Source organism: Laceyella tengchongensis, assembly GCF_900182735.1.
Classification (GTDB): Bacteria; Bacillota; Bacilli; order Thermoactinomycetales; family Thermoactinomycetaceae; genus Laceyella; species Laceyella tengchongensis.
The window spans coordinates 56,888-114,558 of sequence record NZ_FXTU01000006.1 but is presented as its reverse complement, the minus strand read 5'-3'; the positions used below and the strand labels follow the sequence as shown (position 1 = coordinate 114,558).

General features: G+C 49.8%; 51 protein-coding genes, 1 pseudogene and 1 riboswitch (2 of these 53 running past the window's edge). Of the genes and pseudogenes, 13 read left to right on the top strand and 39 right to left on the bottom strand.

Annotation, left to right across the window (positions count from 1 at the left end):
* From QQZ12_RS12805 to QQZ12_RS12795, 3 genes are all read left to right on the top strand, one after another.
* Positions 1-115 carry the 3' portion of a DUF441 domain-containing protein gene (locus QQZ12_RS12805; protein ID WP_102992129.1) on the top strand. The gene continues 341 nt to the left of window position 1, outside the view, so only the last 115 of its 456 coding nucleotides appear in the window; its start codon lies off the left edge, out of view; the stop codon is at positions 113-115.
* A 114-nt stretch (positions 116-229) separates the two neighbouring features.
* Positions 230-811, top strand: a complete 582-nt coding sequence (locus QQZ12_RS12800) for a DUF1700 domain-containing protein (protein ID WP_284724510.1) — start codon at positions 230-232, stop codon at positions 809-811.
* Positions 812-972: 161 nt separating this feature from the next.
* Entirely contained in the window at positions 973-2,313 is a 1,341-nt protein-coding gene (locus QQZ12_RS12795) for a S8 family serine peptidase (protein ID WP_106342875.1), read from the top strand.
* A gap of 82 nt (positions 2,314-2,395) precedes the next feature.
* Here the strand turns inward: QQZ12_RS12795 and QQZ12_RS12790 are convergent, their stop codons facing one another.
* From QQZ12_RS12790 to aroQ, 4 genes are all read right to left on the bottom strand, one after another.
* Positions 2,396-3,538, bottom strand: coding sequence for a conserved virulence factor C family protein (locus QQZ12_RS12790; protein ID WP_284724509.1), 1,143 nt, complete (start codon positions 3,536-3,538; stop codon positions 2,396-2,398).
* Between the two features lie 72 nt (positions 3,539-3,610).
* Entirely contained in the window at positions 3,611-4,168 is a 558-nt protein-coding gene (gene efp, locus QQZ12_RS12785; RefSeq protein ID WP_022736148.1) for an elongation factor P, read from the bottom strand.
* A gap of 21 nt (positions 4,169-4,189) precedes the next feature.
* Entirely contained in the window at positions 4,190-5,260 is a 1,071-nt protein-coding gene (locus QQZ12_RS12780) for a M24 family metallopeptidase (RefSeq protein WP_284724508.1), read from the bottom strand.
* Between the two features lie 2 nt (positions 5,261-5,262).
* Entirely contained in the window at positions 5,263-5,718 is a 456-nt protein-coding gene (gene aroQ, locus QQZ12_RS12775) for a type II 3-dehydroquinate dehydratase (protein WP_102992124.1), read from the bottom strand.
* 343 nt (positions 5,719-6,061) lie between these two features.
* On the opposite strand from aroQ, the gene QQZ12_RS12770 reads away from it, so the two are divergent.
* The gene (locus QQZ12_RS12770; protein ID WP_284724538.1) at positions 6,062-6,979 is read left to right on the top strand and encodes a DUF1385 domain-containing protein; all 918 of its coding nucleotides are present in this window, start codon (positions 6,062-6,064) and stop codon (positions 6,977-6,979) included.
* Positions 6,980-7,003: 24 nt separating this feature from the next.
* Complete coding sequence (locus tag QQZ12_RS12765; RefSeq protein WP_054095402.1) at positions 7,004-7,285, top strand: hypothetical protein; 282 nt, start codon at positions 7,004-7,006, stop codon at positions 7,283-7,285.
* A 130-nt stretch (positions 7,286-7,415) separates the two neighbouring features.
* Here the strand turns inward: QQZ12_RS12765 and QQZ12_RS12760 are convergent, their stop codons facing one another.
* From QQZ12_RS12760 to QQZ12_RS12750, 3 genes are all read right to left on the bottom strand, one after another.
* On the bottom strand, positions 7,416-8,375 hold the full coding sequence (locus QQZ12_RS12760) for a patatin-like phospholipase family protein (protein ID WP_102992122.1): 960 nt from the start codon (positions 8,373-8,375) through the stop codon (positions 7,416-7,418).
* 83 nt (positions 8,376-8,458) lie between these two features.
* Positions 8,459-8,896, bottom strand: coding sequence for a transcriptional regulator MntR (gene mntR / locus QQZ12_RS12755; RefSeq protein WP_054095403.1), 438 nt, complete (start codon positions 8,894-8,896; stop codon positions 8,459-8,461).
* Between the two features lie 79 nt (positions 8,897-8,975).
* Positions 8,976-9,542: an NADPH-dependent FMN reductase gene (locus QQZ12_RS12750; protein ID WP_054095404.1), complete on the bottom strand. Its 567-nt coding sequence runs from the start codon at positions 9,540-9,542 to the stop codon at positions 8,976-8,978.
* Positions 9,543-9,807: 265 nt separating this feature from the next.
* Between QQZ12_RS12750 and QQZ12_RS17000 the strand changes: the two genes are divergently transcribed.
* The gene (locus tag QQZ12_RS17000; RefSeq protein WP_102992120.1) at positions 9,808-10,122 is read left to right on the top strand and encodes a DivIVA domain-containing protein; all 315 of its coding nucleotides are present in this window, start codon (positions 9,808-9,810) and stop codon (positions 10,120-10,122) included.
* 251 nt (positions 10,123-10,373) lie between these two features.
* On the opposite strand, the gene QQZ12_RS12740 is transcribed toward QQZ12_RS17000, so the two are convergent.
* Positions 10,374-11,105, bottom strand: coding sequence for a metallophosphoesterase (locus QQZ12_RS12740; RefSeq protein ID WP_189319005.1), 732 nt, complete (start codon positions 11,103-11,105; stop codon positions 10,374-10,376).
* A 185-nt stretch (positions 11,106-11,290) separates the two neighbouring features.
* Here QQZ12_RS12740 and dat point away from each other — a divergent pair, with 185 nt between their 5' ends.
* Together dat and QQZ12_RS12730 are read left to right on the top strand one after the other, a co-directional pair.
* Positions 11,291-12,145: a D-amino-acid transaminase gene (gene dat / locus QQZ12_RS12735; RefSeq protein ID WP_102992118.1), complete on the top strand. Its 855-nt coding sequence runs from the start codon at positions 11,291-11,293 to the stop codon at positions 12,143-12,145.
* A 212-nt stretch (positions 12,146-12,357) separates the two neighbouring features.
* Entirely contained in the window at positions 12,358-13,188 is an 831-nt protein-coding gene (locus QQZ12_RS12730) for an SDR family oxidoreductase (protein ID WP_102992117.1), read from the top strand.
* 57 nt (positions 13,189-13,245) lie between these two features.
* On the opposite strand, the gene QQZ12_RS12725 is transcribed toward QQZ12_RS12730, so the two are convergent.
* The 12 genes from QQZ12_RS12725 to gcvT all read right to left on the bottom strand — a co-directional run bounded on the left by QQZ12_RS12725 (position 13,246) and on the right by gcvT (position 28,973).
* Positions 13,246-15,090, bottom strand: a complete 1,845-nt coding sequence (locus QQZ12_RS12725; protein ID WP_106342883.1) for a hypothetical protein — start codon at positions 15,088-15,090, stop codon at positions 13,246-13,248.
* A gap of 234 nt (positions 15,091-15,324) precedes the next feature.
* Entirely contained in the window at positions 15,325-16,137 is an 813-nt protein-coding gene (locus QQZ12_RS12720) for a lipoate--protein ligase family protein (RefSeq protein WP_106342884.1), read from the bottom strand.
* A 64-nt stretch (positions 16,138-16,201) separates the two neighbouring features.
* Positions 16,202-17,188, bottom strand: coding sequence for an NAD-dependent epimerase/dehydratase family protein (locus tag QQZ12_RS12715; RefSeq protein WP_181353021.1), 987 nt, complete (start codon positions 17,186-17,188; stop codon positions 16,202-16,204).
* A gap of 122 nt (positions 17,189-17,310) precedes the next feature.
* Entirely contained in the window at positions 17,311-19,047 is a 1,737-nt protein-coding gene (nagZ, locus tag QQZ12_RS12710; protein WP_181353023.1) for a beta-N-acetylhexosaminidase, read from the bottom strand.
* A 220-nt stretch (positions 19,048-19,267) separates the two neighbouring features.
* Positions 19,268-21,196 carry a glucose-specific PTS transporter subunit IIBC gene (ptsG, locus tag QQZ12_RS12705; RefSeq protein ID WP_102992112.1) on the bottom strand — a complete coding sequence of 643 codons (1,929 nt, stop codon included), beginning with the start codon at positions 21,194-21,196 and terminating at the stop codon, positions 19,268-19,270.
* Positions 21,197-21,490: 294 nt separating this feature from the next.
* Positions 21,491-22,330, bottom strand: coding sequence for a glucose PTS transporter transcription antiterminator GlcT (gene glcT / locus QQZ12_RS12700; protein WP_029071785.1), 840 nt, complete (start codon positions 22,328-22,330; stop codon positions 21,491-21,493).
* 379 nt (positions 22,331-22,709) lie between these two features.
* Complete coding sequence (gene fadH / locus QQZ12_RS12695) at positions 22,710-23,474, bottom strand: 2,4-dienoyl-CoA reductase (protein ID WP_106342887.1); 765 nt, start codon at positions 23,472-23,474, stop codon at positions 22,710-22,712.
* A gap of 115 nt (positions 23,475-23,589) precedes the next feature.
* Positions 23,590-24,126 carry a chromate transporter gene (locus QQZ12_RS12690; protein ID WP_102992110.1) on the bottom strand — a complete coding sequence of 179 codons (537 nt, stop codon included), beginning with the start codon at positions 24,124-24,126 and terminating at the stop codon, positions 23,590-23,592.
* Between the two features lie 18 nt (positions 24,127-24,144).
* Positions 24,145-24,723 carry a chromate transporter gene (locus QQZ12_RS12685; RefSeq protein ID WP_284724507.1) on the bottom strand — a complete coding sequence of 193 codons (579 nt, stop codon included), beginning with the start codon at positions 24,721-24,723 and terminating at the stop codon, positions 24,145-24,147.
* Positions 24,724-25,033: 310 nt separating this feature from the next.
* Positions 25,034-26,494 carry an aminomethyl-transferring glycine dehydrogenase subunit GcvPB gene (gene gcvPB / locus QQZ12_RS12680; protein ID WP_022736127.1) on the bottom strand — a complete coding sequence of 487 codons (1,461 nt, stop codon included), beginning with the start codon at positions 26,492-26,494 and terminating at the stop codon, positions 25,034-25,036.
* Positions 26,494-27,840, bottom strand: coding sequence for an aminomethyl-transferring glycine dehydrogenase subunit GcvPA (gcvPA, locus tag QQZ12_RS12675; protein WP_102992108.1), 1,347 nt, complete (start codon positions 27,838-27,840; stop codon positions 26,494-26,496). The genes gcvPB and gcvPA overlap by 1 nt, the downstream gene beginning before the upstream one ends.
* 38 nt (positions 27,841-27,878) lie before the next feature.
* The gene (gene gcvT, locus QQZ12_RS12670; RefSeq protein WP_102992107.1) at positions 27,879-28,973 is read right to left on the bottom strand and encodes a glycine cleavage system aminomethyltransferase GcvT; all 1,095 of its coding nucleotides are present in this window, start codon (positions 28,971-28,973) and stop codon (positions 27,879-27,881) included.
* A 165-nt stretch (positions 28,974-29,138) separates the two neighbouring features.
* A riboswitch (glycine riboswitch) is annotated at positions 29,139-29,234 on the bottom strand.
* 167 nt (positions 29,235-29,401) lie between these two features.
* On the opposite strand from gcvT, the gene QQZ12_RS12665 reads away from it, so the two are divergent.
* Positions 29,402-31,126 (top strand): DEAD/DEAH box helicase, encoded by a 1,725-nt coding sequence (locus tag QQZ12_RS12665; RefSeq protein ID WP_102992106.1) that lies wholly within the window; start codon positions 29,402-29,404, stop codon positions 31,124-31,126.
* Complete coding sequence (locus QQZ12_RS12660) at positions 31,107-31,919, top strand: YqhG family protein (RefSeq protein WP_189319001.1); 813 nt, start codon at positions 31,107-31,109, stop codon at positions 31,917-31,919. Before QQZ12_RS12665 ends, QQZ12_RS12660 begins: the two co-directional genes overlap by 20 nt.
* A gap of 94 nt (positions 31,920-32,013) precedes the next feature.
* Here QQZ12_RS12660 and QQZ12_RS12655 read toward each other — a convergent pair whose 3' ends face one another.
* The 10 genes from QQZ12_RS12655 to QQZ12_RS12610 form a co-directional block, all read right to left on the bottom strand.
* Positions 32,014-32,451 carry a helix-turn-helix domain-containing protein gene (locus QQZ12_RS12655; RefSeq protein ID WP_102992104.1) on the bottom strand — a complete coding sequence of 146 codons (438 nt, stop codon included), beginning with the start codon at positions 32,449-32,451 and terminating at the stop codon, positions 32,014-32,016.
* Between the two features lie 5 nt (positions 32,452-32,456).
* Positions 32,457-32,993, bottom strand: a complete 537-nt coding sequence (locus QQZ12_RS12650) for a DUF6932 family protein (RefSeq protein ID WP_102992103.1) — start codon at positions 32,991-32,993, stop codon at positions 32,457-32,459.
* A 182-nt stretch (positions 32,994-33,175) separates the two neighbouring features.
* Positions 33,176-33,922 carry an amino acid ABC transporter ATP-binding protein gene (locus QQZ12_RS12645; protein WP_102992102.1) on the bottom strand — a complete coding sequence of 249 codons (747 nt, stop codon included), beginning with the start codon at positions 33,920-33,922 and terminating at the stop codon, positions 33,176-33,178.
* A gap of 16 nt (positions 33,923-33,938) precedes the next feature.
* Entirely contained in the window at positions 33,939-34,628 is a 690-nt protein-coding gene (locus QQZ12_RS12640; protein ID WP_022736119.1) for an amino acid ABC transporter permease, read from the bottom strand.
* Between the two features lie 132 nt (positions 34,629-34,760).
* A complete protein-coding gene (locus tag QQZ12_RS12635; protein WP_102992101.1) occupies positions 34,761-35,390 on the bottom strand; it encodes a cyclase family protein in 630 nt (209 codons plus the stop codon).
* A 20-nt stretch (positions 35,391-35,410) separates the two neighbouring features.
* The gene (gene zwf / locus QQZ12_RS12630; RefSeq protein ID WP_321195641.1) at positions 35,411-36,949 is read right to left on the bottom strand and encodes a glucose-6-phosphate dehydrogenase; all 1,539 of its coding nucleotides are present in this window, start codon (positions 36,947-36,949) and stop codon (positions 35,411-35,413) included.
* Between the two features lie 273 nt (positions 36,950-37,222).
* Positions 37,223-38,017: a transporter substrate-binding domain-containing protein gene (locus tag QQZ12_RS12625; protein ID WP_284724506.1), complete on the bottom strand. Its 795-nt coding sequence runs from the start codon at positions 38,015-38,017 to the stop codon at positions 37,223-37,225.
* A gap of 240 nt (positions 38,018-38,257) precedes the next feature.
* Positions 38,258-39,586, bottom strand: a complete 1,329-nt coding sequence (locus tag QQZ12_RS12620; protein ID WP_106342895.1) for an anti-phage deoxyguanosine triphosphatase — start codon at positions 39,584-39,586, stop codon at positions 38,258-38,260.
* Between the two features lie 825 nt (positions 39,587-40,411).
* The gene (locus QQZ12_RS12615) at positions 40,412-42,157 is read right to left on the bottom strand and encodes an ABC transporter ATP-binding protein (RefSeq protein WP_102992097.1); all 1,746 of its coding nucleotides are present in this window, start codon (positions 42,155-42,157) and stop codon (positions 40,412-40,414) included.
* The gene (locus QQZ12_RS12610) at positions 42,126-43,910 is read right to left on the bottom strand and encodes an ABC transporter transmembrane domain-containing protein (protein WP_106342896.1); all 1,785 of its coding nucleotides are present in this window, start codon (positions 43,908-43,910) and stop codon (positions 42,126-42,128) included. The genes QQZ12_RS12615 and QQZ12_RS12610 overlap by 32 nt, the downstream gene beginning before the upstream one ends.
* Before the next feature lie 235 nt (positions 43,911-44,145).
* On the opposite strand from QQZ12_RS12610, the pseudogene QQZ12_RS12605 reads away from it, so the two are divergent.
* Positions 44,146-44,690 (top strand): annotated as a pseudogene (locus tag QQZ12_RS12605) (kinase).
* A gap of 193 nt (positions 44,691-44,883) precedes the next feature.
* Positions 44,884-46,716, top strand: a complete 1,833-nt coding sequence (typA, locus tag QQZ12_RS12600) for a translational GTPase TypA (RefSeq protein ID WP_284724537.1) — start codon at positions 44,884-44,886, stop codon at positions 46,714-46,716.
* 117 nt (positions 46,717-46,833) lie between these two features.
* Here the strand turns inward: typA and QQZ12_RS12595 are convergent, their stop codons facing one another.
* Complete coding sequence (locus QQZ12_RS12595; protein ID WP_284724505.1) at positions 46,834-47,478, bottom strand: flavin reductase family protein; 645 nt, start codon at positions 47,476-47,478, stop codon at positions 46,834-46,836.
* A gap of 1 nt (position 47,479) precedes the next feature.
* Positions 47,480-48,649, bottom strand: a complete 1,170-nt coding sequence (locus tag QQZ12_RS12590) for a homogentisate 1,2-dioxygenase (RefSeq protein WP_022736107.1) — start codon at positions 48,647-48,649, stop codon at positions 47,480-47,482.
* Between the two features lie 250 nt (positions 48,650-48,899).
* Here QQZ12_RS12590 and lepB point away from each other — a divergent pair, with 250 nt between their 5' ends.
* Positions 48,900-49,448 (top strand): signal peptidase I, encoded by a 549-nt coding sequence (gene lepB / locus QQZ12_RS12585; RefSeq protein WP_284724504.1) that lies wholly within the window; start codon positions 48,900-48,902, stop codon positions 49,446-49,448.
* A 98-nt stretch (positions 49,449-49,546) separates the two neighbouring features.
* Here the strand turns inward: lepB and QQZ12_RS12580 are convergent, their stop codons facing one another.
* From QQZ12_RS12580 to secF, 7 genes are all read right to left on the bottom strand, one after another.
* Complete coding sequence (locus tag QQZ12_RS12580; protein ID WP_102992093.1) at positions 49,547-50,179, bottom strand: FMN-dependent NADH-azoreductase; 633 nt, start codon at positions 50,177-50,179, stop codon at positions 49,547-49,549.
* A gap of 125 nt (positions 50,180-50,304) precedes the next feature.
* Positions 50,305-50,937, bottom strand: coding sequence for an FMN-dependent NADH-azoreductase (locus tag QQZ12_RS12575; RefSeq protein ID WP_022736104.1), 633 nt, complete (start codon positions 50,935-50,937; stop codon positions 50,305-50,307).
* A gap of 277 nt (positions 50,938-51,214) precedes the next feature.
* The gene (locus tag QQZ12_RS12570; RefSeq protein WP_102992092.1) at positions 51,215-53,479 is read right to left on the bottom strand and encodes a right-handed parallel beta-helix repeat-containing protein; all 2,265 of its coding nucleotides are present in this window, start codon (positions 53,477-53,479) and stop codon (positions 51,215-51,217) included.
* 90 nt (positions 53,480-53,569) lie between these two features.
* Positions 53,570-53,716, bottom strand: coding sequence for a hypothetical protein (locus QQZ12_RS12565; protein WP_154986085.1), 147 nt, complete (start codon positions 53,714-53,716; stop codon positions 53,570-53,572).
* A gap of 375 nt (positions 53,717-54,091) precedes the next feature.
* Complete coding sequence (locus QQZ12_RS12560) at positions 54,092-54,607, bottom strand: adenine phosphoribosyltransferase (RefSeq protein WP_102992091.1); 516 nt, start codon at positions 54,605-54,607, stop codon at positions 54,092-54,094.
* Entirely contained in the window at positions 54,546-56,966 is a 2,421-nt protein-coding gene (gene recJ / locus QQZ12_RS12555; RefSeq protein WP_284724503.1) for a single-stranded-DNA-specific exonuclease RecJ, read from the bottom strand. The genes QQZ12_RS12560 and recJ overlap by 62 nt, the downstream gene beginning before the upstream one ends.
* 125 nt (positions 56,967-57,091) lie before the next feature.
* Positions 57,092-57,671 carry the 3' portion of a protein translocase subunit SecF gene (gene secF / locus QQZ12_RS12550; protein WP_223248063.1) on the bottom strand. The gene runs 329 nt beyond the window's last position, so only the last 580 of its 909 coding nucleotides appear in the window; the start codon falls outside the window, past its right edge; its stop codon occupies positions 57,092-57,094.

Genomic DNA, 57,671 nt, shown 5'->3' with positions numbered 1-57,671 from the left:
GGTCATGGGTTCCATTTTCGGCATCTTGTTCATGCGGGGAATACCAGTGGGACCGCTCATGGCTGCTGGCCTCACGGCTTTCTTCCTGCAAATATTAAAATTCATTTTTCGATGACCCTGCTTTTTGAAGCAGGGTTTTTCTCATGACTGGATAAATAAAGAAGCGACACTCTCGCAGTGCATGGGCGCACGAATCAGCCCGACTTATTTTTTCGATGGAGGGATCAACATGAAGAAGAATGAAGAACTACAAGATTATATCCAGCGGCTAAAAACCCATCTGAAACCGTTACCGCCTTCTGAACAGCAAGAAATTGTCAATGAAATTGAAAGTCATCTCCGCGAGGGAGTTAAACACGGCAAGCCGCTAGACACATTACTCACCTCTTTAGGCTCTCCCGCTGAGCTGGCCAAAGGATATATCGGAGAATATTATCTCAGTCAATCACCTACCCGGCCTTCTGTTTGGTTAAAGAAAATGGTTTTTTTCACGACAGCGGGAATGACCAGCCCCGTCGCTACCGTCTTCTTAGGTGGCACCAGCGCCGCGTTTGCCTTGGCGGCAGCCCTTGTGATGATAGCAGGCTTGTTACGCCTGTTTGGGGCTACGGTGCCATTTAACATCGGTACATATGAAGTTCCCCGCTTGCTCAGCCCGCTAGTCGCCATCGTTTTTTCCTTCTTGCTCGGAAAAACGGCCCTTTATTTTCACGGCAAGTTGCAAGCCCATTTTCAAGCGGTGCACCGTCGCTACCGCCGCCTGTTCCCTTCCAGTTCGCAAACGGCGAGCACCCACGCGCACGGAGAGTAAACTTCAGAACATAGGTCATAGCCTATTCCAATTTAAAACAACATGATAAGCGCAACTTTCGAAAATAATTTAATTAAAAATTTATATAGGAATCCCGATATTGTTTGCAGAATATACCTATTGTTTTATATATTAATCATCTTGCTGAAGGAGGCACTCAGATGAAGAAGTGGTTCACACTCGGACTTTCTCTCATTACCAGCACTGCATTTGCCATCACCGGAACCATCACTCCTGCGCATGCAAACGGGCACAGCCAAATGTACACCATCAACTTTAAAGGAAATGGCATTCCCGCCAACGCCGAACAAATCATTCAGGCAGCCGGAGGCACCGTGCTTAAAAAGGATGCTGCGCTTGCCTATGTGAAAGCGTCTTCATCCAATCCCCAATTTTTGAGCAAGATTCAAGCCAACCAAGAAGTGGAGAACGCCGGAAGGCAACTGAGCATCAAACTGGAAAAGGCCGTAGCAAAAGAGATGGCCGTGACGGACGGAGACCATGCTTACTATGACCAATATCAATGGGACATTAAACAAGTGACCCAAAACGGGGCAAGCTGGAATCTTCCCGGAGGGAAAGGTAAAAAAGATGTTGTCGTTGCAGTGATTGACACAGGCATCGATTTGGAACACCCTGACTTGAAAGACAACATCGTCGACGCCAAATCTTTCGTTCCTGGAGAAAGTGCGCAAGATTACGAAGGCCATGGTAGCCATGTGGCTGGTGCCATCGCGGCCAATGGAAAAGCCCTGGGTGTGGGGCCGTCTCTAGGGATCGCGGCGCTCAAAGTCTTCCCCCGCGAGGGCAGCGCTTCGACGGCAACCATCGCTGAAGCCCTGAAATATGCCGCTGACAAAGATTATGATGTGGTTAACATGAGTTTGGGCGATTATCTCTTCTTGCAAGATCCTGAAAGCCATGCCAGCGACATCCGCGCAGAAATGAATCTGTTTAAAAAGGCGATTGCCTACGCGCATCAGAAAGGGGTCACCGTTGTTGGTTCCGCCGGTAACGCAGGGGCTGACATCACCAGCCCGGGCCGCCTGACCCGCTTTTTCGATGAAGAAAATCGTGGCGCCACCCATCGCGACCCGGCCAGCAATCTGCTCATTCGCGTATCCGCCGGTAACAAGGACAAACAATTGACCTATTACTCCAACTATGGGGTCGGCAAAATCGATGTGATGGCACCTGGAGGAGACCGGGGTCCAAACAACAATGACCGTTCTTACCTCTGCTTCAGCACCGTGCCGATTGTGGATGAAAACGACAATGTGACGGGTCACGGCTATGCTTGGTACGCGGGCACGTCCATGGCTGCGCCCAAAGTAGCGGCGGTCGCGGGCTTGGTGATCTCCAAACACGGAAAAAACCAGATTTCCCCAACCCAAGTCAAGTCGATTATCAAACAATCTGCTGAAGACATTTATAAAAAAGGTTATGATAAACAATCTGGTTTCGGCTTGATCAATGCGGTTAATGCATTGAACCACCGCTGACCGGCCAAGGGCCCTTCCTGCACGGGAGGGCCCTTGGTGCATGCCGATACCAATTGCACCGGCGTTAATAGGTTGTTGCCTCTTATTTCTTTTTTTCTTCTTCCATCCGTTTCATCATCTGTTGCCACACCGTGCCGCTTGCTTCTTCTCCGCGTTCGATCCGTTCCAGCGCCAATCGCGCTTGCAAGCGCACCTCAAATTCAGGGTCATCCACTGCATCTCGGAGCGCTGGCAACGCTGATTCATCTCCCACTTCATACAGGAAACGCGCCGCACGCCAACGCACCAGTTTATTGGTGTCCTTCAGCGCAGCGCACATGGCAGGAATAGCCTCTGGATCGCCGATGTCTGACAAGGTGTCACCCGCTGTCCGACGCACGATTGGCGAAGCGTCACGCAACGCCCGCATGACATAAGGCAACACGGCTTTGCCTCCGACAAAACCAAGGTAAACCACAGCCAAGCGGCGAATGGATGCTTTTGCATCATCGAGTGCCCGATCCAAGACATGAAGCTCATCCGCGTTTGGCTCATACTGCTCCAACGCCGCATACCGTTTCTCCCAATTCTCGTCATTAAACGCTTGCATCACTTCATCCGCAGTCAACGTCTGTTCTTTCCGCTCTTGTTCTGGGTTTAGTACCCGTTCCACCATCTGCGACAAGCGCACTTCATCGTAAGCGGCGGCCAACTCTTCAACGACTTGTTCTCCCACTTCACTCATTTCACCGTATCGCGGGCGTTGCTCTACCCACTCCCGCTCAAACACCAAGTTGCTGGTTGCAGTCTGAGCCCGCATCACGGCGGCTTTAAACCGTTCCGGCAACCCAAATCGCATTTCTTCCCCATTTCTCACGCATTTGACTTGCATCGGGATGCCTTTCAACTTTTGAATAAACACGTGAACCTCGCCAAATGACTCCTGATCCGCTGCCGACTCTTCTTTTTGGGGTGCCGTAGCCATTGCCGCATCGCCCAACACTTCCCGCACTTGGGCCAGCACATCGGGCCAGTCCGCTTTAGGATGGCGTTCAATGGAGATAAAATCGAGCACTTGAAACAGGCTCTTCACCCCGTCGATCTCCAGCAAGCGCCGCAAGTAGTGGGGAGCGTCAGCCATTCGGTCTTTGGTGACATTGTAACTCGTTCCGGCGGGTAGCGTTTCATCGACATTGCATTTCATCACGTTGGGGCTCGGCGTCGGTTCAATCGAGACGATTTTCATGGCATTCCCTCCTATTATGAAAGTAAAACCTCTGAGCCACTGGCTTCAGAGGTTTTAGGAAAAACATACAGCTTAAGCCCGGGAAACGTATTGGCCGCTACGCGTGTCAATGATGAGGCGGTCACCGACATTGATGAAGAGAGGCACTTGCACGGTGAAGCCGGTGGACAGCTTTGCTGGTTTGCTACCGCCTGTGGCAGTATCCCCTTTGATGCCCGGTTCCGTTTCCACCACTTCTAATTCAACCGTGTTTGGCAACTGAATCCCGATCGTTTCGTTTTTAAAGGAAACGATTTGCACATTCATGTTTTCTTGCAAGAAGTTCAATTCATATTCCAAACGCTCCCCTGGAAGGGTGATTTGGTCGTACGTTTCATTGTCCATGAATGTGTATTCGCCGCCGCTTTCGTATAAGTATTGCATTTGGCGGGTTTCCACCAACGCTTTTTGCACTTTCTCCCCAGCGCGGAAGGTCCGCTCTTGGATGTTGCCGTTGCGCAGGTTGCGCAGTTTGGAACGAACAAACGCCGCCCCTTTACCCGGTTTTACGTGTTGGAATTCAATAACTTGCCACACGTCGCCTTCCAGTTCAACGGTCAAACCCGTCCGAAAATCGTTCACGCTAATCATGTTTTACTTTCCTCCATTTCCTTATTCAATGACAATCCAATCTTTGCTTGATTGGTTCAGCGCTTCACAGCCGGTTTCCGTGATGACCACATCGTCTTCGATGCGAACACCGCCCACCTCTGGCAGATAAATCCCTGGCTCCACGGTGACGACCATATTCGGCTGAAGAACCACATCTCCGCGGCTGGAGAGCATCGGAAGCTCATGCACTTCCATGCCGAGTCCATGACCCGTGCTATGGCCGAAAAAGTCGCCGTACCCATGCGCGCTGATGTAATCACGGGCGACCGCATCCGCCTCTTTCCCAGTCATCCCCGGGCGAAGCGCTGCAATCGTGCGATTACAAGCTTCCAATACAATATCATAAATCTCTTTTTGTTTCTCGCTCGGCCGCCCCAGCATGACCGTGCGGGTAATGTCGGACGCATAGCCTTGATAAAAGGCCCCAAAATCTAGTGTCACCAGATCGCCGAGTTCTAACACTTTATCACTGGCCACTCCGTGCGGCAAGGCAGAACGTTTGCCGGATGCAACAATCATGTCAAAAGATGAGGATGTTGCCCCCAACTCGCGCATATAGAATTCCAATTTAAAGGAAATCTCGTTTTCGCGCACACCGGGCTTGATGTCGGACAAAATCTTGCTGAAGGCTTGATCCGCAATCCGGGCGGCTTCTCTCATCACTGCCAACTCGTCCGCGTCTTTCACCATACGCAATTCATTCACGATGCCGCTGGTCGGTTGCAACTTGATGTCGCCAACAGCTTCTTTCAACTGCAAAAACTCGGCAAACGTCAGATGGTCTTGTTCAAACGACAAAACCTTGATGCCCAATTTGCGGCACTGCTCACCCACCGTGTGGTAAACGCCTTGGTGTTGCACCAAGGTCATATGCGGCGCTTGTTCCTGCGCTTGGATCACATAGCGGAAATCGGTCAACAACAGCTGTTCAGTGGCCGTGATCAGCACCACTCCGGCCGACCCCGTAAATCCGGTCAAATACCGGCGATTCACAGGATGGCTGATCAATAGCGCTTCGATGCCGCGCTCTTGCAGTTTTTGTCTCAGTTTCAATAGGTGTTTTTCCAACATCTTCACCCCTTGTTTTCCATGTTCCGGTTCGCCAGCTCCCTGATGGCGGCCAAGGCGAGCTCATAACTCAACGCGCCGAACCCCACAATCTGCCCGCATGTGACCGGCGCCGTCACAGAAGTGTGCCGAAAAGATTCCCGGGCATGGATGTTGGTCATATGCACTTCGATCACCGGCACATCAATCGCAGCAATCGCATCACGCAAAGCATAACTGTAATGGGTATAAGCACCTGGATTAAAAACTATGTAATCAACATTTCCTTCCGCGAGATGGAGCTGATCGATCAATTCCCCCTCAATGTTGCTTTGGTAACAAGCAACACGAAGGCCCCACTCCTCACCTTTTTTGATCAGGCCCGCATTGATATCTTCCAATGTAGTCCGCCCATAAACCGCCTGCTCGCGCTTGCCCAATCGATTGAGATTCGGGCCGTGCAATACGAGGACGTTTACCATCATGCCCACCTCCCGCAACACTTTTCGCCAATGTACACTCGGATGGTTAACCTAAATATGATTGCCCAGACAACTATCTATTTTCCCACGAACTTGCCGTTTTGTCCACGGGTCGAACGGTAATCGCTTTCCGCCCTGTCAAGCAGGAATCCTTAGTAACAGTGTTCAAATTATACGATACATATGCATGATCCGCACCTCCATCCCACTCTCCTCTCACACTTCCCCAACCATTGTGTTAGAATAAAATACACATTATTTGATGCCAATTACAACAAGGTGGTGCGCCTACGTGTCAGATAAACCCATTGCTTACGGCGGGCAAGCCGTCATCGAAGGCGTGATGTTTGGCGGGCAACACGCCCAAGTAACCGCCGTTCGCCGCAAAGACGGCAACATCGAATTATTCGAATGCAAAAAGAAAACCTCGCCAACACTTAACTTCCTGATGAAGATTCCCTTTTTAAGGGGCATTGTCGCGATCATCGCGGCCAGCGCCTCTGGGGCGAAACACTTGCAATTCGCCACAGAACAATACGAGTTGGATCATGCCGACCCAGATGATCCCGAACAAGCGCCCAGTTCGAACCAATCCAAATGGATGATGATCTTGGGCGTCGCCCTGGTAGGCATCCTGTCTTTCCTGTTTGGCAAAGTATTGTTCACCGCAGTTCCCGCCTTTTTGGCTAGTGTACTGTTTGACCGCTTCGTGCAAAACTTGGCCATCCAAAGTTTGCTCGAAGGAGTGATCAAAACCTTATTGTTGCTATCCTACTTATGGTTGATCTCGCAAACCCCGATGATCAAACGGCTCTTTCAATATCATGGAGCGGAGCACAAAGTGATTACCGCCTTTGAACATGGGGAAGAATTAACAGTAACCAATGTGCAAAAATATTCCACCCTTCATTACCGTTGTGGCAGTAGCTTTATCATTCTCAGCATCATCGTCGGCGTGATTGTGTACTCTTTCTTCAGTTACGACGGAGTGTGGGATCGCATCGTGACGAGGCTGTTGTTGCTTCCAGCCGTGTTGGGCATCTCCTATGAATTGTTGCGCCTGACCAATGCCGTGCGGGATGTTCCCGTTCTCACCTATTTGGGATATCCCGGCTTATGGTTGCAAAAACTTACAACCAAAGAGCCCGATGACACTCAGGTGGAAGTAGCCATCCACGCGTTTGTCCGCATGCGGGAACTTGACGCCCAAGAGGCTCGGCAACATGTTAAACCAGCTTCCCAATTGGTTCACTCCAGTTAGCCCATAAGAAAGAGGGTGATATGCGTGACCAACCCCGGTTCTAAGCCATATTGGCATTATCTCGTACTGGCTTTTGTCTTGTTTGGCGCCGTGATCGAATTCATCCAACAGCCCAGTCGGTTGCTCTTGCCGGCGCTAGTCATCGGCATCGTCATCTACCTGTACAAATTCCCACCGCGCTGGCTGTTGCGCTTAGGCTCGATGCGCTCACCCCTAGCAAGCAAACAAGCTAAAACCCATCCGCGCAAGCGCAAAAAATACCCGTTTCGCGTGATTGAAGGCAATAACAAAAAAAACTCGCTATAATGAAACGAGCCCCCGCTTTACACCAGAGAGGAAGGCGGGGGCTGTTTCATATTCTTGGGGGGCAATGGACAAGCGACACAAACGGGAGAACAAGATGAAATGACAACCATGTTAAACCAACTTTTGGACTTTATCCCCCAGCTTGGTCGGATGGGTTGATCTTGTATGTGATTTGCTTGCTTTTACCCCGTGCACTGAGATATTGGTCGAAGCTCCATTTGTTGAAGAAAAACTCAGCTGCTTTCACACCCGACATAAACAATTCCTCTTTCTTTTCCTTGGATAAAGAAAAATCAGTCATTTTCACACCGCTGATCGGCACTTGAATGGTGCGGATCTCTTCATGCTGTTGTACATACCGGTTGTCCCGCGCATCCAACATCGTATAGAGCAACGAACGGAACATGCTGAGCGGGCCGTCGATCTGATGGATTTGCTCTTCTCCTTCCGCGCAGAGCGAAAAGCCGAAGGTAGGCCATCGCGGATTATCTTGGTCAAATAACCAAACCGGAAAATTGCTTAACACTCCTCCATCCACCACATAAGATGTTTTGCGGGTAGGATAATGCATCAATTTGACCGGTTCAAAGAAGAAAGGGATGCTACAGCTCATGCACACCGCTTTGGCCACTGGGAACGAGTCGGGATCATAACCGTACTGCTTCAAATCCTGCGGCAACACCAACAATTGGCTTCGGGAGATGTCCGATGCGATAACGTGAAGCTCCACACCCTCAGGCAAATCCTTAAACGTCTGAATTCCTTTGGCCTTGAGCAGAGTAGAAACCCACTTCTCCAACTCTGTCGTCGGATACAACCCTTTTTTCAACCACAACCGCAAGGCCGGACCGACCACGGGAATATAATCATACCAAGAAGGGGCCAAAAACTGCAAAAATTCCTGCTCCATCAAAATTTCATATAATTCCTTGCCTGTGTACCCGGCAGCTAGCAAGGCCGCGATAATGGACCCCGCCGATGTTCCGGCTACTTTTTTCCACTTGTATCCCTTGCTCTCAGCGACGGATAAAGCGCCCACCAAACCAATCCCTTTCACCCCACCGCCTTCAAAAACGGCGTCTGCCCACATCAGCGTCCCTCCTCTTCAAATTCTCTCTGTTAAAAAATGTATGTGATAAAGGGCAAAAAAACCCAAGGAGACGAGTCCATGGGTTATTTCATTTCATCCGCTTCTTGTTCATCCGCTTCTTTTAAGGATTGCAAGTGGTCCACGATTTCTTTGTTAGCCGTTAAATACTGCACCAGGTTCTCAATGCAAGTAATCGAATCCCAACTCAAATGGTGCTCGATCCCCTCTACATCATGGTATATCTGGTCTTCGCTAACCCCGATCAAACGCAAAAACTCCTCCAGCAATTGGTGCCGATCCATCAAGCGTTTCCCTATCTTTTTCCCTTTAGAAGTTAAAACCAAACCCCGATATTTTTCGTAGACCAGATATTTGTTCTGATCCAGCTTTTGCACCATTTTTGTTACAGATGAGGGGTGCACTTCCAATGCTTCTGCGATGTCCGACACCCTGGCATAACCCTTTTGTTCAATCAATTTATAAATGTTTTCCAAATAATCCTCCATGCTTGGTGTTGGCATCGAAAGTCCCCCTATCTATGTAGCAACTGAAATTCAAAAGTAGTTTATCATATTTTTGCGGATAGAGCATGCTGATCTCCTATCCTTTTGTATTGATACGTAGCTCTGCCCCGTACAGTTGGATCATCTTCACCAGACTGGTACCCAAGTCTTCCAGCCGTTGCTGCAGTTTCTCGTCTTTTAATGTGCCGTCCGAATTGAATGCCATGTAACTTTGCGGTACAGACGGCATGGAAGGCAATGGCCACGCGTGTAGTGAGCGGCAGATCGTGTTAAGCGTATTGAGCGTGTTTGTAGCGCCCATCGCACCTCCGGCCGTGCCGAGCAACGCCACCCATTTCCCTTCCAATTCACGCGCTCCAATGAAATCTAATGCGTTTTTCAACACACCGGATATGCTGCCATGATATTCAGGTGACGCGAAAATGAATCCATCGGCTTCCGCCATTTTTTGTTTGAACAACCGAACGGTCTCCGGATAAGACGCTTCATCCACTCGCCCATCATAAATCGGCAACGGATCCTTGCGCAGGTCAAACACTTCCACCTCGGCACCCATCTTACGGGCCGCTTCGGCCACAATTGCTACTGCCATATGCGTCGTTGACTGTTCACTCAAACTTCCAGGGACTGCCAGGATTTTCATCCCACCTGCCACCTCTTTCTCTGTTTTCGTTTCTGTCGCACGATACAGTATACCGAATATCCCCTGCCAATGCTAGCGCGCTTTAAGGAAAACGAAGCACCGTTTTCCATCTTGCCCTCCCCTAATCATCCATAGCCAATCCTTGCGCATCCGATCCAATGTCCCAGATTCATGAAAAGATGCCTATGACATATCGCTTAGGTATTTACCATTCTCAATTGAGTGAGTATACTGAATTTAAAGACATTGTAGAGGAGGGAAAGATATGCCTGGCTTGACGGCACGTGATATTCATAACAAGGAGTTCAAACGGGCGATGCGCGGTTACGATGTGGATGAAGTTAATCATTTTCTCGATCAAATCATTAAAGATTACATAGAGTTTGAAAAGACGATCCAAACACAATCCGTGTTGAATGAGCATGAGCGGTACAACCAGATCGAGCAATTGCTCCAACAGTTGCTTTACGACGTGCAACAAATCCGCGAAGAGAACCGCCAACTTCGGGAGCAACTTCGAGAGCAATTGAAGGGAAGCTCCAACGGCGCTGATCACTATTCCCAACAGTTTTACCGCTAGCCGGCTCCCCATCGGCGAGGCGGGCTTTCGGGCAAACTCCGGACTGATGGTTGCCGGCGGAGTTCAGTCACCGATAGCGCCGAACATGGAAGGTCTGCGGGTCCCTCAAGCTTGATCGCGACCCGCCCGCCGCCTACCATTGGACAATGAAGCACCGATTCCGAACAAGCGGCCGAAAACACGAACCCCACATTTGGGGCCGAGCTCCTCTCCTCGTACGACCACCTCTTTAGCTCACGGGCTGCGCCTTCTCAATCAAACAACTTGACTGGACAAAAATCAATGGCATCGCAAGCGACCAACCGCAAGTCGATTCCATCCACCCGCCCTTGGATCGCTTCTTCTCGGGCCTTGCCGTGCATATGCCCATAAACGCACAAGGTCACCCCAAATTCTTTCATCACTTCCATAAACCCAGACTCCTTCGCGGAAACAGTCAACGGCGGAAAATGGAGCATGACGATCTTCTCTCGCCCAGGTTGCTCCTTCGCAGCTGCTTCCAAAGCAAGTCGTAGCCGGCCGACTTGGCGTTCATAGATCTTGCGATCTTCTTCCTCATTAAAAAAACGCTCCCCTGGCAACGTCCACCCCCTGGTGGCAGCCACAACTCGCCCTTCAACCAACGTATAGTCCGCATCTACCCACCGCATTCCTTCCGGTAACATCTCTCGTACTTTCTTCTTGCTGTGGGCGTAATAACAATGGTTGCCCGGCGACATCACTTTATAGCCCGGCAACTGATTGATCCAGTCAAAGTCGTACCGCGCCACATCCAATTTCATGGCCCAACTGATGTCCCCGGGAATCAGCACGGTGTCTTCCGGACCGACCAGGCGTAGCCACCCATCGCGAATCCGCTCATAATGCCGCGTCCAGCCAAACACATCCATCGGCTTTTCTATATCTTGATCAGGGTTGACATCATAGAGGGTAACCGGTTTGTTAAATGATAAATGCAAGTCACTTAATGCGTATATTGCCACATTACCACATCCCTCATCGATATTGACGCTTATGTACTGGCAAACCGAAGTTACCACCATTGTTTCAGAAAAAACGCCGCTTGGCAAGGTAGGCGAAGTTAGTTTTCAGTCAAGGTCAAGTCTTGTACTTTTCAGAACCATCCGGCAAACTAAAAGAAAGATACATAAAGAGGAGATGAAGCGATATGATTCTGTATGACGAACGTTTGGTTTCTCGTGAAGAAGCTGACATTGACATTGAAGACCGGGCTTACCAATTTGGCGACGGCGTGTATGAAATGATTCGGGTCTACCATGGACGCCCTTTTTATATGGATGAACATCTGGCCCGATTGGAGCGTAGCGCCACGGAAATTCGGCTGTCGCTACCTTATCCCATCACGCGCTTGAAACAGCTGTTGCTTGACCTGATCCAGCAAAATCACTTGGAAGAAGGCAATGTCTACATCCAAGTGAGCCGCGGCGTGGCACCGCGATATCACGGATTTCCAGAACAGGCTCGCCCACTAGTAATCGCCTATACACAACACGCCAAACGCCCATTGGCTGAATTGAACCACGGCATTAAGGCCGTCACGACGGAAGATATCCGCTGGCTGCGCTGCGACATTAAGAGCCTAAACTTGCTCGGCGCAGTGCTGGCCAAACAGACGGCCATCGACCATGGAGCCAAAGAAGCGATTCTCGTCCGCGACGGGATCGTAACCGAAGGAAGCTCCACAAATATCTTCATCATCAAAGATGGCACACTTCACACTCACCCTGCCAACCACCTGATCCTGAACGGAATCACCCGCCAAGTGATTTTCAAATTGGCGGACGAATGCGAAATCCCGATCAGTGAAACCACTTTTTCCAAAGAAGCGCTGGAATCGGCGGATGAAGTCTTCTTGAGTAGCACCACCATGGAAATCTGTCCTATCGTGGAAATCGATGGCCGTCCAGTAGGCCAAGGCGTGCCCGGTCCCGTGACCAAACAACTTCAAGAAGCATTCGTCAATGAAATCAAACGCACCACCCTTGCAGAATCATCCTCTTGATGCCTTTTTGTACGATCATGGAAGGGAACGGCCGGATTTTGAACTGAATCCATATAAGGCGGATGACTCCGCCATCAATTCATCTTACAGGCTACCGTGAATCGGTAGCCTTTTTTGTGCGGATGGCGTTTAAAAAAGATCGCACTATATAAGACAGAGGGTGTCATATATCCATTTTATACTGAACATGATTAGGAAAGGAGTTGAATGAGTTGGCACCATTAACAGAAAAAGTGGCACTTGTCACAGGTGGCAGTCGTGGGGCAGGCCGCGGCATCGCTGTGGAACTGGCGAAAGCGGGGGCGACCGTGTACGTCACAGGCCGTAGCCTCGATCAAAACAGCCCCGATCAGCCCGGAACCCTCAATGAGACGATATCTCTCATGACAGCCACGGGCGGAAAGGGCATTCCTGTCCAATGTGATCATACGCGCGATGCCGACACAGAAGCGGTGATTGAGCGAATTCGCCGGGAACAAGGACGTCTGGATATCCTCGTCAACAATGTGTGGGGCGGAAATCAACTGCCCATCACATCCGAACCCTTTTGGGAACAATCCCTTCAACATTGGGACCATATGTTCACCGCTGGTGTGCGAGCGCAACTAGCTGCCAACCATTTTGCGATTCCCTTATTGCGCGAAGGCACGGGCGGAATCATCATCCACACCACCTTTTGGGATCAAGACAAATACATCGGCCATTTATATTATGACTTGGCCAAAAACGCGTTGATTCGCATGGCATATGGACTGTCCATCGAATTGAAGGCGGACGGCATCGCTGTGTTGGCCGTATCACCCGGGTGGATGAGAACCGAACTCGTGTTAAAAGCATTTCAAACGGACGAAGAGCATTGGCAAGAAGTCGAAGCTCTGAAAAACACGGAATCGCCCTATTATATCGGCCGGGCAGTCGCCGCGTTATGCGCTGATTCAGACGTCATTGAGAAAAGCGGCCAGGTGCTGAGGGTTGGCGATCTAGCCAAAGAATACGGGTTCAACGACATTGACGGACGGTCAATTCCCCCGTTTACGATTTGACTTCCACCGTGCTCGTGATGCAATAGAAAAAGACCGTGCACTTTTCGTCACGGTCTTTCATTGCGTATCGTTAATCTTCTCTTTCTCTTCCACCAACTCAAACCCATTGCGATTCTGCAAAGTGACATCTCTGATCAAAATCGGCGATTTGTCAGTGTACTCCAAAGTTGTCTTATTGGACCCGCGCACCAAGTCAATCGTCAGCTTGGTAAATGACGGCTTGATCATTACAGTGTAAAGGGTGTCGCCTTCTCCATCCAGCGGTTTCTCAGCGACTTTCTCGATCTTTTCATCCAGCTTGAACAAGCTTGCCTTTTTCTCTTTCCCCTCCAGCACCAACCGGTACCGGGCGTTGTTAATCGTTTGAATGTCAACTTGGAACAAATCCTCAGTTGTATTGGGGACAAAAGAGAATTTAGTGGCATCATTGGCGCCCAAGCGCACCTGAGTAGCTGGGAACACTCTCAACCGCGAGCGTTGTTCGTCGTCCAGTGTCAAGACAGCTTGCCCGAAATCGAGGTGCCACGGCTGCTGATTCATCCAGACCCGTTCAACCATCTGCTTGTCGGTCACTGGGTTGGGTACAGGATAGTACAATACCGCCCCTTCTTTTCCTGTGAACCTCATTTTCAACTCTCCTGAAACGGGAGTGATGCCCGTCGCAATCCATTTTTCCGGCTGCCCTTCTTCTGAGAATGCCAAACGAAGCGGCTCGTTGGGATAGTACAAAATCTCAAAGGTGTACTTTTTGCCTGGCCTTACTTTGTATCCATCTCCAGAAACGCCGACTTTCGTCATTTTGGAGCCCATGGTATGGTAAAGCTCAATCGAGCCTTGCTTGTTGATGTGAATCCCGTATTGCGCATTCCCGTCCGAAGACTCCAAGTATCCGAAAAACCCGTTTAACTTGGCCAGTTCAAACTCCCCGCGCAAGTTGGAATTGCCCGTTAAGGTGTACGGCAACGAAAAATGGGTTTTGTCGTTGGAGAAATGGATAGACTGCACCAGCGAGTCCCCCGTGTTGATCTGATCTCCACCTTGCTGTCCTACCGCATTATCCGGATTTTCGAATAATCCCGTATAACTTTCTTCCGGCTTCCATTGTGAAACGGCCAGAGTCACCAAAACCAATGCAGCGGCCGCAATGGTAACAGTGGTGACGACACCTTTCCGTTTGGTCTTTTTCGACGCCGCGTTCTTGCGGCTGAGACCGCTACCTTGATTCCCTGCTTTGGCGTCGATATAACTCTCCACCGCGTGCAACACATCTGCATACGGATGTTTGCGATCTAAACTCATCAGCGCTAGTTTTGCTACCCTACTTGGGATTTTTCTGCGCTCCAGCTCGGCTTCACATTGCTTCAATCCACCCATTGGAGCTTGACCAGTAAGTAGATAGTAAAGGAGCTCGCGCCATTTCTCATCAAAACGTGGTGTTTTGGGATCCTTCATATAATAGAACAAAATGAGCGGCTTATGTCCGTTCAACAAAATATTCTTCGGATCCAACGTTGCGCTCAGGGGCAGAGGTAACCGCTCCAAATCCCGCAACGTTTTAAAACATTTCCCCACAATGCGCACAGCCACTTCGGGATCCATTGCCCGCTCTTTATTTACGGTTAAAGGCAAGGGGTCTCCAGCAAACGGCGGGTGAACCAATAACAGTTCGTTTTCCTCTTCGATCAGGTCAAGGATCGGCGCCAAATACGGATGTTGCAACCGACGAAAAGCTTCTTGATAGCCGTTTGGAAGAGGACGGCGGGTGATTTTGATGCTTTGTAGGAAAACTTGGGCACCATCCGAAGATTTCGCCTGTAGAAGTTGACCAGAAAAGAAATTGATCACATCTTCCACTTGGAATCTTTCATAAAATCGTCGCTTCACATTTGTATCCTGTTTCAATCTAGTTTCCCCTAACCTTTATGATAATAGATTTGATGAAAGTTAGAATGAATTAGAAAATAATAGCATATAGCTACTAGCACCTTTATGCTATCATAAGCAACCGAAAAATCAAGAAGAAAATTATTCAACAGTATAGAACTAAAAGACAACAGCAATGGTTTATGACATATAAATGTACATTATGTCAAGATAGACTCAAGCAGTGCAATCGCATTCGCGCCTGAAGGCAAGTTATCTCATGAAATTCCAGTCATCATCGGCATAACGCGTTGTCATGAGCTGCTGGGCAAGCTCCCTTTCCTGGTTGGTCAGTTCCCCGGTCTGGAGCTGAATCCCCATGCCTTCCCCAAATCCCTCAAAAAACGCCTGCTTAACTTCTTCAAGTCCGATTTCCCGATCGGCCAACTGGCGGATCGCCACCGCTTTAACTGTGAAAGCCTGTTTCAGTTTCTCTCTCACCCGGTCCGACGGAAAAAGCAACACCTCAAACAAGGCTTCTACATCCATGTCCAACAAAATGGACCCATGTTGCAAAATGATGCCTTTCTGCCTTGTTTGCGCACTGCCAGCGATCTTCCGCCCACCGACGACCAATTCGTAGTCTGAGGGGGAGTCGAAGCAGGCTGAAGACATTTCCCCTGTCCGCCCTTTTGGCGGGGCGAGGCTGGCGTCTAATCCCAACCTCTTGAATCCGGCCAACAAACCTTGGCTGATAACGCGGTACGACTCGCTGACCGTCTTTGGCATCATGGGATGGGCTTCTTCCACGATGACGCTGTATGTCAACTCCTGATCATGCAACACCGCCCGTCCCCCGGTCATACGTCTGACAAACCCAAATCCTTTGTCTTGCAATTTGTCAAAATCGATTTCTTTGCGTGCTTTTTGAAAATACCCAATCGACAAGGTGGGTTGCGACCAACCATAAAAGCGAATGGTAGGGGGGACTTTCCCTTCGCGATGCAAGTGCAAAATCGCTTCGTCGATCGCCATGTTCATCGCTGGCGCATGCGCTTCATAAGGAAGAAACCGCCAAATATCCATAACCTTTCACACCTTTTCTCGACATCTCAATAAGCATTACTTATTTTCATTTAATTGTATTCTATCACACAGCAGGCTGGTTGCCTCCTGCACGGTGGCTCGTCTTCACCCAGTCCACGCATGCCTGAACCGTTTCCGCCAACGAAGTGATTGTGTAGCCCAACTCCCGCTCCGCCTTGGCAGAGGAATAATAGACATTGCGTCCACACAATTTGGCCAAATCCCATGCAAAGGCCGGATCTTTCCCGGTAACCATTGCCCCGAGCTCTCCCAATATGGCTGCTAATTTCGCCCAGCTTTGCGGAACACGGCGAATGGTCAAACCCGTTTGTCCATAATCAGCCAGTTGTTGCAGAAAAGCGTGCAAGGATACGTTGGTTCCACCCAATATGTATCGTTCGCCAATGCGCCCTTTTTCCGCCGCGGCCAAGTGTCCACGCGCCACATCCGCAACATTACACACATTGATTCCACCCGGCGGGGCAACAAAAAGTTTGCGTTGCAACACGGCTTCCACAAACCCGCCCGCATCTGCCCGCATCCCCACGATGACTGTCGGATTGACTACCACTGCCGGCAAACCCTGCTGAACCAGAGCCAACACCGCGTCCTCGCCGGCTCGTTTGGCGATAGCGTATTCTACTTGCAACTCCGCACCGTTAAAGTCAAACGATTCATCGATGGCATCTCGCTCCGCCAATCCCACCGCCGCGGCCGAACTAGTATGGATAAATCGCTTCACGCCGCTTCTCAATGCTTCATTGGCGATGTTTGTGGCCCCTTCCACATTGATCCGGTACATCGATTGTTTGTGCCACTTTCCCCATGCCACTTCTCCTGCCACATGAAAAACCCAGTCCATGCCATCACATACACCCCGAATGCTTTCCTGGCAGGTGATATCCCCTTCCACAAAGGATAGTCCCGGTGGCAAACCATCCAGAGAAGAGGTTCGCCTGTGTAGCACAGTCACCTCTAATCCCGCCTCCAACAGACAATGGACGAGATTACGCCCCAAAAACCCTGTTCCTCCGGTTACCAACACCTTCATCCGCGCCACTCCCTTTTCTCGGTCATGTTTGACTTCTCTACTATACCATGGCATAAACCGGGCTACAGCCTTTATCGGCTGCAGCCTGGAATCGGGTCGCTTCGTGGCGAAGGTTCTTCCTGTCACTTAGCCTGCGGCCATACTTGTGCTGGATGAGAATAAGACAAACCATGCCCGTATGGATACAAGTCAGGGATGGTGACAGGCAATTTCCCTTGGGGTTGATTCGCTCCAAACACCGTTTCCACCGCTGCTTGCAAGGAAACCTTGCGGAATCCGTAAGCGTTCAGATAAGCATTTACATCAGGAAATTCTTTGATGTCATAAGGATTGCGGAGGCCGATCACGATGAGTGGTTTTTTCAGTGTTTGCAATGCTCGAACCAATTTGACTTGCTGTGGATACAAGTTGGCACTGTAGGTCCCGACCAACAGCACATCCTTATCCCGAGCCATGGCCACCGCCGCTTGAATCATGTCATCACTGGGGTTAACCTGGTTGAGGTACAACTCTTCGGCCTCAGCGTGATGCCGTTGGACATACTCAAGCAGCGAGTAGGGGCTGATAATCCCCACTTTTTGACCCTCGTCCAAGCGAAGCGGCAACAGATTGGCATCATTTTTAACTAGGGTGACCGCTTGCTGAGCCATTGCCAAGGCACGCGAGTGATGCTTGCCAATGCCCACCTTTTTGGGCACTTGATGCAACGGAACATAGCGATCAGTGAAAACACCGACTTTCCATTTGGCGCGCAAAATGCGCAACACCGACTGGTTGATCCGTTTCTCGCTCAATTCTCCCCGTTTCACCGCTTGCACAATCGCCTTGTGCACATCCAGCTGTTCTTCCGTGGTCAGCTCCGGTGTAAGCAAAATGATATCCGCCCCGGCCTGTACCGCTTTTACCGCCGCTTGAGGCACCCCGCCAAAATATCCAGCCACCCCCGCCATAGCCATACTGTCGGTGATGATCAAGCCGTCATACCCCAGCTTTTTACGCAGAAGCCCCGTGAGGATGGGCTCAGACAATGTCGCCGGCAGATCGGGGGTCGGATCGAGGGCGGGCACATGGATATGAGCCGTCATGATCGCATCCACTCCTGCGGCGATCGCGCGTTTAAAGGGCACCAACTCCACTTGTTCCAACTCCTGCCGACTTTTATCAATCACCGGCAACCCCAAATGCGAGTCTACATGGGTATCCCCATGACCTGGGAAATGTTTTGCGGTCGCAATCACGCCATTTTTCTGCAAGCCCTTGATTTGCTCTGCGCCCAACTCAGCCACCAGCTTTGGGTCCTCGCCGTAAGAACGGACACCAATCACCGGATTGGCCGGATTCACATTCACATCCACATTGGGTGCCAAATTCATCTGGATGCCAATCGCTTTCAATTCCTTGGCCGTGATTTCAGCAGCCTGGCGAGCCAGTGACGGGTTGCGGGTAGCCCCCAGCGCCATATTGCCCGGCAACTCCGTCGCTCCTGTCGTCAGCCGAGCGACCACTCCCCCTTCTTGGTCGGTGGCGATCAGAAGCGGCAGGCCCAGACGTGTCTTTTGCGCCATGGCTTGCAAGCCATTGGTCAACCGAGCCGTTTGCAGAGGTTCCTTCACATTGCCAGTATAAGCGAATAATATGATCGAACCCACATGACCTTGCTGTATCAGTTTGCGCGCCTCTTCCGTCGGTTTCTCTCCATAAAAACCAGCCATGATCATTTGTCCCACTTTTTCTTCCAATGTCATACGCGCCAATTGCCCAGTCGGCGCCGTGGAATCATTCACTGGCATAAATCCTGTCTGAAACACCACCGCCAAAGCCAGAGCCAAGCATAACCATCCACTTGCCGATCTCGCCATCCGAACTCCTCCTCGCAGGATATAATGACATGACATATCGGGTGGAAAAGGTGCGCCTTATGACAAACCAACCCTGTCAACTCCATATTAACTGATGATTGCAAATTTTTTAAGTAAAACCAAACGCTACGGCTAATAAAAAAGGGCCAGCGACAACGTTTGAATCAAGCCGTTGTCACCGGCCCCGCCAACACGTTTTCCTTACGGGGCGCCATGCCACCTACTCAATCGCAAGGATCTTTTCGTCTCCGCTTTTGCACTCGGCCTTATTCAGCTTCACACCTGCCCCTTCCGGCAAATTGGTAAAGATGACTGGTGTGATGATCGAGGTAGCGTGCTCCTTGATGTAAGCCAAGTCCACTTCCAGCAGTTTTTGTCCTTTCTCCACCTTGTCCCCTTCAGCAATAAAGGAGGTAAATCCTCTTCCTTCCAAGTTCACTGTGTCAATCCCCACATGAATCAGCACTTCCCGGCCATCATGGGCGCGAATGCCGATAGCGTGTTTGGTTGGGAACAAGTTGACAATCTCGCCGTCCACTGGGGAAACCACTGTTCCCTCTGTCGGTTCAATCGCAAAGCCGTCGCCCATCATTTTTTGCGAAAATACTTGATCTGGTACTTCGCTAAGCGGCAACAGCTTCCCGGTCATCGGAGCCGCAAACTCGCCTTGCTCCGCCGTTGTAGCCTCTGTTTTCGCCGGCTCGCTCGTTTCAACAGGCGCCGCGGTTGGTTTCTTACCCATCATCAATTGCTTCATCTGTTCTTTGATGTTGTCTGATTTGGGGCCAAAGATGATTTGCAAATGGTTACCCATTTCCAGCACACCCGATGCTCCCAATTGTTTCAACTGTTCCTTGTCCACTTTTTTCACATCATTAACCGAAATGCGCAAGCGGGTGATGCAGGCATCCAGGTTGGAGAGGTTTTCTTTACCGCCCAGTGCTTTCAACACATTTTCAGCCAAATCGCCCGTTGCCGCCGTTTCGTTGGTGTGTTCCAGCTCATCATCTTCCCGACCCGGTGTACGCAGGTTCCACTTCTTGATGGCAAACCGGAAGCCAAAGTAATAAATGACTGCAAACGCCAAACCGACTGGAATGATGAGATATGGTTTGGTGTCGATGTCCCAGAACATGATCAAGTCGATGATCCCGCCGGAGAAAGTCATTCCCGCTTTCACGCCCAGCACATCCATCAACATAAACGACAGACCTGCGAATATGCAGTGAACTGCATACAAAACTGGAGCTACAAACAAGAAGGAAAACTCAAGCGGTTCGGTAATCCCGGTCAAAAACGAAGTCAGGGCCGCAGATGCCATGATACCGCCGACCAGCTTCTTTTTCTCAGGGCGAGCTGTATGGTAAATAGCCAAAGCCGCCGCTGGCAAGCCGAACATCATGAACGGGAATTTACCAGACATAAATGTACCCGCTGTCGGGTCACCTTGGAAGAAACGCGTTTGGTCGCCCTTGATAATCTCACCCGCCGCATTGGTCCAGGTACCAAATTCATACCAGAACGGATTGTAGAAAATGTGATGCAGACCAAAAGGAATCAATCCCCGTTCGATCACACCAAAGATAAACGCGGCCACTGCCGTATTTTGCGCCGTCACAATATGGGACAGCTTGTCGATCTGCGTTTGGATTGGAGGCCAGACAAAAAAGAACAACAAGCCCATCAGGAAGGCGGCCACTGCCGTGATGATCGGCACAAAACGCTTGCCGCCAAAGAAGCCGAGGTACTGCGGCAATTCGATATCATGGAATCGGTTATATAGCAATGACGCCACAATCCCGATAATTACCCCGCCGAAAACCCCCATATGCAAGCTTGGTATCCCCAACACATCTACCGTTTCCACTCCGTTGAGCTTAGCCATCTCACCCAAGGTTGTATTCATGATGAGATAACCGACAACGGCTGCCAAACCAGCAGTTCCTTCGCCATTGGACAGACCGATCGCCACCCCGATCGCGAAGATCAAAGCCAGGTTGGAAAATACAATGCCCCCGGCGTTTTCCAAAATCCCAATCTGCAATTTATTCCCGATCGCGAGCAGCAAACCGGCTGCTGGCAAAATGGCTACCGGCAGCATCAGCGACTTACCGACGCGTTGCAGGATGCCAAAAAGTTTTTTAAACATCTTAGACGTCTCCCCCTATCATGGTTTGTCAAAATATGAATAAGTGCAAATCCGTGAGAACTTTTCGCTCCACGCAATCATTTCTTGTTTTGCCCAACCCGTCAAAAAATAAATAAGGCATGAGCAAAAAAAGACAGATGGGAGCGCTTGCAAAAGGGAACAAATCCCTTTGGACAAGCTAATCATCCAGCCTTTTTTCACTCATGCCTGATCGAATCAGTAACACGTGAAAACAAGAGCCACAAAGCTGTTTCGCACCCTTTTTATTGGGACGGGGATTGAAACAGCCCTTATTCAGTTGCTGATAATTCGCTGCAAATGTAATGTCAGGTAACTCACTTCAGCTAAGGGAACCGCTTTCTTCAATTCCCTCTCCATTACTTTTGACAGCTTCCAAGCTATATCATAACACATCGGATATTGTGAACGCAACAATTCTGTGAACCCTTCCGGTTCGGTAATATCTTCCTCTGCCACAGTGCGCTCGATGGCAAAGCGCAGATGGGTAACCAAGCGCAAGTAGGAGATGCTTTTGCGATCCACTTCTTTGTTTAGTGCTGTTTCCACCATGCGGATAAGCCGGAGGATCAGGCGCGAATACTGGTGGATCTCTGACAGGCGCCTGCGGGTCAAAGCGCTGTGAATGTGCATGGCGATGAAGCCCGCTTCTGCTTCAGGCAAACGAATTCCCATCTTCATTTCGATCATGTCGACAATCTCTTCTGCCACTTCATATTCCCGTTCGTACAGCGCGCGGGTTTCAACCAAAAACGGATTAGTGAACGCAATCCCTTGCTCCAATCGTTTGATAGCAAAACCGATATGATCCATCAGCGCCGTATGAATATGTTCATTTAGGGGTGTCTGAAACCGCTTATGAATATGAAGAACCACATCATTCATCACCTCAACTAACCGCTCATCCACTTGCGATAACAGCTGTTTGTATTGTTCTTGCTCTTTTTTGTCTTGCAGAACAAAACATTTTTCCACGGTTTCCTCTTGGATCAGTTCGCCCACTTTTTTTTGGAACCCGATGCCCTTGCCAATCAAGACCACTTCCCGCAACGCTGGATGCACCGCGATGACAACATTATTATTGAGGACCTTTTTGATGCGAAATGGCTCACTCATGTTTGCTTCGACCTCTCTCTCAAGCACTGATCCGATAACAAGCAATATACGATAAAAAGCCGTGAGAAATCAATCCCGAATTATTGGTCTGGACATGTGCTGGCAATCGTTTTATTTACATTTGAAATGGATACCTCCCATTTCAAGCATCACAACCGCCCTTATACGGCGACACCCCTCAGCGGGCGTGGTTTCTCGCTTGCAGTCTCATAATCTTTGAAATCCCTCCCTGAATCTTTAGATAAAACAGGTCATGCAAAATGTTAGCATGACCTGTTTCCCTTCAAATATAAGCAGTCTAAGCACTGTTTAATGTGTGTCTCCACTTCTTGATCAATATGACGTTTGGGGCACTTTCCCCCACACAGACATCTGTGTCTTATAAAAAACGGCTTCCATTCATCCACATGCCGCCATCCATGGTGATGCAGTCCCCGTTGATATAACTAGCTTCGTCCGACAACAAGAACTTAGCCAGTGCAGCGATCTCTTCGGGCTTCCCGAATCGTTGCAATGGCACCGCACGTCTAACAGCCTCATACGCACGCTCATCGGCGATCAATTTTTCTACACCGCCTGTGTTTTCAATCGGTCCGGGGGCGATGCAATTGATGCGGATCCCTTTGCTTCCCCATTCCACTGCAAGCGTCTGGCTCATCGCCAATACCCCCGCTTTGGCTGCGGCGGAGTGGACAACCCCAGCTGCTCCGGTCCAAGCGTAAGTGGCCACAATATTGACAATGGAGCCCGCTTGCCCATTGGCGATCCAATCTTTTGCCACCGTTTGCGTGAAAAACCACGTACCATGCAGGACAATGTCAACGACTGATTTCCAACCATTGGGAGACAATTTCTCTGCCGGAACCACAAAGTTGCCCGCTGCATTGTTGACTAAGTAATCCACCCGACCAAATACTTCTTTCGCCTTTTGCACTGTGGCCTCTACTTGATCCAACTGACGCACATCCATCGGAACCGCCAACACTTGTCCTGAAAACGTTTCCATTTCCTGGCGTGCCGCCTCCAAGCGCTCTTCATTGCGCGCGGTGATTACGACGTTCGCTCCTTCTTGACACAGACGAGCGGCAATCGCTTTGCCCATTCCATTGCTGCCACCTGTGACAATCGCTGTTTTCCCTTTCATATCGACACGCTCCTTTTATATTGATTGAATACTCATTCATTATTTTATAATAAAATGAATTCGCTAACATCATTTAATTAAAAAAACTCTTCACTATTTATAAGTGAAGAGTGAATCATTGATATAGAAAAACGCCTACCACACCAGACAGAGCCATCACCATGACCGGATGGAGTTTAAACCGCACCAAGGCCAACAGCGCGCACAAGCTGATCACAATCAGGCTGATGGTATGCCCGTCCCATTGTCCGACGAACATACTACCATCCGCAAACCGAATCGCCGCATACACAATCAGGCCGATGATGATGGGCTTCAATCCATACAATGCCGACTTGTACAACGGGTGTTTGTGCATACGAAAGATTAACGCTGTAACCAACATGACCAAAATCAACGAGGGCAACACCATGCCCAGCAAGGCAACGATCGCACCAAGCACTCCACCCACATGATAGCCGACAAACACCGCGCTGTTCATCGCTAGAGAGCCAGGTGCCATCCCTGCCAACACGATCATCTCTGAAAAATCCCCGGTGCCCATCCAACCATGAAGCCCCACTTCATGTTCAATTACTGGAATCATGGCGTATCCCCCGCCAAACGAAAACAAGCCGATCTTAAAAAAAGTGACGAACAACTCGATGAGCATGCCGAAATCCCCTTCCCATTACTCGCTCTCACTCTGCCTAAGCGCCGCCAGCACCCGTTTCCCACTGGCAAAACCCATCCCAGCCAGTGCCCCTGCCACCATCACAAGCAAGGGATGAACATGTAAAAAGAGCAATCCACCGACCGCTCCTCCCATGATAACCCAAGTCCACTTGTCACAAAGCGCCGACTTGCCCATACGAATCGCCGCGTAGACAATCAAGGCGACAACGGCTGCCTTCACGCCTTCCAGTGCGCCATTTACCCAATTCCAAGTGTGAATGTGATAAAACCCGAGATACATCAACAACACAATCGAAAACGCAGGCAACACGATGCCCACCGTCGCGCACAACACCCCCACCATGCCCGCCAGCCGATAGCCGATCACCATGGCGATATTCACCGCAATGGCCCCCGGGATCGACTGGGCAATGGCGGTCGCTTCTCCAAACTCCCGCTCATCCATCCACTGGCGTCTGTGAAGGATCTCTTTTTCAATCAACGGCAACACAGCAAAGCCCCCGCCAAAAGTGACGGGGCTGACTTTGCAAAAAGAAAGAAAGAGTTGCCACCACTTTCCCCTACCCTGCTTCATGGGTTTCTCCCTTTCCCAACATTTCCTTTTAGTCATTGTACAACATTCGCAACCGCAATGGTATAAAATTTCATTGATCCTCCCTAAAAAAACTACCTCCCTCCCCTATTAAACCCAAGAAAAAAGGTAGGATTAAATGGAGTTAGCAACTCAAAACTCGCCGTTTTTCTTGCATCGTTTTACGCAGGTGCCTACCATACCAAGCCAACCCCATTTTTAAATATGGATATTTTTTTATCAATTTTATTAACACCCATAAAAAAAGCGGATGGGAACCCTTGCCCCATCCGCTTTTAAACCATTCACGTTTTTAATCTTGCTTGTACCAGCGCAACACCGGTTTGCGGGCCGCAGTCACTTCGTCCAAGCGATTAACCACAGTATGGTGCGGCGCCTCCTGAACCAGTTCTGGCGTTTCTTCTGCTTCTTTCGCGATTTGGATCATGGTGTCGATGAAGCGATCCAGCGTTTCTTTGGATTCCGTCTCAGTCGGTTCGATCATCAGACACTCCTCCACAATCAGCGGGAAGTAGATTGTTGGCGGGTGGAATCCAAAGTCAAGCAAGCGCTTGGCGATATCCAGCGTCCGAACGCCCAACTTCTTCTGTCTTTTGCCCGACAACACAAACTCATGCTTGCAATGCTGCTTGAACGGCAGATCATAATACGGCTCCAACCGGCGCATCATGTAATTGGCGTTCATCACAGCGTTTTCGGACACTTGCCGCAACCCCTCAGGCCCCATGGTGCGAATATACGCATACGCGCGAACCAAGATGCCGAAGTTTCCGTAATACCCTTTGATGCGGCCAATTGATTGTGGCAGGTCGTAATCGAAGTAGTAGCTACCATCCTCAGCCTTGGCCACCATCGGCTTCGGCAAAAACGGCAACAGCTCTTTTTTCACGCCAACCGGTCCAGCTCCTGGGCCGCCTCCACCGTGCGGGGTGGTAAACGTTTTATGCAGATTTAAGTGAACGACGTCAAATCCCATGTCTCCCGGACGGGCGATTCCCAAAATAGCATTGGCGTTGGCTCCATCATAGTACAGCAGTCCGCCCGCTTCGTGAACCAAGTCCGCGATCACGTTGATCTCTTCTTCAAACAAGCCCAAGGTATTTGGGTTGGTCAACATTAACGCGGCCGTATCGTCACCCAACACCTTTTTCAATTCCTCTACATCCACCAAGCCTTTCTCATTGGAGGGGATGGTGATGGTTTTAAAACCTGCCACCGTCGCACTCGCCGGGTTCGTTCCATGCGCCGAATCAGGCACAATAACTTTGTCGCGCTTAGACTCCCCGCGGGACTCATGATATGCGCGTATCATCATCAACCCGGTCCATTCTCCTTGTGCACCCGCCGCGGATTGCAACGTCACCGCATCCATGCCTGTGATTTCGGCCAAATCCCGTTGCAATTCGTACAACAATTCCAGCGCCCCTTGCACCGTCTCTTCCGCTTGATACGGATGAATCTTGGCAAACCCAGGGAAACGAGCCACATCTTCATGCACTTTGGGATTGTATTTCATCGTGCAGGAACCCAACGGATAAAATCCATTGTCTACCCCATGGTTGCGACGGGACAACTCCGTGTAATGGCGCATCAAGTCCAATTCGGACACCTCGGGCAGCTCGGCCGGTGTTTCCCGCATCAGTTCCGGCGGCAAAAAATCCCCTTCTGGCACATCCGATTCTGGTAAGCTGTATGCTACACGTCCTGGCTGGCTCATTTCGAAAATGAGTGCTTTTTCTTCGGTTGTTTTCATCACAGCAGACCCTCCAAACCATTCGCCAACATATCAATTTCTTCTTTCGTCCGCACTTCCGTCACCGCAATCAGCATATGGTTGGCCAGCTCCGGATAATCACGTCCCAGATCGTAGCCGCCGATGATGCCTTGTTCCAACAGCTTGCGATTTACTTCGCTTACGGGATGAGGCAATTTGACCACAAACTCGTTGAAAAACGGCTGGCTGAATGCGATCTCAATCCCTTCTACCTGGCTGAGTCTCTCTTTGGCATAATGCGCTTTTTGCAGATTAAGGCGCGCCACGTCTTGCATCCCTTGTTTCCCCAGCGCTGACATGTAAACCGATGCTGCTAGGGCCAACAGTGCTTGGTTGGAGCAGATGTTTGATGTCGCTTTGTCGCGACGGATGTGTTGTTCACGCGCTTGCAAAGTAAGCACAAACCCGCGCTTTCCGTTTTCATCGACCGTCTGTCCGACGATCCGGCCTGGAATGCGGCGCATCAGCGCTTTGGTCGTCGCAAAATAGCCGCAGTGCGGTCCCCCGAAGGACGGTGCGATCCCTAATGGCTGCGCGTCGCCAACTACAATGTCGGCGCCGTATTGCCCCGGCGGCTTCAACAGTCCGAGCGACAAAGGATTGGCGCTGACAATGAACAGGCCTTTGTGAGCGTGGGCGATGCGCTCTACTTGCGCCAAATCTTCAATATTCCCGAAGAAGTTGGGTGATTGCACAATCACCGCCGCCGTCTCTTCATCCGCCTCAGCAGAGAGCGCCGCCAAGTCAGTTACGCCATCTTGATGCGGCACTTCGACAACTTGCAGACCCAACCCCTTGGCGCTGGTCAACAGAATTTGCCGCGCCTCGGGATGCACGGTTTGCGAAATGACGATTTTCCGTTTGCGGGAAGTGGCCGCGGCCATGCTCGCTGCTTCCGAGAGCGCCGTATGGCCATCGTACATGGACGAGTTAGCCACATCCATGCCTGTCAATTCGCAGATCATGGTTTGAAACTCAAAAATGGCTTGCAATTCCCCTTGGCTGATTTCTGATTGATACGGGGTGTACGCGGTGTAAAATTCCGAGCGCGATACGACATGCCCGACCACGCTTGGGATATGATGTTCATACACGCCTGCCCCCAAAAACGAAACTACCTGATCCATTGAAGTGTTGCGTCCAGCCATACGATTCATGTGCTTCACCAATGTTAGTTCGCTCATTGGCGCTGGCAGGTTCATTTTCCCTTTAAAGCGCACACTTTCAGGGATTTCGGCAAACAATTCATCAACAGACTCTACGCCAATCGTTTCCAGCATTTGCTTTCGATCTTGCTCCGTCTGCGGCAAATAGCGAAATTTCATCTTCAGTTCTCCCCCTACCATCTTCAGCTGTACGGCGCTCACTTCGGCCGTTTATAGAAAGGCACTTTCACCACGCGCGCTTTTAAGCGTTTGCCGCGAATCTCCACTTCGACCACTTGATCCAAGTCAGTGAACTCTGTCTTCAGAAGAGCCAAACCGACATTCTTCTTCAAAGTGGGAGATTGCGTTCCAGTGGTCACTTCACCGATCCGTTCTTCGCCTACGTAGACCGGATAGTGGCTACGCGGAATTCCGCGGTCGATCATTTCGATGCCGACCAGCTTGCGGGCAAGCCCCAATTCTTTTTGTTTCGCCAACGCATCGCGGCCAATGAAGTCCCCTTTATCCAACTTGACAGCAAATCCTAGACCTGCTTCAAGCGGTGAAATCTCCGGCGACAATTCCTGGCCGTACAAAGGGAGGCGCGCTTCAAAGCGGAGGGTGTCCCGAGCTCCTAAACCGCACGGCAATACGCCCTGCTCCTTGCCGGCGGCAAGAATCTCCCGCCACAACTTGGGCGCTTCGGCACGTGCGAAATACAGCTCAAACCCATCTTCCCCCGTATATCCTGTCCGGGATACCAACGTGGGAACACCAGCGATGTTCACATTTTGCTTGAATTTGAAAAATTTGATTTCCGACAAATCGGTCTCCGTCAGTGTTTGCAGGACGCTCTCCGCCAACGGGCCTTGTAAAGCGAGTTGCGCGATGTCATCCGAAATGTTCTCGATGGTAACTTCGTCTGTTTGGTGCTCTTTCATCCAAGCAACATCTTTGTCGATGTTGGATGCGTTGATGACAAGCAGATACTCATTCTCTCCGGTGCGGTACACAAGCAAGTCATCAACTGTGCCTCCATCGGGATAGCACATGATCGCGTATTGCGCATCCCCGATTTGCAACCGACTGGCGTCATTCGTGGTTATCTTTTGGATAAAGGGGAGCGCGCCAGAACCGCTGATCCGCACTTCGCCCATATGGGACACATCAAACAGGCCTGCTTTTGTTCTAACCGCCTCATGTTCTTGCTTGATGCCGACAAATTGCACCGGCATTTCCCATCCGCCAAAAGGAACCATTTTTGCTTCCGTGCGGTATGTCTCATAAAGCGGCGTTCGTTTCAACTCAGACATCTGTTCCACCTCGCGTTCTTCAACAAATATAAAAAAGACAGAAACGTCCCTTGATGAAGTTGCATCGGGATTTCTCTGTCCTGATTACCTGAGAGTTGCTCCATTCCGTCGGATGGAGTTGCCCCGTTGGTGGCCCGCGAAAAAACCGGGCTCTCTCCAGAGTGGCGTCCAGCGGGCCTCCTTTTGCCTGAGAGATTCACCTGTGACTGGCTTGCTCCTTCGGCGCCATGCCAATGGCATGGTCTCTCCTCCCGCATTCAACCGCCGAACAATATGAACTTATCACAACCACATTGTGCCACATTTCCCGATGAATTTCGATACCTTTGACCAAAAAAGTTCGTTTTTTCTCCAGACACATGATTTTCCTCATTTTAACCCATACTGTAATGGGAACTCATGGCCGAAGAAAGGTGGGTAGATTTACAATGAAATCTCTCCCAATTCGCATGGATCGTACTTGGGTGGACGAATTTCAAACAAAAGTCGACCGTGACAGCGACTGGGCTGATTGGGAACGCTTTCAGCTCGCTGTCGAAGCAGCCGAAGCAGAAATTGTCCCTACGTTTGAATCTATCCAAAGTTTGAAACAAATTCAAGGGTTTGATCCACTTCCGCATCAAATTGATGTAACCAAACGCGTCATCAATGAGATGCGCGGCCGGGCCATCCTGGCTGACGAAGTCGGCCTGGGCAAAACGATCGAAGCGGGCTTAATTCTGAAAGAGTACATCATCCGCGGCTTGGTAAAGCGCGCGCTGATCCTCGTTCCCTCTTCGCTGGTGCTACAGTGGACACGCGAACTGAATCAAAAATTTCAAATTCCGGCGGTAGCCCAAAAAAAGGGGTGGATGTGGGATCAATACGATTTTATCGTCGCTTCCTTGGATACTGCCAAACGAGACCCGCACCGTTCGTGCGTCCTCAGCAAACATTATGACATCGTCATCGTCGACGAAGCCCATAAGCTGAAAAACAGACGTACAAAAAACTGGCAGTTCATCAATGAATTGCGAAAAAAATACTGTCTACTGCTCACGGCGACACCAGTACAGAATGAAATGGCCGAATTGTATAATCTGGTCACCTTGCTGAAGCCGGGACAACTCGGAAAACAGACCGATTTTCAAAGCGATTATGTAGCGGGCAAGCGAAAAGCGAAAAACGAAGCCCAATTACGGGAGGAAATCAGCCGGGTTTTGATCCGCAACCGGCGTCGTGACAGTCAATTACATCTGACAAAGCGGAAGGTGAAAACGATCACCATTGAGCTGTCGCCGGAAGAACGGGCCCTATACGACGGCATCACCCAATTCGTGCGTTCCAAATACCGGGAGGGCACCGATCTGAAAAGCATGCTGTCGCTCTTGGTGTTGCAGAAAGAGGTTTGTTCCAGCCGTGATGCAGTATTCCACACGTTATTCAAATTGGTCAAAAAAGGAGAAGAACAAAAAGAAGAAGTTTCGCCCGAAGTGGCTCATTTGATCCAGTTGTTGCGCAATGTTCGCTCATCTTCCAAAGTGGAGCAAGCGCTTCGCCTCATCAAGGAATTGTCGCCCGAAAAAGTGATTCTCTTCACCGAATTCCGGGCAACCCAAGACATGTTGTTGCGCGAGCTGACCCAAGCGGGGATTCCAGCGGTGCCCTTTCGCGGCGGTTTCAATCGGAACAAAAAAGATTGGATGATGGAGCTTTTCCAAAAACGAGCCCAGGTGATGGTCGCAACAGAGGCTGGCGGGGAAGGGATTAATCTTCAATTCTGCCACCACATGATCAATTTTGACATGCCTTGGAATCCCATGCGCGTCGAACAGCGGATCGGGCGCATTCACCGGTTGGGTCAGCAGCATGATGTCTCCATCTACAACTTTTCCACCCTCAACACCATCGAAGAACATATTATTTGGTTGCTACAAGAGAAAATTCAATTGTTTGAAACAGTCATCGGCGAGCTGGAAACCATTTTGGAGAAGATGGAAGACGAATCATTGGAGCACAATCTCATGCGCATCATGCTGGAAACGCACGATGAAGCACAAATTCGGCAACACCTGGATCGCTGGGGTGACACATTCCATCAGGTGCGCCATGCCGTCGCCGTCGAAAACGAAGCGAAAGAGGAATTGTTGCGCTATGAACCAACAACAAATTAGGTCGTTTACCGAACGATATCTTCGATTGCAAGGATGCCATATCATCGAATCTGGGCCAGCGCATATCACCACCCGGCTCTCGATTCTGGCGGACAAAGATTTGCTAAACCGCCCATTTTATTGGATGTATGTAGAAAAGATGAACATCGAACCGCAACCTGTCACACTTAACCTCGTGTTTGATCCAGCAAACCAAGCGCCAGGGTTGAAAGGAGAAGCCCTCTTTTTCGGCGCGCCCCGATTTTCGCAAATGTTGCGCTCCGCCCAAAAACACGGACGTTTTGCCCGTTTGTATCAAGTGCCCAAAGGCAAAGAAGCTTTCGCCTCCCAATCCAAGGCGTATACCCCGTGGTTGGGGGTCAATTACAAACTTTCCTACATCTGCGACCAAAAAAAAGACCGCTTGCTGTCGTTGGGCATCAATCTGATCAGTGGGGAAATCACCCCTGACTTTTACCAGCAAGCCCAGTCCTTCCAGTGGCAAAGCAAACTACCCGCCCACCGCCATCTATTGCCGCCGCGGCTTTCTCTGAATGAAGCGGTCGGTGAATTGGAGTATGTTGTCCATGAACAGATTCAAAACGAAGACCTGAGCTGGGCCGAGCAGGCGCAAGAGCGGTGCGAAGCGGAATTGGCCCAATTGGATTCGTTCTATCCAGACTCGTTATCTGAAGAAGCGGAGCGAGACAAAAAACAGCGCCGCGAGGAAATCGTGTGGCAATACGCCCCCCGCGCCGAGCTGCATTGCATCAACGCCGGCCTGTTTTACGCCGAAGCCCAAACATTTTCTTGAACACAAAAAAAAAGCGACACGCTTGCCCCACGTGCCACTTGCCCTTCTCTTATCCTAGCTGACATTAAACCCATTATAACCATTCGTGGGGCCGTCAACCCGACACCTGTTCCAATTCACTCGGCACAATCCACACTTCCATCTCCAACGCCTTCAACACTTGTTTGATTTTCTCCATGCTAGCGCCACCGTACTCATTGCGCTCATCGCGGGACACTTGTGGCGGGGAAACGCCCAGCCGCTTAGCCAGTTCGGCCTGTGATATCCCTTTGTAGATGCGAAAGGCGATCAATTGGCGGCCGATATTGTCCAATGTACAGCGCATATCGAACTGACCAGACTTATAGCTTTCATACTCATGGATTTCCCGCTTTAACCGCTCTCCAAAGAACCGCGCCGGCGCCAATCCTCGTTCGATTTGCTCTTTCGTCAACCCCATTTTTTCCAGTTCGGCCCTTTGCTCCGCCAAGAGCTGTTCCTGTTGCGCAACTTGCGTCATGCAACGCTTATACTCCTGCTCCGTCTTAATCATCGCTATCATCCTTTCATCAACTTCACGATCCCCTTGACCATGTCAAAATCGCGGTCCCGGCGAAAAAACTCATCAAATTTCATGTTCTGCCCTTGGCCGTTTTTAACCCCGGAGTACACTCCCTTGCAGTGAGGGTACAATTCCACCCGGTAGCGGTGCCACATCTCCAATTGCAGATTGCCGTATGCATCAAAGCGATTGCGATCCCATCCCCAGCATTTGTGGGGATCGAGGCGGTTCAATTGCTCAATCAACTTCCCGTTGAACACCGCCTTGGGATCAGGGGGGATAAAGTAGCCATCAATATCGTTAGGCTGATATTTATCAGTACAGAAAGAACCGTCGATATAAATTTCCTCCACCCCACAGGCCCACAGCTGCTTCACACAGATCTCCAGATTTTCGACCAAACGGCTTCGCCAGTATCCATCCCAAGGAAGCAGGGAATTTCCTTCCCCTTTGACAAGGATCGATTCTCTCAATTGCTCAAAGGTAAGTGGATAATCGCCTGGTTCCAATAAGCCGTATTCATTAAATCTCATCAGTCAGGATTTCCTCCTGTATTTTATCCTATTCAACTGCATAGCCAAACTTTACAATCACCCTTAACACATATGTTAACATAAATGACGAAAAAGAGGAAACCGTGATCACCGCTTGCAAGCGGCCGCAAAGCGCAAAAAAACCGCTCGCCACTTGGCGAACGGTCCGTTGCTACTTCTAATCATTGTTTGACGAGAAACTTGCTTAGAAAACGCCGGGTGCGCTCTTCGGCGGGATGCGCAAACACCTGCTCAGGCGGGCCCGACTCAACCACGACCCCTTCATCCATGAACACAATGCGGTCGGCTACATCGCGCGCAAAAGCCATCTCATGGGTGACAATCACCATGGTTTGACCTTCTTGGGCCAATTCCTGCATCGTTTTCAACACTTCCCCGACCAGCTCTGGATCTAGCGCGGATGTCGGTTCATCAAATAAGAGTACGCTTGGTTCCATGGCCAAAGCGCGGGCAATCGCCACCCGTTGTTGTTGGCCGCCGGACAATTGACCCGGAAACAAATCTTTTTTGTCCGACAAGCCTACCTTCGCCAGCAAAGCTTCCGCTGACCGCTTTACTTGCTCTTTGGGCTGCCCTTTGACCACCAGCGGCCCTTCCATAACGTTTTCCAGTGCGGTCATGTGGGGAAAGAGGTTAAAGCTTTGGAACACCATCCCCGTTTTGGCCCGCAACTTCCGCATTTGCTTCATGGGCACATCTTTTCCGGTGAATTGCAACACATCTCCGTCCAATTCAATCTCCCCGGCATCGGGGCGTTCCAACATATTTAAACAGCGCAGGAAAGTGGATTTACCAGACCCGCTCGGCCCGATCACACAGATCACTTCTCCCGGCGCCACTTCCAAATCAATGCCCTTGAGCACTTGATTTTGCTTAAACGCCTTTTGCAATCCTTTGACCCGAATCATCCGTCCTTCCCCCTTCCTACGAAGCATAGCGCCCATAACGTTCTTCCAGCTTATCTTGGGCAAAACTTAACAATGTGCACACCACCCAATAAAACAACGCGATCATAATGAAGACCGTCATGTAATCCCATTCCCGCGCACCGATCACTTTCGCTTGATAAAACATCTCTTGCACCGTGATCATCGCCAACAGGGACGTATCTTTGACCAAACTCATGAACGTGTTGGCCAGAGAGGGCAGGGCAACTCTGGTCGCCTGCGGGATGATCACACGCCGCATCGTCTGCCAATACGTCATGTTGAGTGACGCTGCCGCTTCCCATTGTCCTTTCGGAATGGAAAGAATGGAACCGCGGATCGTTTCAGACGAGTACGCCCCTACATTGAGCGACAAACCGATGATCCCGGCCAAGAGCGGCGTCAAGGTGATCCCGATCACCGGCAAGCCGAAATACAAGATGAAAATCTGCACCAAGAGCGGCGTACCACGGATGAGCGAAATATAAGCCCGCGCTGGATAACGGAACAGCGGATTGCTCGACATTCGCGCCATCGCGGTCAACAATCCCAAGACGAGCCCAATCGCCATCGTCAACAAGCTAATCCAAATCGTATCCATTAGTCCAATCAACAGTTGTGGCGCCGCTTTGATAGCCAATTCGACATCAAACAAACTTTCCCATCGTATTGCTCGCAATATCTCCATTCATCCCACCCCAAATTGATTCCAACCGCTTACCATTTCATAGTTAATAATTTCTATCATATATCTCGGATTTATTATTGTCAAACAAAAGAACGACTTCTATTCACCAATAGAAGTCGCTCTCAGCTAAAATCAAACCGTTACTCCCTCAAACAAGATAACACGCGCCGGCGCAGCTTCCGTGGTGAGCAATTTGATAGGCGCTGCCACCATGAAATACTCACCTTCTGGCACTTCTTTTAGACGCAGTCCTTCCATGATAATGACATCTGCACGGAAGAGAGTCTTATGCGTGGGATGGCCAGCTTGCGCGCGTTCGATACCCAACGCATCGATCCCTACCCCGCTAATCCCCTTACTAGCGAGATATTCGGCGCCGTCTTCAGCCAGAAAGACAAAATCAAAGTCAAATGCTTCCTGGAAAGAGTTTTTGGTTTTGAGCAGGTAAAACCCACCCTGGCGAATGTCGAACTTTTCCAGATCGGCGCGGGTGATCCCCCCTGTGACGTCAGTCAGGTCAAGCACTTGGCAGGGGCCCACCAACCGTTCCAGCGGAATGCTCTCCATCGTGCCACCATCAGGCAACATGTGCAATGGCGAATCAACATGGGTTCCGCAATGTACATCCATATCGACCCGCGATTCGCGGCAAGGCGCAGTGTCAAAGTCCTGTACAACCGAGATGCGGGGTTGCTTGGACTCTTTATTTTTGTATACTTGCATCCCTTCCGTAATCGTCATGGACACATCATACATTTTCATGGTTTGTTCTCTCCCTGCCTCTATGTAGTAATCATTTCCGTCGCTCTAACAACGCGGTGCTGCCGTTCCTTGGTCACCGGCCACCAGTGGTGCCCTTCTTCCGCTAGCAATGCATGGGCAGACGCCGGCCCCCAAGTGCCGCTTTCATAGAAGTGGAGCTTGTGTAGGTTCCGGTCCCACGCCCGACGAATCGGATCGATGAATTCCCAAGCCAAGGCCACTTCTTCCCAATGTGTGAAAAAGGTTTGGTCACCGACAATCGCGTCATGGATCAACGACTCATATGCTTCCGGTGTGCCTTGCTCACAATTGTTACAGAACTCCATCGCAATCGGCATAATCTGATTGTCAGAGCCGGGCTTCTTCGCATTCAACACCATATGGATGCCTTCATCTGGATTGATGGTGATGACAAGCAAGTTGGGGCCCAGATCGTTATTCTTATTGAAATACAAGTTCTTAGGCATCTCTTTGAATTGTATCACAATCTCCGTCGCCTTCGCGCCCATCCGCTTGCCGGTGCGGATATAAAAAGGAACTCCTGCCCAGCGCAGGTTGTCCACATACAGCTTGGCCGCCACGAAGGTTTCCGTTTCGGAAGCCGAATCCACATTTTTCTCATCGCGGTATGCCGGTACGGCCTTGCCGTTCAAAATACCCGCTTGATACTGCCCGCGCACCACATATGCACCGGCTTCCTCTTCTGTGTACTGGCGCAACGAACGCAACACTTTGATCTTCTCATCATGGATCGCTTCCGTTTTCAAGCGGCTTGGCGGTTCCATGCATACCATCATCAGCATTTGTAGCATATGGTTTTGTACCATATCCCTCAAAGCGCCTGCACGGTCGTAATAAGCGGCGCGCTCCTCCACACCCACCGTTTCGCTGGCGGTAATTTGGACGCATGCGATGTGATGGTGGTTCCACAGTGGTTCAAAAATGCTGTTGGCAAAACGGATCACATTGATGTTTTGCACCATTTCCTTACCAAGATAATGGTCGATCCGATAGATTTCTTTTTCTGTAAACGTCTGTTTGATCTGTTCATCAATCTCTTTGGCAGAAAGGAAGTCATTGCCGATTGGCTTTTCGATGATCAAACGCTTGACTCCACGTGTATCGCCAAGGCCGATCGCTTTCAGATTATGGGAAACCGTGGCGAACAGATCTGGGGCCACCGCCAAGTAGAACAAGCGGCAAGGCTCCACCCCATGCTCTGTTTCAAATCCTTCAATCAATGATTTGATTCCCTCGTAATCCGCCGGATTTGTCACATCGGCAACCGTATAAGTGAAGTTTTTAATGAATTGTTGCCATGATGCCTCATCAGCCACCTTGATGCGAGAGAATTCATCAACTGATTTGCGGACAGCTTCCCTAAATTGTTCATGGGTTCGCGGCCTGCGTCCGACACCGATGATTCGGAAAGTCGGAGGTAGCAACTTATTCATATAAAGACTGAATAGGGCAGGAAACAATTTCCGCTTGGCCAAATCCCCAGTCGCACCAAAAATGACCATGGAAAACGGTTCACTCACTCGGGCATGGTGGGACACATGGTTTCACTCCTTTGGATAACATAGCTCGAACACGTCTTTGCGCTTAATATGTGTTTGAGCACCTATGATCATTCGGTAGGATAAGTAAATACGCTCTAAATGAAATAACTTCAAAACAACCCTATTTTGCTTCAAGATGAAGAAATGCGCAAGATTTTCGGCAGAATTTTTTTCCATGCCCTCCATATTTGGCGACTCCCAGCGCCTTCAATGTATGAAAAAACTCTTCCTCTGATAAAGGAAGAGTCCTTGCTGCCAGCGACGATCCCATTACTTCGTGATATCTTGCCCAAACCATTTTTGGGAAATTTTGGCCAACGTACCATCTTGGCGCATGCTATCCAACGCTTTGTTGATTTCATCCACCAAGTCCTTGTTCCCTTTGGGCACCGGAAACGCGCTTTCTGAACGATCAGCCTTTACGTCGATCGTTTTCAAAGGCATATTCACAGACTTGAGCATTTCGGCCACCGCCAAACGGTCATTGATGCTCAAGTCAACCCGTTTTGCGGCCACGTCTTTCATCGCGCCCATCATGTCTTCATAGGCAATGAGATTGGCGCCGGCGTCACGCGCCATTTGTCCATAATTGCTTGTGGGTGTTTGTCCCGCTTTTTTCCCTTTTACATCTTCGATGCTTTTAATATCCTGATTGTCCTGATGGACAACGATTTGGGAGAAAGACACCGTGTATGGCTTGGAAAAATCAAAGACCTTTAGGCGATCCGGCTTGACGCCCACCTGATTGGCCACCATGTCGACTTTGCCCGTTTTCAAGCTGGTGAGCATCCCTTCCCACGGTGTTTCTACAAACTCCGCTTTAACACCGATTCGCTTGCTTACTTCTTCGGCCACTTCAACATCATATCCGGTCAGTTTTCCGCTTTTCTCATCATGAAAAGTGAACGGCTTATAAGTCCCCTCAGTCCCGATGCGAATGGTTCCGCGCTCTTTGATCTGGCTCAGCAGGTCTTTTTCTTGTGTTTGCACGCTGCATCCCGTGGCCAACACGCCGAACAGCGCGGCCGACAAGATGGTAGCGAACATGCGTTGCATCTTTTTCATCTTACCAACTCTCCTATCGGTATAATACCAAGTTAGTAGGTATGCATTAACGATTTTCTAAGATTGATCTTACTCATACCATAATCTTGTTGTCAATTACTATTTTTGCCTGTTAAAACAAAATAACTCTGCTTCTGACAAATCCATTTACTAAACCAAAGGTAAAACAAAATTTCTTATTATACAGATTTTTCAATAAAATGGGCCAGGGAGGACTTTCTGCCGAAAGCCCAACCAAGCCTATATATCAAAAAAGCTGCGGGATTGCCCGTACAGCCGGTCATACATGCGCAACGCAAATGAATCGGTCATACCTGCAATATAGTCACATACAATCCGGGCACGTTGTTCATCGGTAGAAGCCAGGCGGAATTGGTAGCGGTCATGTTCCGTAAGCAGGCGTTCTTCATTCATGAACGCTTGGAACAACTGCTTAATGACATAGGCCCCTTTCCATGAGATCGTTTGTACCCGCTGTGCATCAATTACCCTGTCTGAAACCAATTGTTTCAACTGCTCCAAAAGCGTCTGCAACTCGGGCGGAAGATACACGCGGTATTTTAAACGAGGCGAGTGAAAAGATCCTTCATTCAACTCCACCTGAATGTGGGTGATGAAGGTGGAAATCAATGCCGTAATCACCTTTTTCAATTTGTACCGCAAATGATTATGCCCTTGATGCAACGGGTTCAACACATTCCAGGCTTCACGCAACTCTTGGTATTCTTCGGAACGGGCGAAGGGGCGGATGCACTCCTTCAATTGCTCCAACTGGATGAAACCCAGATGGACGGCATCTTCGGCGTCATGTGTTCCATAGGCGATATCGTCCGCCAATTCAATGATAGAGCACTCCAACGTTTTATGCTTGGTCTGCCGATGCCGATCCGGATGATCCGTCGTAGCTAGAAAGTGACGGGTCTCTTCTTTGGTGAATGAAGAGCACACCCATGCAAACACCTGCCGGTCACAGGCAAAGACGCTCGCCTTTGGGGGTAAGATTTTGCCCGTTGCGCGGTACTGATCTTCATTGACCGCTTCATCCAACACAATGGGATATTTCATGACTGCCAGCAACAACGCTCTAGTCAGATTCAGGCCGAATTCCTCTTCTCCCTCCAGCCGGGTGAGAATACGGAATGTATGGGCGTTCCCTTCAAATCCGCCATAATCTCGCATGCATTCATGCAAGGCTTCTTCCCCCCGATGTCCGAAAGGGGGATGTCCCAAGTCATGCGCCAATGCGGCCGCTTCGATCAACGACACATCCAGGGCGTTCTCTTGATTGAACAACGGGTGATGGGCATTGAGATGGATCACTATTCCTCGCGCGATCTGTGCCGCTTCCATCGAATGGGTCAGCCTAGTGCGGTGAAAATCGCCAGCCACACTGCCGATCACTTGCGTTTTAGACTGCAAGCGCCGAAATGCGGCACTGTGCACAATCCGCCCAAAATCTTTTTCAAACGAATCACGGGCATCTGAGAGGTGGCGTGAAGAAGACGGCTTCCTCCGTTCCATGTCCGATGGATAATACAAATGATTTTCACGAGCGCGATAAATGATCAAAACACTTGACCTCCTCTGCTGTTCCGCAACCGGCTGGGCGATAAACCGATGCGTCGGATGCAAGCCCGTCCGACAGGCAAACCGCCGACGATGGCCCAAAACCTTTTCGGAAGCAGGCCTGGGATGTGTCTAGTTGACAGATAATACGGCGGAAAAACCATTTTCCGATGAGCTCCCGGTCACAAGTGAAGCCAATGGGAAAACGGCTTTGGAAACCGTCAGACACATTGATCGGGCTCATCCTTGCTTCCGTTTTATTGCGCCTCAAATCGCCAGCCCATCCTTTTTTAACTATATTACCGTATGATTGCGTAAAAAAACATTTCATCTAAGAAAACTTCCTTGGGCAACACCGCATATGAAACCATCAGCCCCAGCAATCGAAAAGCGATGTGCTGAGGCTGGTCACGTCCTTAATCTATCAGCTTCCGATGCATCAGGAGCGCAATGCAACAAACTCCTAATGTCATCAATGAACAAAACCCATAAATCAATATTTCTTTCAATTCTCCCAAGATGTTCCACCCCTTTCTCAATGGCAAAATATATAGAATTATCATACTTAAAACGCGATAAATTGCAACCGGCTCCCCATGGCTAATTTGTTATTCTTCAGCGAGCATCCGTTCCCAGCACAAAATGAAGACCACCATTTTCGCACGTGTTTGGCGTTGTGAAGGTCCTCGATTTCATTTATTAGAACATGGTCGGAGAAAATCGACGTGTTCTTTTAAGGATGTTAGACGAATAAACCGAGGCGGGACTCGCCTGGGCCGGGTCAGTTTCCAACCCAAGCATTCCGCTCGGTGGGATACAGGGTCCCACTCAAACCGTCTCCACAGTACCGTGTGCTTGCAACAGGTACATTTTATGGTACAACCCTTCTTTAGCCAACAATTCCTGATGGGTGCCGCGTTCGACAATCTCCCCGCGATGCAACACCAAAATAAGATCGGCGTCTTGAATCGTTGACAGGCGGTGAGCAATAGCAATTGTAGTCCGCCCTTTGCGCATCTTTGCCAAAGCGGTCTGAATCGCCTCTTCCGTTTCGGTGTCAACACTGGCAGTTGCTTCATCGAGAACCAAGATTTTCGGTTGGAACGCCATGGTTCGTGCAAAAGAAATCAATTGGCGCTGGCCGCTGGAAAAAGTAGCTCCCCGTTCCACTACAGGCTCTTTGTACTGTTGCGGCAATTTTTCGATAAACGAGTCTGCTTGCACAAACGATGCCGCCGCTTTCACCTCTTCATCCGTGATCATTTCGTTATGCAACCGGATGTTGCTATTCACGTCGCCGACGAATAAAAACGGGTCTTGCAACACCAACCCCAGCTTCGACCGCAGTTCCTCCTCATCAAAATGGTTTAACGGCTGACCGTCGATGCGGATCTCGCCCTGGCTAACCCGATAAAAACGCATCAACAGATTGATGATGGAGCTTTTGCCGCTGCCCGTGTGCCCGACCAACGCCACCGTCTGCCCCGGGTCGGCGACAAATGAGATGTTTTTGAGCACGTCGGTCTTCCCATCATAGGAAAACGTAACCTGGTCAAATTCGATCCGCCCTTCGGTGATCACGGGATGGTCATCCCCTTCCTTGGTGGGTGCGTACTCCGTTTGATCCAGCAATTCAAACACCCGATCCGCCGATACTACGGATTGTTGCAATTGATTCAACCGCATCATGATCTGGGTGATCGGTTCGAATAAACGGCTAAACAAGTCAATGAAACCGTACACTACCCCTACTTGAATCGATTGGGAAAACGAGAGGGAGCCAAAATAGTTCAGTACCAAGACAACTGCCAACACGCTCAATACTTGGGTCGCTGGGCGCAACATCAACCCGTACAGCCGGATATTTTTCATCTGTGCCTGGTAGTAATCTTCGTTTAACTGGCCGAATTCCGCACGCAACCGCGCTTCCTGCCTCAACGCTTGAATCATGCTCATTCCGTTGATGGATTCATTGATCTTGGCATTCATCTGGCTTAGCTGGCTCCGCAAAAACCGGTACACTTTGGAGCTCAGATAGCGATACCCCTGCATCAGACCGAGCACAATCGGCAAAAAGAGCGTGGCCCACAATGCAAGCTTCCAATCGAGGATGAACATAGCGATGAACACGCCTGCAACCATCATGAAATTTTGCAAAAAGGAAGAAAGGACGTAAATGAACAGCTCTTTTACTGCTTCCGTGTCATTAGTGATACGCGACACCAGCGATCCGTCGGGGATGCGGTCAAAAAACGAGAGACCCAGATGCTGCACCTTGCCGAACACATCTTCGCGTAGCTGGCGCACGATCCACTGCGCGACGGTTTGAAATGAAAGCGACTGATAATAAAGCAAAACCGCTGTGATCACTTGTAAGAGCAAGATCATTGCCGCAAACACCAGCAGTATCGTTATATCGAGCGGCTGATTGGGAACCAGATAATGATTCAAATAGTAGCTGACCAACAACGGTACTGCCACTTCTGCGCCGGTGGCGGCCACTAGCGCGGCAAAAGCAACCCAAAAGCGCGTTTGATACGGTTTAAGATAGTGGAGCAGACGTTTCGGTACCACCTTCTTCCCCCCCTTTCAATACCTGTGACTCCAATTGTTGCTGTAAAAACATGTGACGGTACCATCCGTCTTGCTGCATCAGCTCTTCGTGGGTTCCTTGTTGAATGATCCACCCCTCATCCAACACGATGATGGTATCTGCATGTTCCACGGCGCTCAAGCGGTGCGCGGAAATCAACGTCGTCTTACCAACCCGATTTTGGCGCAATGCTTGCAAAATGGCATGCTCGGTCTTGGCATCGACCGCGGACAGGACATCATCCAAAATCAAAATCTCCGGATTTAATAGCAAGGCGCGGGCAATCGACAGCCGTTGTTTCTGCCCACCTGAGACGGTAACGCCCCTTTCGCCGATGACGGTGTCATAACCTTCTGCAAATTGAAGAATGTCTTCGTGGACGCAAGCGATTTTGGCCGCAGCTTCAATTTGTTCTCTTGTCGCCTTCGGGTTCCCGAACGCGATGTTTTGTGCGACAGTGGCCGAAAACAATACGTGGTCTTGGGGCACATAACCGATCGCTCCCCTTAACGCCGACAAGGTGTAATCTGTGATAGGATGATTGCCGATGCGGATCTCTCCCTGGGTCACATCAAACTCACGCAACATCAAGCGCAATAACGTGCTTTTGCCGCTGCCCGTCTTTCCGACGATCCCCAGCGTCCCTCCCCGCTTCACACATACGCGAATTTGGGTCAGCGCCGCACTCTCAGCATCGGGATAAGTGAACGACTCCACGTTGAACTGAATGTCCCCCACGGGTTGCTCATCAATCGCATTGGGGCGCTCTTCAATATCGGGCTTGATGTTCAATAGCGATTGGATTCGTTCATAGGAAGCGCGCCCCCGTTCGACAATATTGATGAGGATTCCGTAAGCTAACATCGGCCACACCAGCTGACCTAGATATAGCGTGAATTGGAGCAATTGGCCGATTGTCAACCGCCCGTCCGCTACACTGATCGAACCGAATACCACCGCCAATAGCATCGACAAACCCACAGCCATCACAATCGTCGGGTCAAACAGGGCATCCACCCGCGCTACTGCCAGGTTTTTCTCCACCACATCATCCAACCGCCGCTTGAATTCCTGTTTTTCGGCTTCTTCTTGGCCAAAGGCTTTGACCACCCGGACTCCAGCGATATTTTCTTGCACCTTGTCATTGATGCGTGAAAAAGCTTCTTGCGCCAAGTGGAATCGTTGATGAAGCAACTTGCCGTACTGTTGCGTAGCCACGGCGATCAACGGCATGGGAAGCAGTGAAATCAGGGCCAATTGCCAATCGATGAACACAAACATCGCTACGATGACAACCATACCGGACACGAAGGAGTCAGCCAAGGTCAGCACACCTTCCCCGGCAGTGACGACCACTGCTTGAATGTCGTTGGTCGCATGGGCCATCATATCCCCAGTACGCCGCTGATGATAAAATCGCGGGGACATGCGGGTGAATTGTTGGTACAAGCGATCTCGCAACAACCTTCCCATGCGGTAGCCAGCGCCAAACAGCATCACGCGCCAAGTATAACCCAGCCCATATTTGCATAGGGCGACAAGCACGTTAACTACCGTCCAAAAAACCAGCAGACGCCAGGTTAAAGCATCGGCGGTAATGGCATCCACCACCACGCGCACGGTGTAAGGGGTTACGAGGTGCGTCAGGGACAACAGCATCAGTGTGCTGATCCCGATCAGGTAACTCTTTTTCTCCATCTTGAAAAACCACCAAAGTTGACGAAACATCATCATTGACTCCACCCCCGTTCTCTGTACAATCCCCCAAATACTTTGCAAGCCAAATATTTCGGTAATCACAATCTTACCTTACCAAATTGCCAATGTAAATACTTTTTAAAACTTTTTTAATAAAAAAGTTTAATTAACGACCTGACTATCAGTCATCTCAAGCTTCCTGGCTTATCAAAACAAAGCCGCTTCCACGTTAAAACCCGGTTCCCCCCTTTTCAAAGTGACTTAACCAAACATAGACAAATCAACATGCTTTATCCTCGGAATTGATGGCCTAAGTCGTTCTGGGAAAACTACCCTCGTAAAAAAACTCAAAGTGATATTACACGAAAAACGCATTAATGTTTGTGTATTTCACATAGATGACTTCATTGTTGAACGTAAAAAACGTTACCATACTGGGAACGATGAATGGATCGAATACTATTATTTACAATGGGACATCAAATGCTTAAAGAAAATTTCTTTATGAAACTACGTGAATCAAATCAAATTACTCTTCCGTTCTATGATGGTGAATTAGATACCATACAAAACGTTACACTCCCAGACACTTGTATAATCATAATTGAGGGCGTCTTTCTTCAGCGGAGAGAGTGGAGGAGTTTCTTTGATTTTGTAGTTTACTTGGATTGTCCAAGAAACACGAGATTTCTGCGCGAATCTAATTCCACTCAACAAAACGACGAAAAATTCAGAAAGATATATTGGAAAGCAGAAGACTATTATCTAGAAAATGAAGACCCCAAAAAACAAGCTAATTTCGTTCTAAAGAGTTAATTTAACATGGTTTAGCCCTTCCTTGATCCACGTGCTTAATCCATTCCATCATCGTCTCATTGGTAAGCCTGCATTTTGCGCTACGAAAAGCCTCCTCTCCCTCTAGCGTAGATTCCCTTATTTATGGTACGATTCCGATTGGGAATCCGAAACGAAAAGGAGGGTAGGGGCCCGCGTGGCTCCTCACCATAACATGAGCAAAGAGAATAACATTCGCAACATTGCTATCATCGCACACGTAGACCACGGCAAAACCACTTTGGTGGATGCCATGCTGAAACAAAGCCGCATCTTCCGTGAAAACCAGCATGTGGAAGAACGCGTGATGGACTCGAATGACTTGGAACGTGAGCGCGGCATCACCATTCTTTCGAAAAATACCGCGATCCAATATAAAGGATTTAACATCAACATCGTCGACACACCCGGACACGCCGATTTTGGCGGTGAAGTGGAGCGGGTGATGAATATGGTAGACGGTGTGCTGTTGTTGGTCGATGCGGTGGAAGGCCCCATGCCGCAGACGAAGTTTGTTCTGAAAAAAGCACTGGAACGCGGGCACAAAGCCATCGTAGTCGTCAACAAGATCGACCGGCCTCATGCGCGCCCGGATGAAGTGGTCAACACCACTTTCGATTTGTTCGTCGACATGGGTGCCAGCGAAGAACAATGTGAATTTCCTATCATTTACGCGAGCGGATTAACCGGCTCGTCTGGTTATGCTCCAAACGAACTAACCCCCACGATGGAACCGCTCTTCGAAACCATCTTGGAATACCTCCCCGCCCCCACCGTGGATCGCCAAGGGCCGACGCAAATGCAGGCCACCTTGCTCGGTTTTGACGAATACAAAGGGCAAATCGTGATCGGTCGCTTAAATCGAGGTTCCATTCGGCGCAATCAACCTTTGTTGCTGATGACGGCCACCGGCGAAACCAAGCAGGTGAAAGTAGGCCAAGTGTTCACCCATCAAGGGCTAGCCCGGGTAGAAGTAGAAGAAGCTTTCGCCGGAGACATCATCGCCCTCACTGGTCTTGGCAAAGTGGGGATCGGCGACACCTTGTGCGATATCAATCATCCCGATCCACTGCCGCCCATCACAGTGGAAGAGCCCACGTTGCGCATGATGATCGGCATCAACACCAGCCCATTCGCCGGTCAAGACGGGACATACCTCACTTCCCGCAAAATTCGTGAACGCCTCTACAACGAAGCGGAAAAAGATGTGGCTTTGCGTGTAGAAGACACGGATTCAGCTGATCATTTCATGGTGTCTGGCCGCGGGGAATTGCATCTGAGCATCCTGATCGAAAACATGCGCCGCGAGGGATATGAATTCCAGGTGAGCAAGCCGGAAGTAATCATTAAGGTGATCGACGGAAAGAAATACGAGCCTTATGAACAAGTAGAAATCGAAGTGAGCAGCGAGCAACAAGGTGCGGTCGTTGAGCTCTTGGGCAAACGCAAAGGGCAATTGCTGGACATGACAGTGTTAGATAGCGGCAACATCCAGTTTGTCTACAAAGCGCCATCTCGCGGCTTGTTGGGTTTCCGCCTCCAGCTTTTGACGGCGACACGTGGAGAAGCGTTGATGAACACCTTGTTTGCCGGATACGAACCTTATGCGGGTGAAATAGAGACACATGATTTTGGTTCCTTGATCGCATGGGAATCGGGCACAGCTACCACCTATGCGCTCCACTCGGCGCAAGAGCGGGGCCAACTATACATCACACCCGGAACAGAAGTGTATGAAGGGATGGTCGTCGGTCAGCACATCCGCGAAAACGACTTGGAAGTAAACGTCTGCAAAAAGAAACATCTCACCAGTATTCGCCGCGCCACCGCGGAAGAAGCCCTGCGTCTCGACACGCCCCGTCAACTTAGCATCGATGATGCTCTGGAGATCATGAAAGAGGACGAACTGCTTGAGATCACGCCCAAAACCTTCCGCCTGCGGAAAAAATACCTCGCCAGAAACGAACGGGCACGCCATCAAAAGCAGAAAAAATATGAAGCAGAATAACAGCGCAATAAAAAAGGTGGGTTAAGTTTATACATAACCCACCTTTTATTGTTGGGTAGCACTCCGCGCTTAAACTCGGCCGCGTTCTGACAATCACACCTGCAATACAATACCTGTTCACTTAGGTTCTTTTTTCTCCATCCATTCCTCATAACTCATACGTGGAATATCAAACAATTCTCCCAACTTAACATAAGTGGCTCCGGCCATCCTTCCCACCGGCCGCAGTCCCATGGTATCAATTCGCCCACGATCGACGAGTTCGTCGGCAACATGAAACTGCACTACTTCGCCGATCAGCAAGTCGCTATTAGGTTCCTTTTCGGTTCCACCCAGCGCCAAATGTTGATGTAACCGACATTCCATCTGGATTTTGCACTCCGCTAATCGGGGCACGGACACCACTTCGCTGTCGGCAAAAGTAAACCCGACTTGTACCGCTTCGCCAACCTCAGCCGGAAATTCGACCGCCGTTTCGTTCACCATCGTCACAATGCTCTCATCTACAATGTGAACAACATATTCCCCATGATTTAAGATGTTGCGTGCCGTATCCTTCATGACACCGCCCGGCTTGCGTGTGCAAGAGAAAGCCAACAGTGGCGGTTCGGTGGCGACCACATTAAAAAAGCTAAAGGGCGCAGCATTGACTGTCCCGTTCGGCCCTAGGGAGGTGACAAAAGCGATGGGCCTCGGCAACACGCTACCTATCAGCAATTTGTAATTGTCGGTCTTTGAAAGCTTCTTGGGATCAAAGCGCATATTAACCCTCCGTCTCTTCAGGCAACCAACTCGCCATATACTCCGCTACTTCGTACGAGAGGGCAGCCTTGGTCACCCGCAATGGACGGAATGTGTCCACCATGACAGCCAGTTCTTCCGTCCGGGTTTTACCGATGCTCGCTTCCATTTTCCCTGGATGGGGCCCGTGGGGAATCCCGCTGGGATGCAGGGTGATTGAACCTTCGTTTATGCCTTTTCGACTCATGAAATTCCCCTTAACATAGTAAAGCACCTCATCGCTATTCACATTGCTGTGATAATAAGGAGCTGGAATGGCCAAGGGATGATAATCGTACATCCGCGGCACAAAGGAGCAAACGACAAAGTTGGGACCGGCAAACGTCTGGTGAACTGGCGGAGGCTGATGAATGGAGCCGGTAATCGGTTCAAAATCTTCAATATTAAAGGCCCAAGGGTAAAGATATCCGTCCCAACCAACTACATCAAACGGATGAAAATCGTATAGATAGGCATGTAAGCGATTTCGTGCCTTAACACGAATTTCAAACGTTCCTTTTTCCTCATGTGTTTGCAGTTTTTTAGGAACCCGTATATCCCGTTCACAATAGGGGCTGTGCTCCATCAGTTGGCCCACTTCGTTTTGGTACCGTCGGGGCGGAGTGATTTCCCCTGTTGTTTCAATGACCAACAAACGGGTTTGCTCGCTCTTCATGTTCAAACGGTAAGTGGTTCCCACCGGTATCACCAAATAATCACCAGGGCGGTAGGGGAGATCACCAAAAATAGTTTCCAAAACCCCTTCCCCCTCATGGACGAAGAGAATTTCATCGCCATCGCTGTTGCGGAAAAAATAAGGCATCGTTTCTGTCGGATTGGCCGTAGCGATGGCCACATCTTCATTCACCAACCAATGGACACGCCCTTCAATCGGATCTTTGCCCTTCGGAGCCTCAAACGTCAAAAAATGCCGATGACGATTGGCCCCTTCCTCCTCCAACGGCACTGTCCAGTCTCTCAAAAACCGAGCCTCCCGCACTTGTGTCGGCGGATGGATGTGATACAAAATGGACTGAATGCCAGAAAAACCTTTGGTGCCCATCACCTGCTCGCGATACAAACTCCCATCAGGCTGTCGAAATTGAACATGTCGCTTGGCTGGGAGATTTCCCAGACGATGATAAAACGGCATGGCTCTCCCTCCTAATGATTCATCTATTCACTATTTTAACAAAATAACAAATACATTTCTTGAAAAGGTTTTCTCTTCTCTAAAAATAACGACGGATGTTATCACCAGCAAAGACGACGGCAACCACCCTATGCAAAAACGATTTGCTCCAACAGTACCATATTTGAAAGGATTTTCTGCATAAGCATTGAATTAGTTAACATCCAAAACCTCTTTTTTCCAAAATCAAGTAAGGAGATGTACGTGAATAATGAGGATTGCAAAAGAGCTATTGGCCTGGGGTGGTTCAATCTTCTTCGGCATTGCCTTCGCACTTTTTATCAGTATTTTTGTATTTCAACCCACCAAAGTTCTCGGTAGCTCAATGGAACCTACATTAAAACCCAACCACCACATCTATGTATCCAAACTTCCCCGGACGTTCACCTACAAGCCCCGGATCGGTGACATCGTGATCATTGACAGCCGCGTAAATCGTGCGCGCACATGGAAGGACGATTTACTCGATACCCCGCTGTTCTCCATGTTTAAAGAGCGCCATAGCCACGATGTCTGGGTCAAGCGCGTCATCGGCCTCCCCGGCGATACCATCATGATCAAAAGCAACCAAGTGTACCGAAACGGACAACGTCTGAAGGAAGATTACATTAAAGAGGCGATGTTCGATACGCCGGACGCCCATTTCGTCATTCCGGAAAACCAGATCTTCGTCATGGGCGACAACCGCAACAACAGCCGGGATAGCCGGGAAATAGGCAGCATCCCCATCGATCATGTGCTAGGGGTTAAAATATTCTAAATGTCGCCATGAACCAAGTGGATGACGCTGTCCCCTTGCAGTGTAGTTGGAGGCAAAAATGAAAAGCTAGGATGCCTTTTGCATCCTAGCTTTCTTTATTATTTCGCAAATTGCACCGCTGCGTCTTGCGCTTTGGCGATGGCATCCTTCAAGATGGCTTCTGCTTGATCCGGTTGTGCAGCCATTCCTTCAGCGACAACCGTGGTAACATCCGTAATTCCAATGAAGTTCATCACCGCATGGATATAACGATCAGCGAAATTCAAATCCTGCGCCGGACCATGGGAATAAACGCCACCGCTGGCATGCAGGTGAATTGCTTTTTTACCTTCCAACAAGCCGACCGGTCCTTGTTCAGTGTACTTGAAGGTTTTGCCCGCGATGCAAATGGTGTCGATATACGTTTTCATGCGTGGTGGGAACAAGAAGTTCCACATCGGCGTAACAAACACATACTTGTCCGCTTCCACAAATTGATCGGTCAATTCATTGATCCGAGCGACTTTGCGTTGCTCGTCTTCAGTCAGACCTTCACCTTTAGCCAGTTTGCCCCATCCGCTGAACACATCGGCGTCAAGGTAAGGAAGATCCATTTGGTATAAGTCAAGATGGATGATTTCGTCTTGAGGATTCAATTCTTTATATTTATCCAAGAATCCTTTCCCCAATTTGAGACTGAATGATTCGTTTTCTGCTTTGGGATTGGCAGTGATGTACAGTACTTTGGCCATTTGCGTCTTCCTCCTAAAAAATAATCAACTAATCTTTTGTAAGTATATTAAACAGATGATATTTTGTCAAGCTAGGCGGTTCCTTTATGTATTATAAATAACCATGCCAATTCTCATTCATCCATTCAACTTTGCGCAAATTGCACCGCTTGTTGTTTGGCAAGCTGAATCCCCTGTTGGAGAATTTGCGAGAACCGTTGCGGGTCTGATGTGCCCTCGGCAATGATGGATTGCACATCGGTGATTCCCATCAACCCCAAAACCAACCGGACATAACTGTCGGCATACTCCATCGCTTGCGCCGGACCCTGTGAATAGATTTGCCCCCGCGCTTGAATATGAACCGCCTTTTTGTTCAGCAACATCCCGACCGGTCCGGCCGCGGTGTACTGGTAGGTTTTTCCTTGCATGCAGACCAGGTCGATGTACGCTTTAAACATGGGTGGCAAACCAAAATTCCACATGGGTGTGACAAAAATATACTTGTCGGCGTGGATAAATTGTTCAACCAACTCACTGATCCTCCCCAACTTTTTCCGCTCTTCCAAAGTAAGAGGGGAACCTTCATTCAACTTACTCCATCCGCTAAACACATCGAAATCCAGTAAGGGAATCGGATCGCGGTACAAGTCCAGCTCTACAATTTCATCAAGCGGATTGGTCAATTCATACGTTCGCAAAAACTCCCGTCCCATACGTAAACACACAGATTCCGACTCTGGTTTAGGATTAGCGGTGACATATAATACCGTTGCCAAAGACTCATCTCCTCGCCTAAGGCCTTTTAGCCATGAATGTTTCTCTATAAATTGAAAAAAACTGCCCGATCTGTTACCTGTTATAGGACATATCGATAATTAAATAACATACAACATGCTTTTATTACCCTATATGGATAACAATTATAACCTAAAATCAAATATTTGGTCGATTTAAAGACGACAGAAAAAAATAAGAAGTGGATCATATCCACTTCACTTCGGGCCATTGCATTATTTTCTAACGAAACGACATTCCTTGCCAAGCCATTTGGGCTCAATGCAAATAACGCTCGATTTCTGCCAGCCAGTCCGGATTGCCGGGTCGGATGTCCGTCTCTTCATTTAAAAAGTCTTCAGGCATCAAGGTGACCAATAACTCTTTGTTCCGTTTTTCTTTCGGCAATCGGACACATCTGCGTCCATGGTTAAACTTCACCTGCTGGAAAAATTCCCGCAGGCGCGCAAGTTGGCCCTCTGGGCCGTACCTGTGCAGGTGAATCATCGCTTTGACGCAGTCATCTTTGGCACTGGGATGGATTACATACTCTTCTGCGCGCGCCATCTGTTCAAAGTGCTCGGCCAGCTCATAAGGCGTGTAGGGAACAAAAGTGAAACGGTTTTTCACCAAATCGTTCCATTGCTCCCCCAACCATTCCTTTAACAAAGACTCCTCTCCAACTAAGATCAGGGCGCTGTCTGCCTCCCGCTGCGCCAGTATCTGCTTGATATGGCGTATGATGCTTTGACCGCTCTCTGTGTTAGCCAATAGCGGCAGGCGTTCAATGAGCAGGATCCCGCCTTTCCCTTGGTCTATGAATCGGTGCCACTCCCGCAACATGGCCTCCTCCGGCTGTTGCGCCAACAAGCCAGCATCCATGCAGATAACCTGATCCGAAGGTAGGATGCCTATTCCTTTCAACGCCCGGCCATACCCCTCGGCCACCTCTACCTGACCGGTGTCCGCAGGGCCACAGAAAACGGCGTGGATGGGCATCTCATCAGGCAAAGGCAAGCCTAGTCGTTTGCGCTCTTGTTGGTAATCCAAGTAGGTTACCACGTCTCTCATTTGTTGCTTCACTTTCTCCTGCCCGATCACCCGCTCCCACTCGGCCGCATACTCGCTTAACAATTCGCTTTCCTCTTCTGCTGACTGCGGTTTGGCAGTCGTAGAGGGGATATCTGTCAGGCAGCGCTTGATGATGGGATGGCCATTTTCCACTGACCACGCTTCATCGCATTTCGTCAAAGTGCACTCCTCAAACGTTCCCCGGCCGTTGTCGATCACATGAACCCCCACTTTGGATTGGGACACATGACAACGGACAAACGTAGGATCGGCGGCATGGGCGATACAGACTGCCCCGCGGTCGGGAAACTGCTTGATCTCCGTCTCCTGTACGATCCCTTCCGCTTTCTGCGCATAATAAATCCCGTACTCTTGCCCATGGTAGACCTTGGATCGCAGAATATCCAACCGCCCATCATCCAGCACCGTGACGATGTTGCGATTGAACCCAAATAGCTCGCAGCTTTCGACGATGCCTTTGCCGCTATGGTAACAGGCTATAGCCCCTTGATCCCCGTCATGTATACGCGTCCGCAAAAATTGGGGGTTCGCCTCCGTCCGGATCACCACTGCGGGCTTATCGATAAACCCATACAAGTCGCAATTTTCTACAATGCCACCTGCTTCTTCCTCAAACAAAAATGCACCACCCGGACAATTTTTGATTTCCGTGTGATGAAATCGGGGCAGGGCTCGTCCGGCCACCCGAACTGCCGCTCGTTCCTTACCGAGGGCATAAAACTTACATTCTTCAAAAACCCCTTTTCCCCCTTGGAAAACGATGCCCGTGGCTTTGCCATCATGGATCTGCGTTCGGAGGAATGTGGGGCTCCCGCCATGAACGCCCACGGCTGGACTGTGGTGGAAGCCATACACATTGCACTCCTCAAACCGGCCTTGTCCCAGCTCTTCCACAAACACTCCGTAACCCAATGTACCTGTGATCTTGCACTTGCGAAAAATGGGATTCCCTTGCGCAATAAACACCACTGCCAGTTCTCCGTGGCTGAGAAGTTCGCATTGCTCAAACAAGATTTTCCCCGCGCTTTGACACTGGACAGCAACATTTTTCTCACTGAAAACCGATGACCTGCGTACAATGGGCTCCGCATCATCATGCAAAATGGAGATCGCCGGACTTTTAGAGGCTATGACGCGGCAATCTTCCAATACCAAGGAACCTTTATTCATCAACACGGCAGGGGCTTGGGCCATGCGCGATTTCTTGATGGTCACGTTCTTGATCACCGCATAACCGGTTCCCATCTCGATGGTGGCAAACTTTTTACCTTGGATCACCACTTCCTTATCATCGCCGAGCCCTACAATTTCAATATATCGATCAAGCCATAAATCCTCTTGGTAGACGCCAGGCTCAACCTCAATCGTCGTGCCTGGTTTCGCATCCATAATGGCATCTTGAATATTGCGATACTTGGCGAACCACCTACGCGAAACGCGGATTATTGCCATCGATAGTCAAACCGCCTTTCCAACCCGTTACTTCTTTCTTCACTATATCATGCCACAATGCAAAGAAAAAAGTCGGCATTGGCCGACTTGTTACCTGTTGCCCCTGTTATAATATTCAAACAAATGGTCGCGAATGATTTTTTCCGGCGATTCTGTTGGTTCTTCGTTTTCAATGCTGTTTTTTTCTGCCTCGTTCACTGAATCAGGCACTTCATACGCCAGGGAATGGGAAATCACGAAGAACTCCTCCCAACTTGTGAATGGATTTATTTATCTAAATTATATTATAACAATAGAAACATATCAACATCTGTATTAATACAGAAAGGCAAAAAAATGAACCCCTGCCGATATCACTCTTAGGGTGTGTCTGGCAAATCAAGTTGGTAGGGAAGAAGCGGCGGAAAAAGCTTTTCTCGAGGAGCGCTCGCCACGCGTGAAGCGAATGAGAAAATGGTTTTGGAGCCGCTAGCCTATTCATCAGACACGCTCTAGAAGCAACATCAACAGTGGTTCAGTGCGCTGGAGCTCGAATCAATTGCCAACACCCTGCCACCACTCCCTGCCCCCCTCTCAAAAAAAAAGCCACCCTGCATATAGGGTGACTCTCTATCAATCATATTGCACTAATGAAACCACATTAAGCCCATCTAACTTCTTGCGGCCTTCCAGATAGTTCAGCTCAATCAGGAACGCAGCAGCCACCGGCACTCCCTGCAACTGTTTCACCAAATCGAGCGTGGCGGAAATGGTTCCACCGGTAGCCAGCAAATCGTCCGCAATCAGCACTTTTTGGCCCGGTTTGATCGCATCTTTATGCATAGCGAGCAAGTCCTTGCCATACTCCAAGCTGTAGCTGGCTTCAATCGTTTCACCGGGCAACTTCCCTTTTTTGCGAACGGGTACAAACCCGACTCCCAAAGCGTAAGCAAGAGGCGCGCCCACGACGAAACCGCGCGCTTCAGGGCCCACGATCACATCAATCTCTACGTCTTTTAATTGCTCTTTCAATTCGTCAATCGCCGCCCGGTATGCCGCGCCATCTTGCAAAAGGGTGGTGATGTCTTTAAACCGAATCCCCGGTTGCGGATAGTCTGGAATCACTCTGATTTTCTCTTTGAAGTTCATTTGCTAAGCCTCCTATATGTGTGAAAGCAATCGTTGACACCAAGAACTGGCACAATTCCAGATATGTCGAGTACACAAGGGTGCGAAATACTTCTTCTCGCTCTATCTGTTTTTGATACAGCACCGACTCAGTTAATGGTTTTTTGTTTGGATTAGGATGAATCTTGATTTCACCTTGATTGAGCGAAATAAAGCCACACTCCGCAAACACTTGAATCATAAAGGAAAGCGCCCGTTTTTGCAATCCCGTGACACGAGCCAAAGACGAAAAATGTTTGGACAATGAAATTTTCTCCTTGCCGACCAATACGCTGTACAGCTTCTTAAATTCTTCCCGGGTCGGGGTTTTGACCAGCATATCGTCAAATTCCTTATCACCGAACAACAGGTACAAGCGTTCAGCATTGGCAAAATAAGGCAAGCTCTTTTTGCAGACTGACATGGTTGGCGGAGCTTGCACCCATACGACGCGCTTCGCCCGCTTGATCTGCTCTTCATCGCATCTGCCTTGCCCTAGCGCTTCCCACGAAACCACATGATACTTGGCTCCCCGCAACAGTTCCTCATCCTCGGAACCGGCTCCGCAGACGAAGAGGCACTCCTCCGCATCCATATCTAGAAAGCGGTCCAGTTGTTTGCGGTTGCTGCGCCAATCAAATATTTGCAAATGGGGGATGGCCACATCCTTGATAATCAACTGTGGCGAACGTTTGCCATTCCACTCGTTTACCTGCAATTCCCCCAATACGCGCAACCGGGCGCAAGGGGAAATCTCCTTCTCCATGCCTCCCGCTCGGAAAGCGATGCCTTCTAGCAAGTGTTCCCCATCCTGCAAGATCATTTTGACATGCTCATTATCGCGCCCCATCAGTTGCAACCGCAACAATTTCAGATTGTCAAACGCAAACAGGGGAGTGGGATTGCCCATGCCGTATGGAGCGAGCGCTTCGATTTGCTCTATCAAGGGCAATTGCACCCGCTCCAAACGCAATTCATCTTCCAATGCCGTTTGCGGCACATAATCCTCGTCCGTCAACCATTGTTGTGCCAGTCGGCTGAGGTGTTGATGAAAAGGAGCGATGTTTTCGATGGGCAATGTCATCCCCGCTGCCATGGCGTGCCCCCCGAAATGCGGCAACCATTCCTGGCATTCCGCAAGCGCGCGGTACAAATGAAAAGCGGAAATGCTACGCGCGGAGCCTTTGGCTGTGCCTTTTTCCTCATCAATGCTCAGCACGATCGCCGGACGGTAGTATTTTTCCACCAAGCGTGATGCGACAATGCCGACCACACCCACGTTCCACCCTTTTTGGGCGACGACGATGACGTGTTGGTGCCGCTCCTTATCCTGCTCCACTTCGGCAATCGCTTCTTGGGTCATCTCTTCCACTAATTCTTGCCGTTCCCGGTTCACCTCATCCAGCTCTTCTGCCAACATCCGCGCTTCCTCTTCATTATCGGTGATCAGCAACCGCACAGCCGAATCAGCCGAATCCAGGCGGCCGCTGGCATTGATCCGCGGCCCCAGCGCAAAGCCGACATGGCCCGCCGTCACCTCCCGCTGAATGCCGGCAACATCTAGCAACGCCCGCATTCCGGTCAATTCCCGTCGATTCATCCGCTCCAAACCAAAAGCGGCCAAAATTCGGTTTTCATCCGTCAACGGAACCAAGTCCGCAATGGTGCCAAGTGCCACTAATTCCAACCACTCTTCCGGAATGCGTCCTAAAAGGGCGGTCGCCAGCTTGAACGCCACCCCGACTCCGGCCAACATCTTAAATGGATATGGGCACCCCGGTTTCTTGGGATTGATCACCGCATAAGCGTCCGGCAGCTGCTCCGGCGGCTCATGGTGGTCGGTGATGATCAGATCGAGTCCGAGCTGTTTCGCCACCTCTGCTTCCGTCACCGCGCTGATCCCCGTATCCACCGACACCACTAAGCCAAAACCACGCTCTTTGGCCAAGGCCAGCGCCTCTTTATTTATGCCGTACCCCTCCCGAAAACGGTTGGGGATATAATAGTCCACATCCGCCTGAAGCGTTCTCATCACATGGAGCAACAAGCTGGTGCTACTCACTCCGTCTGCATCATAATCGCCGTAGATGAGAATTTTCTCTTTGTCCGCTATCGCTTGCTTGATCCGCTCCACGGCAGCCTTCATTCCGTCCAGCAGATAAGGGTCGTGCAAATATTCCAATTTTGGCTTGAGAAATTTGTTGGCCGCTTCACTATCATCAATTCCCCTTCGCACCAAGAGCCGGGCGATCAAGGGGTCAATTCCGCACTCGGCGGCCAGCTTGGCGACCACCGCCTCGTCCGGCTCCACTTTATGCCAACGCGTTTTTGCGTGCAACACGTTCACGTTCACCTCGCTTTGCGTCATTCATTATATCACAAAGCCCAAATAGGGCAGGAGAAACTTATTGTCATGAAAAGAGGCCGCAGGCATATCGCCGCGGCCTCTTGAAGCCAGATTGGCGGTTATTCCGCCGCCACCGGCTCCCCATTTTTCTTTTGCATCGCTTTCCACTTCCAACCAATCCACAATGGGCTCGCCACAAAAATGGAAGAATAAGCCCCGGAAATCAGGCCAAACAACAGGGCCAAAGAGAAGTTTGCGATGCTCTCCCCGCCCAACAGCCATAAGGCAAAAGCGGCAAAAGCCACCGTCAACACCGTGTTGATCGAACGCGTCAAGGTCTGGTTGATGCTGACATTGACTACCTTCGCCAAGTCTTCCCATTTCTTCGGCTTCATCGTTTCCATATTTTCACGGATCCGGTCAAAGATCACGATGGTGTCATTGATCGAATACCCGATGATGGTCAATACAGCGGCGATAAAAACGACGTCCACTTCTAAACGCAACAGTGAAAACATCCCGATGGTAAACAGCGAGTCATAAACCAAGGCGATCACCGCCGCCACCCCAAACCGCCACTCAAAGCGAAACGCCACATACACCACGATACAGAGCGACGCGATCACGGTAGCCTTGATCGCATTGCTCGCCAATTCGCGCCCGATGATCGGGTCTACTCTTTGTTCTTGCACTTTAGGA

Coding starts and splice junctions, on each gene's coding strand:
- QQZ12_RS12610 (WP_106342896.1), bottom strand. CDS start 43,910: ATGATGATGTTTCGTCAACTTTGGTGGTTTTTCAAGATGGAGAAAAAG.
- typA (WP_284724537.1), top strand. CDS start 44,884: ATGAGCAAAGAGAATAACATTCGCAACATTGCTATCATCGCACACGTA.
- QQZ12_RS12660 (WP_189319001.1), top strand. CDS start 31,107: ATGAACCAACAACAAATTAGGTCGTTTACCGAACGATATCTTCGATTG.
- QQZ12_RS12715 (WP_181353021.1), bottom strand. CDS start 17,188: ATGAAGGTGTTGGTAACCGGAGGAACAGGGTTTTTGGGGCGTAATCTC.
- QQZ12_RS12770 (WP_284724538.1), top strand. CDS start 6,062: ATGTTTGGCGGGCAACACGCCCAAGTAACCGCCGTTCGCCGCAAAGAC.
- aroQ (WP_102992124.1), bottom strand. CDS start 5,718: ATGGTAAACGTCCTCGTATTGCACGGCCCGAATCTCAATCGATTGGGC.
- gcvT (WP_102992107.1), bottom strand. CDS start 28,973: ATGTCTGAGTTGAAACGAACGCCGCTTTATGAGACATACCGCACGGAA.
- QQZ12_RS12590 (WP_022736107.1), bottom strand. CDS start 48,649: ATGCCGTTTTATCATCGTCTGGGAAATCTCCCAGCCAAGCGACATGTT.
- lepB (WP_284724504.1), top strand. CDS start 48,900: ATGAGGATTGCAAAAGAGCTATTGGCCTGGGGTGGTTCAATCTTCTTC.
- QQZ12_RS12780 (WP_284724508.1), bottom strand. CDS start 5,260: ATGTTGGAAAAACACCTATTGAAACTGAGACAAAAACTGCAAGAGCGC.
- QQZ12_RS12795 (WP_106342875.1), top strand. CDS start 973: ATGAAGAAGTGGTTCACACTCGGACTTTCTCTCATTACCAGCACTGCA.
- QQZ12_RS12580 (WP_102992093.1), bottom strand. CDS start 50,179: ATGGCCAAAGTACTGTACATCACTGCCAATCCCAAAGCAGAAAACGAA.
- QQZ12_RS12570 (WP_102992092.1), bottom strand. CDS start 53,479: ATGGCAATAATCCGCGTTTCGCGTAGGTGGTTCGCCAAGTATCGCAAT.
- efp (WP_022736148.1), bottom strand. CDS start 4,168: ATGATTAGCGTGAACGATTTTCGGACGGGTTTGACCGTTGAACTGGAA.
- QQZ12_RS12720 (WP_106342884.1), bottom strand. CDS start 16,137: ATGGATATTTGGCGGTTTCTTCCTTATGAAGCGCATGCGCCAGCGATG.
- dat (WP_102992118.1), top strand. CDS start 11,291: ATGATTCTGTATGACGAACGTTTGGTTTCTCGTGAAGAAGCTGACATT.
- nagZ (WP_181353023.1), bottom strand. CDS start 19,047: ATGGCGAGATCGGCAAGTGGATGGTTATGCTTGGCTCTGGCTTTGGCG.
- QQZ12_RS17000 (WP_102992120.1), top strand. CDS start 9,808: ATGCCTGGCTTGACGGCACGTGATATTCATAACAAGGAGTTCAAACGG.
- QQZ12_RS12645 (WP_102992102.1), bottom strand. CDS start 33,922: ATGATTCGGGTCAAAGGATTGCAAAAGGCGTTTAAGCAAAATCAAGTG.
- QQZ12_RS12800 (WP_284724510.1), top strand. CDS start 230: ATGAAGAAGAATGAAGAACTACAAGATTATATCCAGCGGCTAAAAACC.
- QQZ12_RS12685 (WP_284724507.1), bottom strand. CDS start 24,723: ATGAAGCAGGGTAGGGGAAAGTGGTGGCAACTCTTTCTTTCTTTTTGC.
- QQZ12_RS12635 (WP_102992101.1), bottom strand. CDS start 35,390: ATGAAAATGTATGATGTGTCCATGACGATTACGGAAGGGATGCAAGTA.
- gcvPB (WP_022736127.1), bottom strand. CDS start 26,494: ATGAAAACAACCGAAGAAAAAGCACTCATTTTCGAAATGAGCCAGCCA.
- glcT (WP_029071785.1), bottom strand. CDS start 22,330: ATGAGTGAGCCATTTCGCATCAAAAAGGTCCTCAATAATAATGTTGTC.
- fadH (WP_106342887.1), bottom strand. CDS start 23,474: ATGAAAGGGAAAACAGCGATTGTCACAGGTGGCAGCAATGGAATGGGC.
- QQZ12_RS12665 (WP_102992106.1), top strand. CDS start 29,402: ATGAAATCTCTCCCAATTCGCATGGATCGTACTTGGGTGGACGAATTT.
- gcvPA (WP_102992108.1), bottom strand. CDS start 27,840: ATGAAATTTCGCTATTTGCCGCAGACGGAGCAAGATCGAAAGCAAATG.
- QQZ12_RS12650 (WP_102992103.1), bottom strand. CDS start 32,993: ATGAGATTTAATGAATACGGCTTATTGGAACCAGGCGATTATCCACTT.
- QQZ12_RS12560 (WP_102992091.1), bottom strand. CDS start 54,607: ATGAACTTCAAAGAGAAAATCAGAGTGATTCCAGACTATCCGCAACCG.
- ptsG (WP_102992112.1), bottom strand. CDS start 21,196: ATGTTTAAAAAACTTTTTGGCATCCTGCAACGCGTCGGTAAGTCGCTG.
- QQZ12_RS12750 (WP_054095404.1), bottom strand. CDS start 9,542: ATGAAAATCCTGGCAGTCCCTGGAAGTTTGAGTGAACAGTCAACGACG.
- QQZ12_RS12640 (WP_022736119.1), bottom strand. CDS start 34,628: ATGGAGATATTGCGAGCAATACGATGGGAAAGTTTGTTTGATGTCGAA.
- QQZ12_RS12655 (WP_102992104.1), bottom strand. CDS start 32,451: ATGATTAAGACGGAGCAGGAGTATAAGCGTTGCATGACGCAAGTTGCG.
- mntR (WP_054095403.1), bottom strand. CDS start 8,896: ATGCCAACACCAAGCATGGAGGATTATTTGGAAAACATTTATAAATTG.
- QQZ12_RS12790 (WP_284724509.1), bottom strand. CDS start 3,538: ATGAAAATCGTCTCGATTGAACCGACGCCGAGCCCCAACGTGATGAAA.
- QQZ12_RS12595 (WP_284724505.1), bottom strand. CDS start 47,478: ATGCGCTTTGATCCCAAGAAGCTTTCAAAGACCGACAATTACAAATTG.
- QQZ12_RS12760 (WP_102992122.1), bottom strand. CDS start 8,375: ATGTGGGCAGACGCCGTTTTTGAAGGCGGTGGGGTGAAAGGGATTGGT.
- QQZ12_RS12625 (WP_284724506.1), bottom strand. CDS start 38,017: ATGAAAAAGATGCAACGCATGTTCGCTACCATCTTGTCGGCCGCGCTG.
- QQZ12_RS12690 (WP_102992110.1), bottom strand. CDS start 24,126: ATGCTCATCGAGTTGTTCGTCACTTTTTTTAAGATCGGCTTGTTTTCG.